The organism is Pseudomonas fildesensis, from assembly GCF_001050345.1.
GTDB lineage: Bacteria > Pseudomonadota > Gammaproteobacteria > Pseudomonadales > Pseudomonadaceae > Aquipseudomonas > Aquipseudomonas fildesensis.
Genome location: NZ_LFMW01000019.1, coordinates 1 through 46759, shown reverse-complemented (window position 1 = coordinate 46759; position 46759 = coordinate 1). Strand labels below are relative to the sequence as shown.

Below are 46759 nucleotides of genomic sequence, written 5' to 3'. Positions count from 1 at the left end.
CAGCGGTTACTTAACTTCGCTCCAATGAACCAATAGATTCCTCTCCCCTGCCGTTACTGGCATCCCGTAGTGCCTATGCGCTTTCCCGTTGAAGAACATCCCGTGACCCACAGGCAACTGAGGGACAACTATGTTTTCACTGAAAGGCCCTGTGTGAACCAGCGTCCCGCCGCCTGTGTGAGTTACTGTTAGTGCAACTACCAGAGTTACGTCTGAGTCCTTGTCGTTATGCCAGTGACCACGCGGCGTGTTCTCAGGGGTGTACTGAGCGGCCTGTATCGTCCGCAGTTCGCTGGGGTCCTGTGCGAGAAGCACCTTTGCCAAGGGAATCCCCGCGTTTGCCCACAGGCTGTGCAGACAATCAAACAGAGGCCGACACTCAGTCATAAAGGTGACTTCAGGAATCTGCGCCTCTACAGGCTCGTCGGCGTTCACGCTGTAGGCCATGCAGTCCAGCTCAAGCATGAGGTCCTTACAGAACGCCTCAGAGAGGTACGGAAACGAGTAGACCCCGTGGCCGTAGTGAGTCACCACGTTCAACGCCTGGGACCAGCTGGATGTTGCGGAGTAATCAGAGGCACTTAGAGGTGCGACACCTTCGGCGTAGTCAGCCATTTCCTTGAGAATCTCCAACACAGGCCGAATGGCTGAGTGGTACTTATCCATTGATGCATAGGCTGTTAAGGCCTTGCTCAGTATGTGTTTTTGCCCTATATCCATTGGTCAGGCTCCTTTTGGGGTGCGCATAGTGGTGGAAGATATGCATTTTCGCAATGTAAATATGCATTGATGCATGACGTGAGCGAAATAGGCTTCAGGCTAAGTCGGGACCAGCCGGGGAGTAGTGATCCCGGAACCAGTTACGGACCCGTCCGACCCACGAGGTTTCCTTACGTGCCCTCTCCGCTTCTTGGGCGTCCAGAATGATGTCCAGAGGGTGCTGTGGGAGCCTGTACAGCTCAGCGTGGAGCCCTGAGAACTCACGTTCATCCTCACGGGCCCAGTGGAACAGAGCGGCCTTTAAAAGGTGGTGCCCGACCTCCTGCAGGGTGTCTGTGAGGAACTGGAAGTAGAGGCGCCCGTGGTCGTCCCGCTTGATGTCCACACGAAGCCACAAGCGGCCATTGCGGTTTGGTACGTACTGCGCGAGGCCTGTCTTGATGGCATCTTGCATCGCGCCCAGGATCTTGTTGGCGACCGCTGCGGACGTGAAGTTGGTCAGGTTGTAAATAGTCATGGCGTAGAGGTTCCTTTAAGGGCTCTTTAGGTGGAGCCCTTTCGTGTTCTTTAAGGTTTGGGTGTTACGTCAGTCGTGAGGCGATTATGCGTATACGTTCCTTGTAGTCCTTGTTATTCAGCCCTCCTGGACATGTATAAAGGTGGCTATGGCTTACTGAGATTTCGTGGCTCAAATCGTTGAGTAGGAATCCAGGGCAACAGCGGCCCACACCCCGCTCGACATCTGCCCCACAGCCCAACCTACGGTGTATCCGTTCGCCTCAGTCCAACCGAGTTTGGCGAGAAGAGCGCTCACAGCAGCCTTTACGTTCCCCTCAGTGTTCAAGGCGTGGTCATAGCCCAAAGTGATGGAACCAGCAGCGGCTGTTGCCTTGAAGCGGGAACCTTTGGTGTGGGTAGCTGGCAGGTACTTGATGGTGATTGCTTGCATGGTGTTGATGTCCTTAGGTAGTCGATTGCGTGGTGCGCTTTAAGTGGGTGTTTTAAAATCACCATCACCGCGACACCCACTCAAAACACATTTAATGTGTGTTTGTAGCCTTTAAGAAACCGCGTGGAAGCGGTGTAGGCGCTCAATCTACCGAGGACGCTTTATGCTGTCAACACATTAAATGTGTTTTTGCTAATTAAAGAAACCTACCTCAGTAGATAGGGTTCTTCTTCAGATAATCCGAAAGGGCCTGACGTACCTCGGGCTTGTTGACTTTCAGAGCCATAGCGAGACAAAACCATGAGCCAAAGCCAATACCTGTAAAGCTCTTCCCGTCCTCCCTGTGGTAAGTCTCTTCGGCTACGACCTGGCCGTTGGCAGTCCATTGGGTAGCAATCAGCACCACCACACCAGACTCCACAAGCTCTTCAAGACCCTTCTCTAAGGTCCTGGCGAAATCTGAATGAGTGCGCATGCTTTGAATGCCTCCCTGAGCCTTCAGGAGCTTGAACAACTGGTAGGTGTCTGTGTAGAGCTTTGGAAATGTCATACATAGCCTTACTGTATGCGCCCACGGCGTTCGTGCCTAACCGCGTAGACACCAATCACAGCAGCCGCGATTAACGAAATTATCTTGACCCAGATAGGTGCCGCATTAAAGGCGTCCCCTGACTCTATCCAGGCTCCTTTAAGGAAGAAGGCGCCCAGCATGGTTGCGGTGAAATAGAAGCTTAGAAGAGTAATGACTGACCAGTAGATTAAAGACCCCACCCAGCTCACTTAGCGTCACCCAACGTGAACGCCTGGGCTGTACCACCCAAGACGTACCAGCAGTTGCGGTTGAGGCCGGACTCTTTAGTAATCTTCACGCCTGTGATTCCATCGGCACCTTGAGCGTATGCAGCCACCTTCAAATCAATAAGCACACTGGCTTCTGTAGGTGATTCCTCTACGAAGCTCCTATGGCACCGTCCAGCGGACACAGTGGTCAGTGGTTCAGCACCAACAGGAAGGACCTCATAGACCTTTACGGTGCGTACTGCCTCACGCTGGTCCTTTAGGCTCGCGTAAGACTGCTCATTGCCGACTTGGAGATTCGAAGAGTGACTACCACAGCCAGCCAGAAGCAGAAGACTAAACACACCAGCAACAACATAACCACAACGCATCACATGAAGCTCCCTATTAGAAAGCCTCACATGATACACCAGCAAGAGTCTTAGCTATCCACTTGACGACCCGGTAGGACCTTCTCTAAGGCCTCTCTAAGCGTCTTCTGGCCCATAGAGGTCCCGTAGGTATCAAACGTAATACTGCCTGTGGAGTGCCCCATGATCGCCGAAGAAGTCTGAAGGATTATCTCATTGGTCTGTAGGAGGCCCGCCATTGTGTGCCTGAAAGAGTGGAAGACCAACGAAGGGTCATCACCTACAGCGGCCCTCACAGCTAACCGAGCTTCATCTACAAGCTTCTTACGGCGGAACACCTCAGCACCGGGAGGTAGGCTCTTAACGTACGCAACGAACACTTCGAGGTCAGTAAACCACCTACTTGTGTTCACCAATGGGATGCGCCGTTGAGAACTCTCGGTCTTGATCGACTTGTCAGCTCCTGCTTCATCGCCATCGTCGCTGGTGTATTCACCCTCGTTGATATGGACGGCTACCTGACCCGCCGAATCAAACAGTATGTCCTCTTTAGTCAGCTGAATTATCTCCTGTATCCGCGCCCCGGTGACGGACGCTATCGAGCAAATCCACAAGACTTTAGGGTCATCATGGGTTGCAGCAGCCGCTAACACAGCATCTACCTGACTCTCTGTGAACCCACGGCGCTTGCTCTTAGCCCCCTTGGTGATCTTCAAGCCCTTTGAGTAGTTGTGTGAGATTAGGCCGTTAATCTCACCCCACGATAGGACAGCTATGAGCTTCGCTAAGAGCTTGTTGACCGTACTAACAGCCCTTGTCTGCCCGAGAATCTCACGGACCTTAACGAGGTCTGCCCGTGTGTGCTGGGACACATCAGAACCCAACCCGATATCTTCTAAAGCCGCTACGAGTGCCCGTGAGGCCTCTTGGATGCTGTCCTTAGAGGACTTCTTCAGGTTCTTGTCATGGTCACGCAGGTAGCCCTCAGAGAGCGTCTGAAAGGAGACCTGCGTGGCGATCACGAGCTGTTGACCATTGGCTATCGCGACTGGCTGAGGTGGTGGTAGTGAATCAGCAGCGGCAGAGTCCTTAACCATCTTAACGAGGGGCTTCAAATCGCCCTGTAACCACAGCTGTCCCCTTCTGTACGCCTCAAGAGTTGTAGCGACGGCCTCAGCTTGCGGAGCAGTCAGTGGGAACATGAGAGCGATGTCACGAAGGTGCTGAATGTGGTCCTCGTAGATGTCGCTCTGCCCACTGGCGTCCCACGGGTCTACCCGCGTCCCCAAGATGCTGTATGCAAAGGACACAACCGTGTCTCGTAGGCCTCCTGGGCCTTCCCATTCTGCATTGGGGTTATCTAACTGGAAGCGCTCAGTAAGACTACGGATTTCATTTGCTGACAGCATGGCTATGGCCTTCAAGGCGGTTCCCAATGATACGCACAGAGCACTGCGCAGTGAACCTTTGGGGCGCACTTTGAGGTAGTAAACACCCTGCCTCCTGTACAGATAGGGACGGGCAAGAGTTAGTACAGGTTTGGTACTTTGGGCCTTTGAGGTCGATGTGGTCACTGCTTGATGCCTTATGAACACTGGGTTGGGGCCATATTGAGCACCAGTTCATGCAGAACTGGGTCCGCGAGCTCAAGGAGCACCCGGCGGTCAAGGACGGCACCGTGCAGCTGACCGTGTTCGACGGCAACTACGACGCCCTCACCCAGAACAACCAGATCGAAAACATGGTGACCCAGCGCTACGACGCGATTCTGTTCGTGCCCATCGACACCAAGGCCGGCGTCGGCACCGTCAAGGCCGCCATGAGCAACGACGTGGTAGTCATCGCCTCCAATACGAAAGTAGCCGATGCCTCCGTGCCATACGTGGGCAACGATGACGTGGAAGGCGGCCGCCTGCAGGCGCAGGCCATGGTCGACAAGCTCAACGGCAAGGGCAACGTGGTGATCATCCAAGGCCCGATTGGCCAGTCGGCGCAGATCGACCGGGAAAAGGGCGAACTCGAAGTGCTGGGCAAACACCCGGACATCAAGATCATCGAGAAAAAGACCGCCAACTGGGACCGCGCCCAGGCCCTGACACTCACCGAAGACTGGCTGAACGCCCACCCCAAAGGCATCAACGGCGTGATCGCGCAGAACGACGACATGGCGCTTGGCGCCGTGCAGGCCCTTAAGTCCCACGGACTGACGTCCAAGGATGTGCCGGTCACCTCGATCGACGGCATGCCGGATGCGATCCAGGCGGCGAAGAAAGGCGAAGTCACCACCTTCCTCCAGGACGCCCAGGCCCAATCACAGGGCGCACTGGACGTGGCACTGCGCGCACTGGCCGGCAAGGATTACAAGCCGCAGTCGGTGATCTGGGAGCGTTACGCCAAGGACGTGAATTGGGGCGACGGCACTGCCAAGTCCTACATCCTGCCGTGGGTGCCGGTCACAAATGCCAACGCCGACGCCCTGTACAAACAAGTCAGCGGCGGCAAGTAGTTATTGACTTGAAATACAGTCAAGTGTGGGAACGGGCTTGCTCCCGATGGCGGTGTAACAGTGATAAATCAGGTGACTGACACACCGTTATCGGGAGCAGGCGCCCTCCCACATTGGATTTGCAGCGCTATTGAAAGAGGAGTCATTCATGTCTGGATTCTGGAACCAAGCCTTCGACCTCACCGGCCGCTGCGCGGTGATCACCGGCGGCGCCGCCGGGATCGGCCTGGCCTGCGCCAACCTGCTGGTGGAACGCGGCGCCCGCGTGGCCTTGCTCGACCGCGACCCGGCGGTAGTGGACGTGGCGGCCAGCCTCGGCGCAGGGCATCTGGGGATTGCCGTCGACCTCAGCCAGATCGGCCAGGTGCAACACACCATCGACAGCGTTTTCGAACACTTTCAACGCCTGGACTACCTGATCAACAGCGCCGGTGTAGTCCTGCTGGACAAGGCCGTCGACGTCAGCGAAAGCGCCTGGGACACCACCCTCGACATCAACCTCAAGGCCAGCTTCTTCGTCGCCCAGGCCTGCGCCCGGCACATGCTCACCCAAGGCCGCGGGCGTATCGTCAACCTCGCCTCCCAGGCTGCGGTGATCGGCCTCGACCGTCACGTCGCCTACTGCGCCAGCAAGGCAGCCATCGTCGGCATGACCAAGGTATTGGCCATGGAATGGGCGCCGCAGATCAACGTCAACGCCATCTCCCCCACCATCGTCGAGACCGCCCTGGGCAAGAAGGCCTGGGCTGGGGAAGTGGGTGAACGGGCCAAATTACAGATCCCGGCGGGCCGTTTTGCCCAGCCGGACGAAATCGCCGGGCTGGCGTTGTACCTGCTCAGCGATGCCGCCCAGATGATCACCGGCGCCAACATGGTGATCGACGGCGGCTACAGCATTCAGTAATTCATCCATTTGTCGTGAGGTTCTGCCATGTCCACCGTCACCGAGCGCACCGCTGAACAACTCTCCCCGGTCATCCCGAAAACCATGCAGGCCGTGGTCTGCCACGGCCCGGAAGACTATCGCCTGGAAACCGTCGACGTGCCCACTCCCGGCCCGGATGAAATCCTCACCAAAGTCGAGCTGTGTGGCATTTGCATGGGCGACATCAAGACCTATCGCGGCGCCCCCTCGTTCTGGGGCGACGCCGAGCAACCGCGCTACGTAAAACCGCCGATGATTCCCGGGCATGAATTCGTCTGTCGCGTGGTTGCCCTCGGGCCCGGCGCAGAGAAGCGCGGCGTGAAGGTCGGCGACCGTGTGATCTCCGAGCAGATCGTGCCGTGCTGGGGCTGCCGCTTTTGCAACCACGGCCAGTACTGGATGTGCCAGAAGCACGACCTGTACGGTTTCCAGAACAATGTGCAAGGCGCCATGGCCCAATACATGATCTTCACCAAGGAAGGCATCATCCACAAAGTGCCGGATTCGATTGCGCCGGACGAAGCGATCCTGATCGAGCCGCTCGCCTGTTCATTGCACGCAGCGGAGCGCGCCAATGTGGATTTCGACGATGTGGTGGTCGTCGCCGGCGCCGGCACCCTGGGCCTGGGCATCATCGGCGCGGTGCGCATGCGCAACCCGAAAAAACTCATCGTGCTGGACATGAAACCCGAACGCGCCGCCCTCGCCCTGCGCATGGGCGCCGACGAAGTATGGAACCCGGCCGAGGTCGACGTGCTGGCCAAGATCCGCGAGATCACCGAAGGCTACGGCTGCGACATTTATATCGAAGCCACCGGCCATCACAAGGCGGTCAACCAGGGCCTGGCGATGCTGCGCAAGCTGGGGCGCTTCGTCGAGTTCAGCGTGTTCAACGATGAGGCCACGGTGGACTGGTCGATCATTGGCGACCGTAAGGAACTGGACATCCTCGGCTCGCACCTGGGACCGTACATGTACCCGCGTGCCATCGACTTTATTGGCAACCGCAAGATCGACATGCGTGATGTGGTGACCCATAAATTCGCGCTGGCGGATTTCAAGGAAGCGTTTGCGGTGATGGAACGTGGCGACAAGTCGCTCAAAGTAGTCCTGCAACCCTGACCCAGGCCGGCGCCTACCCAGATAATGTGCGTTGCACTACGACAACAAGAACAGGAACCCGCGTTATGAATCGAGTCATCAACGATCCGGACCAAGTGGTCGAGGACATGCTGCGCGGTATTCTGGTCGCGCACCCCGAACTGCGCCAATACGAGAGCAACCCACGGGTCATCGGCAAGGCCAAGCCCTCGACGCAAGGCCGCGTCGGCATCGTCACTGGCGGCGGCTCGGGCCATGAGCCGGCCTTTCTCGGCTATGTCGGCCCAGGCCTGGTGGATGCAGTGGCCGTCGGTGAGATTTTTTCCTCGCCCACCGCCAAGAGTTTTTTCGACGCTTTCCGCGCCGCCGACCATGGCGCGGGCGTGGCCTGCCTGTACGGCAACTACGCCGGCGACAACATGAACGTGAAACTGGCAATGAAAATGGCCGCCAGCAAAGACATGCGCATTCGCACCGTGGTCGCCAACGATGATGTGGCCTCTGCGCCCAAGGCTGACATTGCCAAACGACGCGGCGTGGCCGGCGAGATTTTCATGTGGAAGGTCGGCGGTGCTGCCGCCGCCCAGCATTACGACCTGGACGGGGTGATTCGCGTCGCCCAGAAAGCCGTCGACCACTGCCGCTCGATTGGCATCGGCCTGACACCTTGCACCATCGCCGCCGTGGGCAAGCCGAATTTTCAGATCCCCGACGGCCAGATGGAGCTGGGCATCGGCCATCACGGTGAACCGGGCATCGAAGTGATCGCCATCGAATCCGCCGCCGCCATGGCCGAGCGCATGCTTGCGCCGATCCTCGCCGACCGTGATTTCAGCCAGGATGACAGCGTGGTCGTGCTGGTCTCCGGCCTCGGCGCCACGCCGGTGATGGAACTGTATATTTTCTACGCCGAGGTGGAGCGCCAGCTCACCGCCAAGGGCTTGAAAATTCACCGATGCTACGTCGGCAACTACTTCACTTCCCTGGAAATGATGGGCGTGACCCTGACCCTGCTCGGCCTCGACTTTGAGCTGAAAACCCTGATCGACCAACCCTGCCGCTCCATCGGCATGACCCAGGCGGACTGAACCATGAGCCAGCATTTTTCCACCCGTGACGGCAGCGCCATCGTCGCCGACCTGGTCAGCGTGATCGTGGCCAACCGTGAGTACCTCAGTGAAGTCGACGGCGCGATTGGCGACGGCGACCACGGCATCAACATGGCCAAGGGCTTCGCCCATTGCGGGCGCACAATCGAGGGCCGCCAGTTGACACTGGCCGAAGCGCTGGATGAGCTGACCTTGAGCTTGATGGAAGGCATCGGCGGCTCCATGGGGCCTCTGTATGGCAGCCTGTTCATCGGCATGGCCGATGAAGTGCGCGCCAGCGACGACATTGACGCCGCGACTTTTGCTCACTTGATGCGCGGCGGCCTGACCTCGCTGCAGGACATTACCGAAGCGGGTGTGGGCGACAAATGCCTGATGGACACCTTGATTCCGGCGGTGGAAGCCTTTGAGCGGGCACATGCCTTGGGGGCGTCCTTCAGCGACGCGCTTGAAGCGATGAAAGCCGCCGCATCGCAGGGGCGCGACTCGACCAAGGACCTGGTGGCGAAGATCGGCCGCGCCAGTCGCCTCGGCGAACGCTCATTGGGCGTGCTGGATGCGGGAGCGGTGTCGTGCTGCCTGATTCTTACGCGACTGGCGGACTCAGTGCAGCCCCGACTGAGTGTTTGACCTGCTGGATATACCGTGCGACCGCCGGGGCTTTTTCAAAGCGCCGATGAATCAACGACAGCCACGACGACGCCTCGCCGCCCTAGACGCTCCGCGTCCGCTCTTGAAGGCGTGACGCGGTGCGCCACAGGATGCATTCCCACGGCTGAGCGTGGGAACGATCGGGCGCAGAGCGTGGGAACGATCAGAAGGGTTACCAGAACCGCTGCTGGGTCAACCGGCTCCACCACGTCAACAACACCCGGTCCACCGAACCACTGGCCGCCAGGCCCACCCGCTCCTGCAAGCTTTTGCGCTCGGCATAGTGCAGGTGGAACACCTCGGCGGTCTTGGCCTTGGTCGCCAGGTATTCGTCACTGGTCTGCAGTTCGTCGACCAGTTGCTTGTCGAGGGCTGCAACACCCAACCACACTTCGCCGGTCGCGACTTCGTCAATTGCCAGCTGCGGGCGATAACGCGAGACGAAGTTCTTGAACAACTGATGGGTGATGTCCAGGTCTTCCTGGAACTTCTCGCGGCCCTTCTCGGTGTTTTCGCCAAACACCGTGAGGGTGCGTTTGTACTCGCCGGCGGTCAGCACTTCAAAGTCGATGTCGTGCTTCTTCAGCAGGCGGTTGACGTTGGGCAACTGCGCAACCACACCGATGGATCCGAGGATGGCAAACGGCGCGCTGATGATCTTCTCGCCGATGCACGCCATCATGTAGCCGCCGCTGGCCGCCACCTTGTCGATGCACACGGTCAACGGCACGCCCGCCTGGCGGATACGCGCCAGTTGCGACGACGCCAGGCCATAGCTGTGCACCATGCCGCCGCCGCTTTCCAGGCGCAGCACCACTTCGTCCTTGGGCGTGGCCAGGCTCAGCAGCGCAGTGATTTCATGGCGCAGGCTCTCGGTGGCCGAGGCCTTGATGTCGCCGTCGAAATCCAGCACGAACACGCGTGGTTTGGCTTCTGGCTTTTTCTTGCCCTTCTTCTTTTCGGTCTTGCTTTCGGACTTGCGCAGGGCCTTGAGTTGGTCCTTGTCGAGCAGGCTCGATTCCAGGCGCTCACGCAGGCCCTTGTAGAAATCATTGAGCTTGCTGACCTGCAACTGGCCGGCGGCTTTGCGACGGCCTTTGCTGCGCAGTGCCGCGAAGCTGATCAGTACCACCAGAATAGCGACCACCAGGGTGACGGTCTTCGCCAGAAAGCTCGCGTATTCGGCCAAAAAATCCATACTTCTCCTTACAAGTGCAGTGCGCCACGCGCGGATTGCCCCAGCATACCGACGGCACCGCGTTCGAGCCAGTCATCAAACCGCCAGCAGCAAGCCTCTAACGACGTTTTAAAACAAGCGTATGTTTTTTCATTGACAGCTCGAAGGCATCCTCATAACCTCGCCAGACTTTCAACGTACCGGGAAAACGGACGTGGGCAGCATTTATCTGATTCGACATGGCCAGGCCTCCTTCGGTGCAGACGACTATGACGTCCTGTCGCCCGTCGGCGTGGAACAAGCGCAAGTGCTCGGTCGCCACCTGGCAGACCTGGGCCTGACGTTCGACCGCTGCATAGCCGGCGACCTGCGCCGCCAACAGCACACCGCCCGTGCCACGCTCGATCAATACAGCGCCCTCGACCTGCCGGTTCCTGCCCTGGAAGTCGACGGCGCCTTCAACGAATTCGACGCCGAAGCGATCATCCGCGCCCTGCTCCCCGACCTGCTCACCACCGAACCCGAAGCCCTCGACATCCTGCGCAACGCCGCACAAAACCGCAGCGAGTTCCAGCGCATCTTCGCCCTGATCATCGAACGCTGGCTGGCCGGCACTTATGATCCGCCCGGGCTGGAAAGCTGGCTGGGGTTTGTCGAGCGGGTCCAGGGCGGCCTGCAGCGCATTCTTGAAGCGGCGGACAACCGCGACAAAATCGCAGTATTCACCTCCGGCGGCACCATCACCGCCCTGCTCCACCTGATTACCCGAATGCCCGCTGCGCAGGCGTTCGAACTGAACTGGCAAATTGTTAACACCTCGCTCAACCAGCTGAAATTCCGCGGTCGCGAGGTGGCACTGGCTTCCTTCAACAGTCATACCCACTTGCAACTGTTGAAGGCGCCGCAGCTCATCACCTTCCGATGAATTGCGGCCAACCGTGACCCCAAGGTCACTGGACTCACCATAAAAGGATCGAAACCATGACTGACGTAGCCAAAGCTGTAGAAGCAATGAAAGCCAAATTCAACCCAGCCGCCGCTGACGGCCTGGACCTGGTGTTCGGCTTCCGTATCGACGACACCCAGAACTTCTCGCTGGTGGTCAAGAACAACACCTGCGAACTGCTGGAAGGCGAAAACCCTGACGCCCAGGTGACCTTGGTCATGGACGGCGACACCATGAAAGGCATTGTCGACGGTTCCACCGACGGCATGCAGGCCTTCATGGGCGGCAAGCTGCGCACCGAAGGCGACATGATGCTGGCGATGAAGCTGAGCGAACTGTTCCCGGCCTGATAAGACCGCGCTCAAAACAAAAATCCCGCCTTCCGGCGGGATTTTTCGTTCAGCCTGCCTGCCCCCCGATCAACGGGTACCGGCGTTATCCATCGCTTCAAACGTGTCCCAATACGCGGGGTCATTACCGTCATTTTCACGAATGACACGTCCTTCGTACTCGGCGGTGACTTCACCGGTATTGACGTCCAGCCCAATCACGATCACCAGCTTGTGTTTGCCCACTTGCAAGTACATGTCGTAGAGGTCCTTGGGTTCGTCAGGCACCACAAAGAAGCTGTAGGTGTAGCGCACACGACGCGTCAACAAAGGCCACTGTGATTCAAACGTGCGGGTATCTAAGGATGAGTCGACATCGATGATCCCTCGTAGCGCGGCCTCTACCAGCTTGTCGTTGTCCTTCGCCGTGAAGACCACCGGGTGAATGCGAGTCATCGACCTCATCGGGTTCGGAACAATGTCCGTTTCAAGACGGTACATCCCGCTGCTGAACCATTTCGTCGCATCGAAGGTGTCGTCGCCTTTCTCGCAGTTGCTGCAATGCATCATCAGGGGCGCCGCAGCACCTTCCCGGGAATACAGGGACGTGATGAAAATACTGGTAGTGATCAGCAATGCACCCAAGAGGCCCGCATGGCTGAATCGCGCGACGACATTCGTCATTGTCTACATCCTTGTAAGAAGGGGCGGCGAATTTACCCGATTCAAGCCTTTGGCGGAACATTCAATAGCAATGCCACCAACGCACTCCATCCTGTCTGGTATGAAGCCCCCAAACCACGCCCGGTTTCCCCATGAAAATATTCATGAAACAGCACCAGATCGCGGCTGGCCGGGTCCGCCTCCAACTGCGCATATCCCGCCATGGACGGCCTTGAACCATTTTCATCCTTTAGAAACAAGCGGGTCAGGCGCTGACTGAGGCTGTCAGCCACTTCCTCCAGGGAAGCCAGATAACCGCTACCCGTCGGGTACTCCACCGAAAAATTGTCAGCGTAGTAACGGTGAAACTCGCGCAACGATTCAATCAGCATGTAATTCACGGGCATCCACAACGGCCCGCGCCAATTGGAGTTGCCGCCGTACAAACGTGAATCGGACTCGCCGGGCTGGTAGCGCGCGCACAGCGTGTCGCCATTCATCTTCAACGCCAGTGGCTGCTCGGCGAACGCCTTGGACAAGGAGCGCACACCAAAGGCCGAGAGAAATTCGTTTTCATCGAGCATGCGGCTCAGTAGGTCCTTGGTGCGTTCACCACGCAGCAACGCCAGCAACAGGCGATTGCCCTGCCCCGGTTCATTCCAGCGCGAAACCAGCTTGGCCAGGTCCGGCCGGTGATGCATGAAACCCAGCAAGCGTTCGCGCAAGCCTTCCAAACCTTCGTGTTCGCGCTGTTCCAGTACCAGCACGGCAAACAGCGGCATCAGGCCGACGATGGAGCGTAGGCGCACCGGCTCACTTTGGCCGTCGGGACGCTGCAGCACATCGTAGAAGAACCGGTCCTGCTCATCCCACAAGCCTTCGGCGCTGTCGTCGACGCGATTGATGGCGCCTGCGATGTACAGGAAGTGCTCGAAAAATTTCACCGCGATGTCGACGTACACGACATTGCGCTTGGCCAGCTCCAGCCCGATACGCATCAGGTCCAGTGCATACGCCGCCACCCACGCCGTGCCATCAGCCTGGTCCAGTTGGTAACCCGGCGGCAGCGTGGCCGAGCGATCGAACAAAGCGATGTTGTCCAGCCCCAGGAACCCGCCCTGGAACAGGTTGCGGCCCTCGGCGTCCTTGCGGTTGACCCACCAGGAAAAATTCAACAGCAGCTTGTGGAAAATCCGCTCAAGGAAATCCATATCGCCTACGCCGGCCAGTGCCTTGTCCTGCTGATACACGCGCCAGGTGGCCCACGCATGCACCGGCGGGTTGGCATCGTCGAAGCGCCATTCATAGGCCGGCAACTGGCCGTTGGGGTGCATAAAGCGGTCCTTCACCAGCAGCAACAGTTGTTGCTTGGCATAGCCGGGGTCCATCAGCGCAAAGGCCACTGCCTGGAAGCCCTGGTCCCAGGAGGCGTACCACGGGTATTCCCAGGTGTCGGGCATGGAGAGGATGTCGAAGTTGGACAGGTGCCGCCAATGGGTATTGCGGATATGCAGGCGCTCGGGCGGCGGCGCGGGCTGGGCCGGGTCGCCGTCGAGCCACTGGTTCACGTCGAAATAGTAGAGCTGCTTGGACCACAGCAAACCGGCCAGGGCCTGGCGTTGCACATTGCGTGCATCGTCGTCGGCAATGCCATGCTGCAAGGCGGCGTAGAAATCGTCGGTCTCCTGGCGGCGCTGTTCGAACAGCTTGCGCGCGTTGACCTGGGGCGCGTCGGTGGGCGCAAAACGCAGGTAGAGGGTTTTGCTTTCGTGGCCCGCCAGCTCAAGGACGAACCGCGCGGCAACCTTGGTGCCCGCGTCGCGGCGGATCGCCGATTGAACGTCGCCCACCACGTAATCGTTGATGCCATCCTTGAACGGCCCCGGCGTCGGTTGCCCGTCCAACCTGGGAAAGTTGCTTTCATTTTCGCAGAACAGCCATTCCACAGCGTCCTGACCCCAGGCGCTGAGGTGGCGGTCGGGCAGTTCATGATGTCGGGCCAGCACGCGCTCGCCGTCCAGCAACAACTGCGGCTTGGGCGCGCCGAAGGTCCAGCTCCAGTCATTGCGCGCCCAGAGCTGGGGCAGCACGTGCAGGCGCGTCGGCTGGTCCGAGCGGTTGTGCACCATGACGCGCATGAAAATATCATCGGGCTGATACTTGGCGTATTCGACGCTGACATCGCAATAACGGTTGTCTTCGAACACACCGGTATCGAGGATTTCGTACTCCGCATCCTCAAGCCCTCGCCGTGCGTTCTCGGCGATCAGGTCGGCGTAGGGAAAGGCCGCATGGGGATATTTGTAAAGCATGCGCATGTAGGCATGGCTCGGCACACCGTCGACGAAAAAGTACAGTTCCTTGACGTCTTCACCGTGGTTGCCCTCAGCGTTGTTGAGGCCGAACAGGCGTTCCTTGAGGATCGCGTCGCGCTCGTTCCACAGCGCCAGGCCCAGGCACCAGCGTTGCGCCTTGTCGCTGAAACCGGCCAGGCCATCCTCGCCCCAACGGTAGGCGCGGCTGCGGGCATGTTCATGGGGGAAGTACGCCCAGGCATCGCCGTTGGCGCTGTAGTCTTCGCGTACCGTGCCCCACTGGCGTTCGCTTAAATATGGGCCCCACTCGCGCCAACGCTCGGCATCCTGCGTCGCCAGGCGTTGGCCTTCAATCGTGTCAAGCATTCGGGGTACAGGCGTGGCCGTCATTGGGTTCTCCGTCGCCTACAAGGTGAGGAGCAGTGTAGAACCCATCCACGCCTGGATGCACATGAAGACTTAGAAGATGGCGTAGGTGTAGTTGAGGATCAGGCGGGTCTGATCCTGATCGGCGGTGCCGGTGTTTTTGCCGTGGTAGGTGCCGGTACGCAAGGTGGTCCCGAAGCCTTTCAGAGGACCCGCCTGCACAACGTAGTCCAGACGGAAGTCGGCTTCGTTTTCTTTCTGGTCAGGACCACCGGCAACACTCGACTTTATGTCCTTGCCGTCCAGATAGGCAACGGAAGCTCTCAGACCCGGCACATATGCCTTGAAGTCGTAGGAGTACTGGCCAAAGTTGACCTGCTCGCCCGCACGGGAAAACTGGCCCACCACGGCATCGGTGAACAGGTAGAAGTCGCTGCCGCCTGCACCTTGCGCGTGTGGGTCGGCAAGGCTGCCCTGGTTGACCCACACGAAGCCGCCGTCATCACCCACACCGATATGGCCGAGCATCAAACTGCTGCCGCCCAACTGGTAAGTGAAGGCCGCGCTGTAGGTTTTGTTGTCCACTTCACCCTTGTGCCGGGCATAGCCGCCGTTGTTGCTGAACTGGTAGCCGCTCTCGCCGTTCTTGCCGTCGCTGGTGCTGTCGAAGTAGCGCAGGTCGGTCTTGAACGACTGGTCATTACCCAGGGGCAGCACGTGGACCAGGCCGATGTAGTTCTGTTTGTAGAAGTCTTGCAGCTGGGCGTAGTAGTACTGCAGCGTGAGGTTTTTCGCGATGACGTTGTCGGAAGAGCCGAACGGTTTGTAGTCCACACCACCGAACTTGAAGCTGTCGCTGTCACGCAGGCCACCCGCCACGCTCAGCCCCGTCGAATTGCTGGAGGCACGGCCTTCGGCCCGGTTCAGCTCGCCGCCGGTGAAGGTGACGTTGGGAATGTCGTTTGAGGTGAGGATGCCGCCGTCAAAGGTTTGCGGTGCAACCCGGCTGTCGTTGGAGACCAGGATCGGCAGGACCGGCGCCAAACCGCCGCCGACGTGCAACTCGGTCTGGGAAATGCGGAATTTCACATTACCGGCCGCGCGACCGAAGGCATCGGCCGGCTCGGTGCCGTTGTTTTTGGTCGGGAAGAAGCTGTTGCCGTTACCGGAAATGCCCGTGCCCGCTGTGTGGCCATCGCCACCGTCCAAACGCAGCGCGCCGAAGGCCATCACGTCGAAACCGACGCCAACCGTGCCTTGGGTGAAGCCGGATTTGTAGTCAAAACGCAGCGCTGTTGCCGCTTCGCGCAGATCGTTGTTGGTGCCCGAGCGGTTGTCGGCGCTGTAGTACATGGTCCGCGAACTGATAGCAGCATGGCTGTCTTCGAGAAAACCGCTGTGACCGTTGCCCGTGCCGAGCGCGCCGAGCCCGAAGTCATCAGCGTAAGCCTGTTGTGCAAGAACGGCGGCGGTGATGGATAACGCCAGTGTAGAAATTTTCATTAACGACGGCCCCTGACTATTTTTTTATGGATGTGGTGTGCGAAACGACGTTTTCATCCTTGCAAACGTGACGATTGTTTCATGACGTCCGGGGCGGACTCCGTGAAGAATTAGTTAGTAAAACCGGCGAAAAATGAAATTTCCCGGCTGCTGATTTTTGTCATTTTCACGTCATCTCATTCATTTGCAGAATGAAGTCCAGAGGAATCTTCGTTTGCAAGCACGCCTGCAGCTCAACAAAATCCAGACAAAGGCCATCGTCATCGCCCTAGCCATCAGGAATTTTTCTATGCCCACCACCGCACCTGTCAGCCCCGACGAGATCCGCAAGGGCTTTTCCAGGGCCATGTCCGACATGTACCGAGATGAAGTTCCGCTGTACGGCGCGCTAATGGCGCTGGTGGCCGAGACCAACACCCGCGTACTCGACAGCGAACCGGGCCTGGCGCAGCAACTGCAGCGCACCGGCGAAATCCAGCGCCTGGACATGGAGCGCCACGGCGCCATCCGCCTGGGCACCGCAGCGGAACTGGCAACCATCAGCCGCCTGTTTGCGGTGATGGGCATGCAGCCGGTGGGCTACTACGACCTGACCCCGGCCGGCGTGCCGGTGCACTCCACGGCGTTTCGCGCGGTGCATGAAAGCGCGCTGCAAACCAGCCCGTTCCGCGTGTTCACCTCGTTGCTGCGCCTGGAACTGATCGAAAACCCCGAGCTGCGCGCCTTCGCCGAAAGCGCCCTGGCCAAACGCTCGATCTTCACCCCTGGCGCCCTTGCACTGATCGACCAGTCGGAACGGAACGGCGGCCTCAATGCCAGCGACGCGGATGAATTTATCCGCCAGGCCCTGGAAACCTTCCGCTGGCACCACACCGCCACCGTCACCGGCGCGCAGTACCAGCAGCTCAGTGACCAGCATCGCCTGATCGCCGACGTGGTGGCCTTCAAGGGCCCGCACATCAACCACCTCACTCCGCGCACCCTGGACATCGACCAGGTGCAAGCCGCCATGCCCGGCAAGGGCATCACGCCCAAGGCCGTGATCGAGGGGCCGCCGCGCCGCAACTGCCCGATCCTGCTGCGCCAGACCAGCTTCAAGGCGCTCGACGAGGCCATCGCGTTCACAGACGCTCAAGGTAGCCACAGCGCGCGCTTTGGCGAAATCGAACAACGCGGCGTCGCCCTCACCCCCAAGGGCCGCGCGCTGTATGACCAGCTGTTAAATGCCGCTCGCGATGAACTGGGCGCGTTCCCGAACGAGGCCAACGCCGCGCGCTATGTGGCGTTAATGGAGCAGCACTTCCAGGCCTTCCCGGACAACCACACACAGATGCGTGAACAAGGCCTGGCGTACTTCCGCTACTTCACCACCGACAAAGGCCTGGCAGCACGCGGCCACGCCGAGCAGCCGCGCACACTGGACGCGCTGATCGACGCGGGTCACGTGGCAGTCGAGCCGTTGGTGTATGAGGATTTTCTGCCGGTGAGTGCGGCGGGGATTTTTCAGTCGAACCTGGGGGACGCGGCGCAAAGTCACTACGCGTCCAATTCGAACCAGGCCCAATTCGAGCGGGCGCTGGGCCGCAAGACGATTGATGAATTGAAGCTCTATGACGAAACGCAACGGCGCTCGATGGATGAATGCACCCAGGCACTGCTGGCATGAACTGAAGTGCCCGCCCGGCTCACCAGCGCAGTCCTTGCGCCGCAACAGTCCCCAGAGCCGGGTGGACGGGGGCATCATAGGCAGCATGGGTGATGATGTCTTTCAGTCAATTCTGAAAAAATGTGAGCCTGATACCGCGAATGGCTTTGCGCCCTGTGCAAGGGAGCGAATGGCTCGCTCCCTCATTGAATGGGTCAATTGCCCACTTACAACAACTTGGCAATCTCATCCTTAACCAACAAACGTTTCTCCTTCAACTTCTTCAATTCCTCATCACTGCCGGCCGCCTTTTCAGCGCTCACTACCAACTCATCGACGGTTTTGTACTTATCAAACAGCGCATTCAGATGGGGATTTTTCGCCCGGCGCCCGTCGACTTCGTCCTTGCTCAAACCCAAGTCCTGATACAGGTCGTGTTTCACTGGCATGGCGTACCTCCGCAACAAGTTGATCAATGGCTTACCCCCTTGAAGCTAGCCCATTGCAAGGGGTCTTGTCATGTTTGAGGTCAAACCATCCCCGTTCGTCGCAGCATCGTCGATAGGATCAAACCTTTGCCGCGCCCTGCCCTCCACTGTAGATCGCCACCCGAGGGAGACCGGTTTCATGACTCACGCTGCCACCGCTGTCGACACCCAATGCATCAACACGATTCGCACCCTGGCCATGGACGCCGTACAGAAGGCCAACTCCGGCCACCCTGGCACGCCGATGGGCCTGGCGCCGGTGGGGTATACGCTGTGGAGTCGCTTCCTGCGTTATCACCCGGAACACCCCGACTGGCCCAACCGCGACCGTTTTGTGTTGTCGGTGGGGCATGCGTCGATGCTGCTGTATTCGTTGCTGCACCTGGCCGGTGTGGTCGAGATCGATGCCCACGGCAAGCGCTCGGGGCAGCCAGCGATCAGCCTCGACGACATCAAGCAGTTCCGGCAGATGAGTTCCAAGACGCCGGGCCATCCCGAGTACCGCATGACCACCGGCGTGGAAACCACCACCGGCCCGCTGGGCCAGGGTTGCGCCAACAGCGTGGGCATGGCCATGGCCGAGCGCTGGCTGGGCAAGCGTTTCAACCGCGACGGCAAGCTATTGTTCGACTACAACGTCTATACCCTGTGCGGTGACGGCGACATGATGGAAGGCATCAGCAGCGAAGCCGCTTCCATGGCCGGGCACTTGAAGCTGGATAACCTCTGCTGGATCTACGACAACAACACCATCAGCATCGAGGGGCACACCGAGCTTGCGTTCAGCGAGGACGTGATCAAGCGCTTCCAGGCGTATGGCTGGCACACCTTGCACGTCACCGATGCCAATGACTTGCAGGCCTTGAGCGCGGCGCTGGAGACCTTCAAAACCAACACCGGCGCGCCGACCCTGATTGTGGTCGACAGCGTGATCGGCTACGGCTCACCGCACAAACACAACACCGCTGCCGCTCATGGCGAACCGTTGGGCGATGATGAAATCCGCCTGACCAAGGCCGCGTATGGCTGGCCACAGGACTCCAGCTTCCTGGTGCCCGATGAAGCCCGCACGGTACTGCGTGATGCGCTGCTTGAGCGCAGTCAGCCGCTGTATGACGCGTGGCACCAGCACCTGTCGCAGCTGGAGCACGACGAGCCGGAACTGGCCGATGAGCTACGCCGCATGCGCGCCGGGGAAATGCCCGAGCATTGGCAGAGTGAGTTACCCCGCTTCGACACCGATGCAAAGGGCGTGGCCAGCCGCGCCGCCGGTGGCGAGGTGCTGAATGCCTTCGCGCAACACATCCCCTGGCTGCTCGGCGGTTCGGCGGATTTGTCGCCATCGACCAAGACCAACCTCACCTTCGACGGCGCCGGGCGTTTCAGCGCCGATGACTACAGCGGGCGCAACCTGCACTTCGGCATTCGCGAGCACGCCATGGGCGCGATTGCCAACGGCATGGCGCTGTCGTACCTGCGGCCCTACACCTCGACGTTCCTGGTGTTCAGCGACTACATGAAACCGCCGATCCGCCTCGCAGCGATCATGGAATTGCCGGTGATCTTCGTGTTCACCCATGACTCCATCGGCGTAGGTGAAGACGGCCCGACGCACCAGCCGATCGAGCACCTCACTCAACTGCGTGCCACGCCGGGGCTGCTGACCCTGCGGCCGGGCGACGCCAATGAAACCCTGGAGTTGTGGAAGGTCGCCTTGGCGCAAACCCACCGGCCCAGCTGCGTGGTGTTGTCGCGTCAGCCGCTGCCGACGCTGGATCGTACGAAGTACGCAGCCGCGTCGGGTGCGGCCAGGGGTGCCTATGTGTTGGCGGGCACTGATGAGCCCAAGGTGATTCTGTTGGCGACCGGCAGTGAAGTCAGCCTGGCGGTTGCAGCGTATGAACAGCTCAAAGGCGAAGGCATTGCCGCGCATGTGGTATCGATGCCCAGTTGGGAGCTGTTCGAAGACCAGGACCAGGCCTACCGCGACAGCGTGCTGCCGCCGGCAGTGAAAGCGAGGGTGGTGGTGGAACAGGCAGGCCCGTTGGGTTGGGATCGTTATGTAGGCCAGACCGGTGCCAAGGTGGTGATGAACAGCTTCGGCGCGTCGGCGCCGTTGTCGAAGTTGCAAGAGACGTTCGGGTTCACCGTGGAGAATGTGGTGAAGCAGGCCAAGGCGCAAATCCAACTGACAGAACGCTGATACAAAAGTGGGATGCCCGGTATCATCGCCCTTGATCGTTCCCACGCTCTGCGTGGGAACGCCGCCCTGGACGCTCTGCGTCTGCGCTTAAAGTCGTGACGCGGAGCGTCACAGGATTCATTCCCACGCAGAGCGTGGGAACGATCAAATCAGTTCTCGGGCGAGGAACGGGGCTGTACGGCTTTTCTTGCTCTTGGCCACCTTCTGCGGCGTGCCACTGGCAACCACCTTGCCCCCCAGGTCCCCTGCCCCTGGCCCGATATCGATCACCCAATCACTCTGCGCCACTACGCGCATTTCATGCTCCACCACAACCACCGTGTGCCCCGCGTCCACCAGGTGATTGAGCTGGCTGAGCAAGCGGTCGACATCCCGTGGATGCAAACCGGTGGTCGGTTCATCCAGCACATACAAAGTGGCGCCCCTGGCATTGCGTTGCAGCTCGGTGGCCAGTTTGATGCGCTGCGCTTCGCCTCCGGACAGCTCCGTCGCGGGCTGGCCAAGGCGCAGGTAACCCAGGCCGATATCGCGCAGCACTTGCAGCGAGCGCAGTACCCCAGGCTGCTCGGCAAACACCTCGACCGCCTGCTCAACCGTCAGCCCCAGCACCTGGGCGATGTTCAGGCCTTGCCATTCGATCGCCAGGGTCTCGGGGTTGTAGCGCGCGCCGTGGCACGTCGGGCATGGCGCGTACACGCTGGGCATGAACAGCAATTCGACGCTGACAAACCCCTCGCCTTCGCAGTTCGGGCAGCGGCCCTTGGCGACGTTGAAGGAAAATTGGCCGGCGCCGTAATGGCGCTTCTTCGCCGCCGGTGTGGCGGCGAACAGTTTGCGCACGTTGTCGAATAACCCGGTGTAGGTCGCGAGATTGGAGCGTGGCGTACGGCCGATAGGTTTCTGGTCCACTTGCACCAGGCGGCGGATGTGTTCCAGGCCAGCGCTGATACGCCCGCCGCTGGCTTGCGGTGCGTCGTCTTCCAGGCTCGGTTCGTCGTCGTTTTCCACCACGCGGCCTAGACCGCTGCCCACCAGTTCCAGCAGCGCCTGGCTGACCAGGCTGGATTTGCCCGAGCCGGAAATACCCGTCACCGCCGTGAAGCAGCCCAGCGGGAAATCCACGCTCAAGTCATTGAGGTTATTGCGCGTCACGCCTTCCAGTTTCAACCAGCCACTGGGTTCACGTCGCAACTCATTCGACGGGCGCCGTTCGGCAAACAAGTATTCCCGGGTTTGCGACGCTGCAACGTCCGCCAAACCGTCAGGCGGGCCGCTGTACAGCACTTGCCCGCCATGTTCACCGGCCGCCGGGCCAACGTCGATCAGCCAGTCGGCGCGGCGCATGGTTTCCAGGTCGTGCTCCACCACAAACAACGAATTACCCGCCGCTTTCAGACGGTCGAGCGCGGTAAAGAGTGCTTCGCCGTCCGCCGGGTGCAGGCCCGCCGAAGGCTCATCCAGCACATAGATCACCCCAAACAACTGCGAGCCCAACTGCGTAGCCAGGCGCAAGCGCTGCAGCTCGCCGGATGACAAGGTCGGCGTGCTGCGCTCCAGGGACAGATAGCCCAGGCCCAACTCAGTCAAGGTGCTGACCCGCTCGAGCAAATCCTGAGCGATGCGTTGGGCGGCGAGGCGTTTTTCCACCGACAGTTTCATCGCGTCCTGCCCCGCCGCCACCGGCCGCAACAACTCGGCCAACTGTGACAGCGACAGTTGCGACAACTCGCCAATATCCACCCCGGCAAACTTCACCGACAACGCCGCCTTGGTCAGCCGCTTGCCGTCGCACAACGGGCAGGCGCTGCCCTGCATAAACTGCGAGACGCGCTTTTTCATCAGCGCACTTTGGGTGTGGGCAAAGGTGTGCAGGATATAGCGCCGCGCCCCGCTGAACGTGCCTTGATAACTCGGTTCCAGCTTGCGCTTCAACGCATCGCGGGTCTGCTCGGGGGTGAAACCGGCGTACACCGGCACGGTCGGAGTTTCTTCGGTGAACAGGATCCAGTCGCGCTGCTTTTTCGGCAGGTCGCGCCACGGGATATCGACGTCATACCCCAAGGTCACCAGAATGTCGCGCAGGTTCTGGCCCTGCCACGCCAAGGGCCAGGACGCCACGGCGCGCTGGCGAATGCTCAGCGACGGATCAGGCACCATCAGCGCCTCGGTCACTTCATACACGCGGCCCAGGCCGTGGCATTGCGGGCAGGCGCCCTGGGGCATGTTCGGCGAAAAGTCTTCTGCATACAGCATCGCCTGCCCCGGCGGGTAGCTGCCGGCGCGGGAGTAGAGCATGCGGATCAGGCTCGACAAGGTGGTGACGCTGCCCACCGAGGAGCGCGCGCTCGGCGTGCCGCGCTGCTGTTGCAGAGCCACGGCGGGGGGCAGGCCTTCGATGGAGTCCACGTCCGGCACGCCCACTTGGTCGATCAGGCGTCGCGCATAGGGCGCCACCGATTCGAAATAACGGCGCTGGGCCTCGGCATACACCGTGGAAAACGCCAGGGATGATTTGCCGGAACCCGAGACGCCGGTAAACACCACCAGGGCATCCCGTGGAATGTCCACGTCGACGTTACGCAGGTTATGTTCGCGGGCGCCGCGAACCCGGACAAAGCCAGGGCGTTGGGCAGTGATCGGAGGGATAGTACGCTGTGAAGTCATGGGCAACCTTGTCGAGCGGTGAGGACGCTACGCAACCGTTGCGTCAGGGCATCGGGGCTGTAGGGTTTGCTCAGCAGATGAATATCGGCGCTCAGCAGGTGGTTGGTGGAGAGAATGTCACGGGTGTGCCCCGAGGTGAACAGCACCGCCACGGGCGGCACCTGGACGCGGGCCCAGTCAGCCAGGTCGGTACTTTTGACCCGGCCGGGCATGACCACGTCGGTGAAAATCAGATCCGGCTGCAAGCCACCCTGCAACGCTTGCATCGCCCGGTCGCCGTCCTCGGCGGTCAGCACGGTGTAGCCCGATTGTTCGAGCAGTTCCACCACCGTGATCCGTACGTCTTCGTTGTCCTCAACCACCAGGATCGTCTCCTGGCCTTCAGTGTGCAGCGCAGGCTCGGCGTCGATCTCGTGGCTTTCCTCGCCGAGGCTGCGCGGGAAATACATCTGCACCACAGTACCCTTGCTCTCCTCGCTCCACACCTCGACATGCCCGCCACTTTGCCGGACAAAACCAAACACCATGCTCAAGCCCAGGCCGGTGCCATGGCCCTGGCGCTTGGTGGTGAAAAACGGCTCGAACACCCGTGCCAGAATCGCCGGCGACATGCCCACGCCAATATCGGTGACCGCCAGGCGCACATACTCGCCCGGCTTGATGCTTTTGCCGGCGCATTCCTTGCGGTTGAGGATGATGTTTTCGCCAGTGATACGAATCACGCCCTCGCCGCGCATCGCATCACGGGCGTTGATCGCCAGGTTGAGCAGTGCGTTTTCCAATTGGTTGCGGTCGACGTTGATGCACCAGGAGTCCTGGGGCAATTGCACGTCGATATGAATGGTTTCGCCCAGCGCGCGTTGCAGCAGTTCGACAAGGCCTGCGTAGATGCGCTGCGGGTTGTAGACCGCCGGTGTCAACGGCTGGCGGCGGGCGAAGGCCAAGAGTTGCGACGACAGTTTGGCACCGCGCTCCACCGCCGCAATGGCGGCCGTGACACGCCGTTGTACCTGGATGTTGTCCGGCTCATGGCGGGCCAGCAGGTGCAGGTTGCCGGCGATCACTTGCAGCAGGTTATTGAAGTCGTGCGCCACGCCGCCGGTCAGCCCGCCAATGGCTTCGAGTTTTTGCGACTGGCGCAACTGGTCTTCAGCGGCGGACCGCGCCTGGACTTCGGCCGCCACCCGTTGCTCCAGGTTGTGGGTCAACTCCTGGCGCACCCGTTCGGATTTAACGTATTCGGTGGTCTCGATCACCATGACCATCACGCCGGCGGGTTGCTGGTTGTCATCGGCCACGGGGCTGTAATACAGGTCCATCCAGACTTGTTCCGGCCGGCCTTCACGCAGCAGTTCCAGCGGCAGGTTGCGGTAGGACAAGGTGCCACCCGCCAGGCAGGTATCCAGCACGTTGCGGTTGAACTCCGCCACTTCCGGCCAGCCCAACTCCACCGGTGTACCGAGCAAATACGGGTGCCGGCCGCCGGCGAAGACCGAATAGCCGTCGTTGTAGATCATGTGCCCCGACGGCCCCCAGAGCATCACCATGGGCATGGGCGAGGCCAGCAGCATTTGTACGGCGCTGCCCAGGCTGAAGGACCACTGGTCAATCGGTCCCAACTCGGTGGACGACCAGTCGAAGGCACGAATTCGCTGGGCCATCTCGCCGCCCCAGCCTTCGCAGCCGTGGGTATTGGATAAAAAATGCATCGGTTGGCTCTTGGCGAAGAAAAGCGTTGGTAGGTGGCGCAGGACCACTGATAAAAACTTGGAGCTTGGCGGCCATAAATCGTTTCATTGCATATAGCTCATCCAGCGAGGCCTGGGCAACTCCTCACTCAATGAAAATCCCGACTGCGCACATGGATGCCTTCCAGCAGCGGGCTCAGGTCGGTCAGTCGGCCGGCGATCAGGTGCCGAACTTCGCCGACCGCCTCCCAGCGCCCATCCACTTTCAACAGCCGCGCCCCCACCAATGCCTGGCGTTGGCGCTCGGCCAGATCGCGCCACACCACCACGTTGAGGTTGCCGAACTCATCTTCCAGGGTGACGAAGGTCACGCCGCTGGCGGTGCCGGGGCGCTGGCGACCGGTCACCAGCCCGGCGACGCTGACGTTGCGCCCGTGCTCGACCGCCAACAGTTCGTTGGAGCTGCGACAGCGTCGTTTACGCAGTTCGCCGCGCAACAGCGCCAACGGGTGCGGCCCGAGGGTGGTGCCGACCGTGGCGTAGTCGGCCTGCAGGTCCTCGCCCACCGTGGGTACCGGCAACGCCACCGCTGCTTCGTCGGGGCTGGGCAGGCCGGCGAACAGCCCCAGTTGTTTGTGTACCCCGGCCACCTCCCAGCGCGCTTTGTGCCGGTTGCCGGCCAGGGCCCGCAAGGCTCCGGCATCCGCCAGCAAGGCCTGGGAGCTGGCATCCAGCCCGGCGCGTTCGTCGAGGTCGGCGATGTCGCTGAACGCCTGGCGCTGGCGGGCCGTTTCGATGCGCCGTCCATCCTCTTCGCGAAACCCCGCGATCATGCGCAGGCCCATGCGAATCGCCGGTTGCTGGCCCTCAATGGGTTCCAGGCTGCAATCCCAGTCACTGGCCTGCACGTCCACCGGGCGGACCTGCAAGCGATGGCGCCGCGCGTCCTGCAGGATCTGGTCCGGGCTGTAGAAACCCATGGGCCAGCTGTTGATCAGCGCACAGGCGAATGCCGCCGGTTCGTGGCATTTAAGCCAGCAACTGGCGTAGGTCAGCAAGGCGAAACTGGCCGCATGGGACTCGGGAAAACCATAACTGCCAAACCCCTTGATCTGCTCGAAAATCTGCGCGGCAAATGCCTCGCTGTAGCCGTTTTTCAGCATGCCGGTACGTAGGCGCTCTTGATGAGGCTCCAGGCCGCCGTGACGTTTCCAGGCCGCCATGGAGCGCCGCAACTGGTCGGCCTCGCCGGGGCCGTAATCGGCGGCGACCATGGCGATCTGCATCACCTGCTCCTGGAACAGCGGCACGCCCAAGGTGCGCTCCAGCACCGCCTTGAGTTCCGGCGAGGGATAGGTGGTGGGCTCCTCTTTGTTCCGTCGGCGCAGATACGGATGCACCATGCCGCCCTGGATCGGCCCGGGGCGCACGATGGCGACCTCGATCACCAGGTCATAAAAGGTCTGCGGTTTGAGCCTCGGCAACATCGACATCTGCGCCCGCGATTCGATCTGGAACACGCCGATGGTGTCGGCCTTGCTGATCATTGCGTAGGTGGCCGCGTCTTCCTTGGGTATCGCCGCCAACGAGAGGTCGCGATTGCGGTGGCGGCGCAGCAGGTCAAAGCAGCGGCGGATCGCACTGAGCATGCCCAAGGCGAGAATATCCACCTTGAGCAGGCCGACGGCGTCGAGGTCGTCCTTGTCCCACTGGATGATGGTGCGATCGGCCATGGCAGCGTTTTCCACCGGCACCAACGTGTCCAGCGGGTGCTCGGAAATCACGAAGCCGCCGGGATGTTGGGACAGGTGCCGGGGGAAGCCGATCAATTGCTGGGTCAGCGTGAGCACACGACGCAGGATCGGGCTTTGCGGGTCGAAGCCGCCTTCGCGCAGGCGCTCCAAAGGCGGCGCATCTTCGCTCCAGCGCCCGCAGCACTCGGCCAGGGCGTTGATCTGGTCCGGCGGCAAACCCAGGGCCTTGGCCACGTCGCGTACCGCGCCGGCCGCGTGGTAGCTGCTGACCACCGCCGTCAATGCCGCACGGGTGCGGCCATAGCGCTGGAACACGTATTGCAGCACCTCTTCGCGGCGTTCGTGTTCGAAGTCGACGTCGATGTCCGGCGGTTCATTTCGCTCCCTGGACAGGAAGCGCTCGAACAGCATGTTCATCAGGCTCGGGTTGATCTCGGTGATGCCCAGGGCAAAACACACCGCCGAGTTGGCCGCCGAGCCACGGCCCTGGCACAGGATCCCGCGGTTGCGGGCGAAGCGCACGATGTCGTGCACGGTGAGGAAATAGCTTTCGTACCCCAGGTCGCTGATCAGCTCCAGCTCATGGTTGATTTGCTGCAAGGTCTTGGCGTCGACCCCTTCGGGCCAGCGTTGGGCGATGCCTTCTTCGGTGAGGTGACGCAACCAGGATTTCGCATCCTGGCCTTCGGGCACCAGCTCGCGCGGGTATTGATAGCGCAACTGGCCGAGGTCGAAGGTGCAACGGCGGGCGATGGCCTGGGTTTCATCGAGCAACGCCTGCGGGTACAGCGCACTTAACGCCTCAAGGCTGCGTAAATGCCGCTCGCCATTGGGGTGCAGGCGCGTGCCGGCTTCGGCCACCGGGACGTGATGGCGGATGGCGGTCATGGTGTCTTGCAGGGCACGGCGGCCGCGCGCGTGCATGTGCACATCGCCGCAGGCCACCGCCGGCAGGTGCAGGCTGGCGGCCAGTTGCAGGCGTTGTTGCAGATGGCGCGCATCATCCTGACCGCAGTGCAAATGCACCGCCAGCCACAGGCGCTCGGCGAAGGTGCGGCGCAGCCATTGGATTGATGCCTGGGTGTCGCTGTCGTCGGCGACCCACAGCGCCAACAGGCCGGACAAGGGTTGGTCGAAGTCTTCTTGCAGCAGGCGATAGCGGCCTTTTTCGGCACGGCGACGGGCCAGGGTTATCAACCGGCACAGGTGCTGGTAGCCACTGAGGTCTTCCACCAGCAGCACCAGTTTCGGGCCGTTTTCGATGCGCATTTCGCTGCCGATGATCAGCGGCAACGCCACCGCCTTTGCCGCCTGCCAGGCTCGAACGATGCCCGACAAGGTGCATTCGTCGGTGATTGCCAGGGCGCTGTAACCCTGGCGTTTGGCCCGCTCGAACAACTCAAGTGCACTGGACGCGCCGCGCTGGAAGCTGAAGTTGGAGAGGCAGTGCAGTTCGGCGTAGCTCATGGGCGGCACGCGCTGTAGGAGCGTGGTGTTCATGCGAACCAGCCGTGCAGCCACAACCCGTCGCTCTGGCCCACGGTGCGATAGGCCCAGCCTTGTTGGCCGGCGCGGGTCTGGATCAGGTAATAGTCGCGGCGTATATCGGCACCGTCCCACCAGCCGGATTCGATGCGTTCCGGGCCCATCAATATCTGTACGCCTTGCTCCGCCAGCAAGGTCGGTTCGTGGAGCAACCAGCCGGGGCGCTGTACCTTATTCAAGGTCGGGCACGCACGGTTGTCGGCCACCGCTTGCCAGGCGCATTCGGGGCGGTGGTCGGCATGAAAGCGCAGGCCTTGCACCGCCTCATCTCCCAGCCGCGCACGCAGGCGTTCGCGCAATTGCTCCCAGGGCAGGGTCTGTTGCGGGCGATCGTCGAACAGGTCGTGGCGCTGCGGCACGAAGACCGGCAGGTCCTGGGCCACCAGGCGAAAGCCGCGCACCGGCGAGGTAACTTGCACCTGCTCCAGGCGGCCTCGGGCCAGTTCGAACAACATCGCCGGTTCGCGCTCGGCGCTCAGCAGGCCGACCTTGATCACGCTGTCGGGCGCCTGGGCGTGTTCCAGGTGCAGGTCGAAACGCTGCACGCCACTGTCGCGGCCGCAGAGGAACGCGGACAAATCGCCGGTCAAGCGGCGCAAGGGGAACAGCAGGGCCTGGTGGGATTGCACATCGAAATTCAACTCGATGCGCACATCGAACTGGTCCGGCGGCTGATAGAACGCCAGGGCCAGCGGCCGCTGCCCGGTCAGGGCGTCCAGGTGTTTGAGCAGCGCAGCGTCAAAGCGCCGCGCCAGGGTATGCCGGGGCAACGCCTGCACCTGGGACAGGGTGCGCAGGCCCATGCGCGACAAAGCGGTGGCGGCCTGCGGGTCAAGGCCGGCGCGGTCGATGGGCAGCGGCGCCAAGGCCAGCATCAAGGCCTCATCATCGGCCACGGCCAAACCATCGTAGATATTCGCCAGTACCCGCGCAGCCGCCGGGTTGGGCGCCGCCACGATGCGGTGACGAAAGCCCAGCTCGGTCAATTCCTTGCGCAAACACGCTTCGAACTGCGGCCACGGCCCGAACAAGCCCAGGCTCGATTCGATCTCGAACAGCAGCGCGCGCGGGTAATACACGCTGACCTGGGAACTGAAGCGGTAGGCCCAGGCTGCGAGAAACTGCTGCCAGCGCTCGATGTCCACGGGGTCGTATTCGGCGCAGGCAAAGGTCTTGGCCAGGGCGTGCGCGGCCGTCAGCGACTGACCGGGGCGCAAGCCCAGCGCGCGCGCGGCGTCATTGACGGTTTGCAGCACACGCCGCTGCGGCGTGCCGGCCAGCAGCGCCAGAGGCTGATCCGGCTCGGGATGCAGACGCTGCACCCCGTCCAGCGCCAATTGCGGGAAGACAATACACACCCAGCGCATGGCAACCTCAGTGCCCGGCCAGCGCAATCGGCGCCGGGTGGGCCAGCCCGCCCCGGCACTTGAGCACCCGCACTTGTGCGGGTTTTGCCTCAACCGCCAAACGCAAGGCGGCGGGCGATGCATTGATCGCCTCACTCAAGGATCGCCAGGCAAACGCCAGGGTCTGCCCGGTTTCCGCCGCCACCTGCAAACGGCGCAACGCGCGGTCATCCGCCTTGCGCGGCCAGCACAGTACCGCACCGCAACTGCCGGAACGCAGGCACTGCTCCACCGCCCACAGCGCGTCGCGCGCCTCGGCCTGGATCACCGAAAGCAGGCGCAAATCCACTCCGGCGTTCTGCCAGGCGTGGGGGTACGGCGTGTAGGGCGGCGCCACCAGCACAATGCGCTCCCCCGCCGCCGACAATCGCGCCAGGGTCGGCAACACCAATTGCAGCTCGCCCACGCCCTCCTTGGCCATGAGGATTTCGCTCAGCGCCGACTCCGGCCAGCCGCCGCTGGGCAGCACCGCATCCAGCGCCGCCAGCCCGGTCGGGTGCACGCTTGCCGGTGGCGCGGTGGGCCGGCCCTTCCAGACGCGGCCGCCATTGAACAGCGCGTCCAGGGCAACAACGGCGCCCATCAGCCTTGCCTCACCAGGCCGCAGAACACCCCTTCGATGGCCAGGTCCTGGTCGGGCCCTACCACGATGGGTTGATACGCGGGGTTGCGCGGCAGCAGGCGCACATGGTCGCCGTTGCGTTCGAAGCGTTTGATGGTGACTTCACCGTCCAGGCGCGCCACCACAATCTGCCCGTTCAAGGCTTCGGCACTGCGGCGTACGCCCACCAGGTCGCCGTCGAGGATGCCGTCTTCGATCATCGAGTCGCCCTGCACCCGCAACAGGTAGTCCGGGGTTTTCGCGAAGGTGGCGGGGTCGAGTTGCAGGCGGCTGTGCACTTCGGCATCGGCGCCGATGGGCCGGCCTGCGGCTACGCGGCCCAGGACTGGGATGTCCAGCCATTCGGGGCGTGGGGGTTGGTTGAGCAGGCGAATGCCGCGGGCCTGATTGGGGTTGACCTCTATAAAACCGGCTTCGGTGAGCGCGATGACGTGCTTGCGCGCGACGCTGCGGGAGGCGAAGCCGAATGCCTCGGCGATCTCGGCGAGGCTGGGGGGTTGGCCTTGCTGCGCGATGCGGTCGCGGATGAAGGTCAGGATGGCGGTGCGGCGAGGGGTTAGGGCTGTCATGGAGTACATTTGTACTCTTGTGGGAAATTTCTGACAATAGCCGGTAGTCGGGAGGCAGAGGACGAGCGTTGTCGAAACGTCCCACATAACGGCCGGATTACCTCTACTCCCCTCCCCTGAAAAGGTCCGCAAAGTCCCTCGCCTGACTACACGGTGCGAGGGATTGCAGATGGCGTTTTTTGTGTGGGCCCCGGTTGATGGGGCTGTTTCATGATCGAAGTGACCAGTCAAACCATTGGCTACCTGGTGCTGGCCGCCATGGATTCAAAGGCGCGAGACGTCGAATCCGTTATCAGCGACTTCAAGCGCTGCCTCAATAGCTACGACGCCTGGGCCGAGAGCTTTTTCAGCTTTTCGGCGCTGGATATCGAGCAGGTGTTCAAGGTTGGAGATGAAGTGGCGCTGGTCGCGCCGATCAACCGTTCGATTATCCCCAGCAGCACCGTCGCTACCTGCCAGGCCAACGGCACGCTGACCCTGGTGCATATGTTCCAGAGCTCACGGTTCGTGCCCATTGGCAATACGCCAGTGATGGTGCAACGCATCGACCCCAATGGCGGCCCGCTGGGCGAGCCCCTCCATAAAACCATCGGCCCGAGCGGCATCCTCGAAATCACGGAGTGTGATCGCAACCAGAAGTACCGAGTCAGTTTCTATCCCAACGTTTCCACAGCGCATTTCAAGGCGTTGTACGCCTCTTATCAGTCGGTTATCGCACCGCTGGAAAGTTGGCTGCGCAACGAATGGGACAGCACATTCAAGCCGCTGTGGAAGGGTTACTCCGAAGCCAACTTCCTCAAGCGCTACCTCTCATTGCACCAAGCCTACGCTCGCGGGTTTGGTGAGACGTTGTATTCGCTGTGGGACAACATCAAGCAGCTGTTTCAGTGGTTTTCAGACCCGTTGGGTCATGCCGAAAAGCTGCTGCATTACCTGTCTCAGGATGAATTTGAAAAGCTGCTGAAACTCGGCACCGAAAGCATCGCTAAGGGCTTATTGGTGCTTAGTGATGAGCCGCTGCTGTTCATCTATTTGTCGGCGACGGTCAGTTGGATCCGGATGTTGCCGCCTCCGTACATGAACGAGCTGCTGGGGGAAATCAGCGCCGAAGTATTGATTAATTTGTTGCTGTGTCTCGCCACGGCCGGGATGGGTATGGCGGTGCGTATGAGCACGAAGGTGCTGGGTGGCATCAAGTCTCAACGGGCGCGCAGGTGGTTGGAGCACATGGCTGGGCAGTTCGGGAAGGCTCGCGTAGATGATCATGCAGAGCTGGCCAAGCCGATTCTGCTAGGTAGCCCGGCGACGCCGATCAGGGTGATTCCGGATGTGCCTTTGAAGGCTGGGGATCAGGTGGTTTCCAACCCGGTAACGGCGGTTCGGGACAAGGCTAAGCAGCAGACGGTATTGGTGCGCCAGGAGCATGTTGATGATGTGCCTGCCGCTGCTCGAAACCTGAACGGGGATGCTGCCGCGTCTTCGGACAAGACCGCCACCAATGGGTGCCCGGTGTCGATGGTGACCGGGGAGGAATTGCTGACGCTGACCGATGGTGCGCTGGACGGGATTTTACCGTTCGAGTGGACACGGTTGTATCGCACAAGCGCGGTGGAAGTGGATTGTGGGTTGGGGTTTGGGTGGAGTCACTCGCTGGCGCATCGGTTGAGTGTTTCCGGTGATTCGGTGGTGTGGAAGGATCATGAAAATCGGTCGACTACCCTGCCCTTGCCTAGTTCTTCTCGACCGGCGATTACCAATAGCCTGGCCGAAGCGGCGATTTACTTGGGGTCGTTGCCTGATGAGTTAGTGCTGGCGCAGGCGTCGCGTTTCTACCACTTCCGTGACGGTGTGCTGACGGCGATCAGTGATGCGTATGACAATCGGCTGCGTATTTTTCGGGATGTGCTGGGGCGGATTGAGCGGCTGGATAACGGTGTGGGGCGCTCGCTGCTCTTGCGTTATGAGTTCGGCCGAATCATCGCGGTGGACTACCAGATTCATCGAGCTAAAGGCCGTGAACCCTATGTTTGGGTGACTGAGCAAAACGTTGTTTCCTACGCCTATGACGACATTGGCCGACTGGTTTCAGCGACCAATGCTGTAGGCGAAAGCGAGGTTTACCGGTACGACGATCAGCACGTCATTCTTGAACGCGGCTTGGCCGGTGGGGCGAGTTTCTTCTGGGAGTGGGAACGGGCTGGCAAGGCGGCGCGGTGTGTTCGGCACTGGGCCAGTTTTTCGCAGATGGACACGCGGTATGCCTGGGATGACAACGGGCAAGTCACGGTTTTTAACGCCGACAGCAGCCAGGAAGTCTATGTCCACGATCAACGGGCGCGGCTGGTGCGGCGGGTGGATCCGGATGGCGCCGAGCATTTCAAATCCTACGACGACAAAGGCCGGCTGACGGTTGAGCAGGACCCGCTGGGGGCGGTGACGGCGTATCAGTACGACGAAGCCGGGTGTTTGGTGGCGTTGTTTCCGGGGGACGATGAGCCGATATCCTACGAGCATGACAATGGATTCGTACGGGTTGTAAGGCGGGGTCAGGCAGTCTGGAAGTACGAGCGCAATGACCAAGGCGATGTCATTCGCAAGACCGATCCTGACGGCAATTGCACGGACTACAGCTACAACAAATACGGCCAGCTGATTGGGGTTTGGTACCCGGATCACAGCAGTCAGCGACTGGTGTGGAATGAGCGTGGGCAGTTGCTTGAGGAGCAATTGCCGAATGGTGGCGTTAAGCGCTATCGCTATGACGACCGTGGGCGGCAGGTTGCGCGAGAGGATGAGCATGGCGCGCTGACCCAGTATCAGTGGGACAGCGTCGGTCGGTTGATTCGTGTCGTGCTGCCAGGCGGCGCATGTAGGGAATACAGTTACAACCCCTACGGAAAAATCACCGCTGAACGGGATGAACTAGGGCACGTCACCCGCTACGAATACGCCGACGGTTTGCACCTGATCAGCCGCCGCATTAATGCCGACGGCACCCAAGTTAAATACCGCTACGACAACGTGCGGTTGTTGCTGACAGAAATCCAAAATGAAACTGGCGAAACCTACCGGCTCCACTACCACAGCAATGGCCTGATCCAGCAGGAAATCGGTTTTGACGGTCAGAGTACCGCCTACGTTTACGACCTCAACGGCAACCTGCAGGAAAAGACCGAAGATGGCGACGATGGCAGTCAGTTAGTCACCCGTTACGAGCGTGACCACGCCGGTCGACTCGTAAGAAAAACCCTGCCTGACGGCAACACTGTCAATTACGCCTACGACCGCCAAGGCAATCTCCTCAGCGTCGACGACGGCAACTGGGCCCTGGCCTACGAATACGACCTACAAAACCGCCTTACAGCCGAACACCAAGGCTGGGGCACCTTGCGTTATGGCTACGACGCCTGCGGCCACCTTCAAAAACTGCGCCTACCGGATAACAACCGGTTGGTGTTCAACCACCGCAAAGGTGGCGACCTCTCTACCATCGAACTCAACGGCGCGCAGCTGACATCACACCTATTCAAAGACGGCCGCGAACACCAACGCCAACAAGGCCAACTGCTCAGCCGTTACCAACACGACGACCAAGGACGCCTGTTCAACCAAAGCATCGGCGATGCCACAGGCGCTGGATACCGCCGCCACTACGACTACGACAAATCCGGCAACCTCACCCGCCTCCTCGACACCCGCAAAGGCGAACACCACTACCACTACGACCCACTAAACCGCCTCACCCGCGCCGACCACTCCCAAGACGTACAGGAACGCTTCGGCCACGACCCGGCGGGCAACCTGCTCATGCAAAACCGCCCCGGCCCCGACATCGTGGCTGGCAATCGCCTGATGATCCAAGGAGACTGGCATTACGACTACGACGCCTTCGGCAACCTCATCCGTGAACGACGCGGTAAAGGTCACCAACTCGTCACCGAGTACCGCTACGACTGTCAGCATCGCCTGACCGGCGTCACCCAACCTAATGGAAAAACGGCCAGCTACTGCTACGACCCGTTTGGCCGCCGAATCAGCAAAACCGTCGACGGCATAACCACCGAGTTTTTCTGGCACGGCGATAAGCTAATCGCCGAACACCGCGCGGGCCGGCATCGCAGCTATATCTACGAACCGGACAGTTTCCGCCCGCTAGCCCTGCTGGAAGGCTTCGGCCCAAAAGAAACAAAACCCTACCACTACCAACTCGACCACCTCGGCACGCCGCAAGAACTCACCGCTCCGGACGGCGAAATCGTCTGGTCCGCGCACTACCGCGCCTACGGCGAAATCACCCGTCTCGACATAGGAAAAGTCGACGACCCGCTGCGCTTCCAGGGCCAATACTTCGACTCGGAAAGCGGGCTGCACTACAACCGCCATCGCTACTACAATCCGGATATTGGTCGTTACCTGACGCCGGACCCGGTAAAGCTTGCGGGTGGGATTAACGCCTACCTATATGTACCTAACCCTACGGGGTGGATAGACCCATTAGGATTAAGTTGTAAGGTTGGAAATTGCCCCGGCGGCATACTAGATACGCATGAAGAGGCAGGGGGGCATTTGCTCGAGAAGCACGTTGAGCAGACGGATGCACAATTGTTTACAAGGCTGGAATTGGAACCACATATTCCAGCGGCATCTACGTTCAGAAACAAAAAGGAAGCAGAAGCTCTCGTTTCTAAAAGCTTAACCAACCGTCGAGAAGAAATCCTAAAGTTTTTAGAAGGAAAAAAAGACAAACATATCATCAACGAAAGCTCAAACTTGCCTGTAGGATTGAGCGCTATTAGAGGCGCTGAAGCGTCCATTCCAGTCTACAACTTCATTCTGGTTCTGAAGAGAAAACCTAAGATGCCAGATGGCTATTTATTACTGACGGGATATCCTGAAAAATGAACCTACCACTGACTGAACTTCAGCAATTTTTTGGCGCCTACTTTAATCAGGACTGGACAGCGGAACACTCTTCAGCCGATGAAGTAATTGACTCGTTCCTACTTGATTCACAAAGGGATGTCATCACCACTGTAAAAATGGAAATAATAGAACTAATAAACACCTACACAAATGAACCAGAGTTTCAAAATAACTTATTTCATGAACAGCACTGCTATTATTACTACCCTAATCAATGGACATCAGGCCCCTCATGGTTAAATCACATCATTGTTAAATTCGATGAGCACTTACTGAAACAAGAAAACCCTATTTAAAAAGCAACCTATGTGGCGAGTTTGCTCGCTCGCCACAATAGATATGCTCCCGAGAAAGAACTGACTCACCACCCTTCCTTCAACATCCGCAACTCCAGGTGCTGTAACAGCATGATGGTCTTCCCATCCACTATCTCCTCGCTCTGCACCATCGCCAACGCCTGTTCAAACCCAAGTTCCAGCACCTCTATATCCTCCCCCTCTTCTTCCAACCCACCGCCGCTGCCAACCCGATCTCCCGGCTGATATTCACCCATAAAAAAGTGAATCCGCTCCGTCACCGAACCCGGGCTCATGAACGCTGCATAGATCTTCTCCACATGCCCCACCCGATACCCGGTTTCCTCTTCCGCTTCCAGGCGAATACGTTCCTCGGGGCTGGCATTGTCGAGCAACCCGGCCGCGGCCTCGATCAGGTAACCGTGATAGTCGTTAACGAACGTGGGCATCCGAAACTGGCGAATCAGCAACACCGTGCGCTGTTCGCGGTTGTACAACAGGATGGTCGCGCCATTGCCGCGGTCGTACACCTCGCGGGTCTGGGCTTGCCAACTGCCGTCGCGGCGGCGCAGGTCGAAGCTGTATTTCTTCAGCAGGTACCAGTTTTCCGAGAGGGTCTCTTCGGCGGTGATGCGAACGGGGCTGTTGTCCATGGTCGGGTTTCTCAAGAAAGGTGCTGTGCTTGTTTGATGCTATCCCAGGCGGCGGCGACTTCTTCAGCACTGCTTGCCTTGATTCGGGCCAGGTCGCGGGGGTAGTCAACGCCTGGATTTTCCGTAAAGCGTGTGGCGGTAAATTGCCCGTTGCTGGCGCGCAGGATGTAACCCGTGTCTTCGCATTGCGGGGACGCGAGAAACAACACCCCCGGCGTCACCCACTCCGGCTTGAGTTCGTCAGGCTCTTCGGTCACGCCCCACATGCGTGTCTTGGCAACCGGCGAAATCGCATTGACTTTAATCCCCGCATCAAAGCCCTCATGACTCAACGCGTTCATGATGCCCAGTTGCGCCATCTTGCCGGCGCTGTAAGCCACCAGCCCGGCTTGCTCATATTGCACGTACATGGCGCGGTCGGAGGTGGTCAGGATAATGCGCGGCGCAGGTGAGCGCAGCAGGTGCGGCCAGGCGTGCTTGCACAGCCACAGCGGCGCGTAGAGGTTGATGTCCATGGCCCGTTGCAGGAACGCCATGTCGAGGTTTTCAATAGTCTGGTAACCCACCCAGCCGGCGTTGAGAATCAGGATATCGAGCTGACCGAACGCCTCGACGGCAAACTCGATCAACTGCCGACACCCCTCGTCCGTAGACAGGTCACCGCCATGGCCAACTACCGCCAGCCCTTCGGCCTGCAATACCTCGGCAGCCGCTTGTACCACCGACGTATCGGTGCCTGCCCCGACCTTGTCAGCGCCAACATCGCTGATCACCACCCGGGCGCCGCCCAGGGCCAGCGCCTTTGCATAACTGAGTCCCAACCCGCGTGCACCACCGGTGACGATGGCGGTTTTGCCTGTGAAATCCATGTGCGTGCTCTCCTGTTTGGCCCCCCACCCTAACAACCTGTGCACGGGGGATTCAATGCTGTAACACTTTGCAAGCAATCCCCATGGACGGCTGTCGAATTAATTCCTGCCCCGACAAGCCATCTGTTAAAAACCGTGCTTCACCTTTGCCCTGGAACCTTCATGTCCTCTCGTTTTCTCTCCCGCCTGAGACTGCGCTGGCTTCCCCTGCTGTGCATGGCCCTGCTGATCGTCGGCCTGCCGGTGGGTTGCTCGGTGCTGCAACACAAGGAGCGCGAGCTGGTGTTTCGCATCGAGCCGGGCACGGCCAGCTGGTACAGCGGGTTGCCCAGGGCCGTGCAGGAATTCGAACTCAAGCCCGCCGGTTTCAAACCGGGGCAGAACATTCATGGCTGGTGGTACCCGGCAGACAACAAGGACGCGCCTGCGGTCCTGTACCTGCACGGCGTGCGCTGGAACCTCACCGGGCAGTTGTTTCGCATTGAGCAGTTGCACGCGCTGGGCTTCTCGGTGCTGGCCATCGACTATCGCGGTTTCGGCCAAAGCCACGGCGACCTGCCGTCGGAAACCACGGTGTACGAAGACGCACGAGCCGCCTGGGAGCGCTTCCAACTGTTGCAGCCAGACCCCAGCAAACGCCTGATCTATGGACACTCCCTGGGGGGCGCAGTGGCCATCGACCTGGCCGCCGAGCTGGGCAAGCAGACGCCGCTGCCCGTGCGCGGGCTGGTGATCGAATCGACGTTCACTTCACTGGCGGACGTCGCCGCCGCCGTGGCCAACACCTCGTTGCCGGTGCGCTGGTTGCTCTCGCAGAAATTCGATTCCATCGACAAGATTGCCGACATCCATATGCCGCTGCTGGTGGTGCATGGCCTGGACGATCGTTATGTGCCGCCGCGCTTCAGCCAGCAATTGTTTGAAGCCGCCCAGGAACCCAAGCGACTGTTGCTGGTGCCCGGCGCGAGCCATAACAACAGCATGAGCCTGGCCGGTCGCAGCTATCGCCAGGCACTCGACAACCTGATGCAAGCGAAGATGCCGACACAGGTTGTGACCCACTCCACAGGGCGCAGCGGCGAGTCATAAAAGCGCTTTTCAGCACTGGGTTCACACTTGCCTGTCAAGCGCAAACCCTGCCCATACTGGCCCGCGCTGAAAGTTGATCAAATATTAACCTTGGGCCAAATCACCAACCCCGCCGGGCCTTCACAAAGTTATCCACAGAGATACCCACGGTTTTCGTGGACAACTCTTTTTACTTTTTTACGTTTTTTTTGCTTAGTAAATGTTTTCGGGAAATGTACCGGGCAGCAAAATCTCGCGATTCACATTGCGTATATCGTTATAGCCACACAGTGCCATCGACACGTCCAACTCGCGGGCGATGATCTCGAGAGCCTTGGTCACACCCGCTTCTCCCATCGCGCCCAACCCATACAAATGCGAGCGGCCGATCATGGTGCCTTTGGCGCCCAGGGCCATTGCCTTGAGCACGTCCTGGCCGGAGCGAATCCCGCCGTCGAGCCACACTTCAATACGTTCGCCCACCGCTTCGACAATCGCCGGCAGTTGGCTGATGCTCGACGGCGCACCATCCAGTTGGCGGCCCCCGTGGTTGCTCACCACCAGTGCGTCGGCGCCGGAATTGGCCGCCAGCCGCGCATCTTCCACATCGAGGATGCCCTTGATAATCAGCTTGCCACCCCAGCATTTCTTGATCCACTCCACATCGTCCCAGCTCAGGCGCGGGTCGAACTGTTGAGCGGTCCACGATGACAACGAACTCATGTCCGCCACGCCCTTCACATGCCCGACGATATTGCCGAAACCATGGCGTTTGGTGCCGAGCATGCCCATCACCCAGCGCGGCTTGGTCATCATATTGAGGATATTTGGCAGGGTCAGTTTGGGTGGCGCCGACAGGCCGTTGATCAAGTCCTTGTGGCGTTGCCCGAGGATCTGCAGGTCCAGCGTCAACACCAGCGCATCGACGCCAGCGGCCTTGGCGCGCTCGATCAACTGCTCGACAAACGCGCGATCGCGCATCACATACAGCTGGAACCAGAACGGCTGGCCGACCTGTTCGGCAATGTCTTCCAGGGAGCAGATACTCATGGTCGACAAGGTGTAGCGCAGGCCAAAGGCGGCAGCCGCGCGGGCGGTGAGAATCTCTCCATCGGCATGTTGCATGCCGGCCAGGCCGGTGGGTGCCAGGGCGACCGGCATGGCCATGTCCTGGCCGATCATGCTGGCGCGAATTGAGCGTTCATCGATGTTGCGCGCCACGCGCTGGCGGAATTTGATGCGGGCAAAATCGCTTTCATTCGCCCGATAAGTGCTTTCAGTCCAGGAGCCGGAATCGGCGTAGTCGTAGAACATCCGTGGAACACGTTTTTGCGCCAGCTTGCGTAAGTCTTCGATGGTTGTGATCAACGACATATGGGTCACCTCTCCCTGAACTGAGCACAGAGAGTAACCGCCCATCGGCCGTGCAACCAGCCATTGCGTTTATATCGAGGGGCGACTAATCTCGCACAAACACGCAAGAAGACGCATAAACATGCATAGCACTCATCAAGCCATTGACCTGCCTTCGTTGCGCAAACAGAAGATCCTGTTGCTGCTGGAGCGCGATGGCAAAGTCACGGCGTCGGAGTTGGTGGAACACTTTGCCGTGTCCCAGGACACCATCCGCCGCGACCTCGGTGAACTCGCCGCCGCCGGCCTGTTGCAGCGCGTCCACGGCGGCGCCCTGCCCCGGCCCAAGGACACCGGCAAGGACTTCTTCACCCGCGTCGGCGAGACCAACGAGGTCAAGCGCCACCTCGCACAACTGGCGGCCGACCTGGTGCAAGACGGCCAGATTGTGTTGTTCGATTCCGGCTCCACCACCCTGCAGATCGCCCAGTCCCTGCCGCGTTCGATCCGCCTGACCGTGGTCACACCCTCGCCCATGATCGCCATCGCTTTGGCAGATCATCCAAAGGTGAAAGTGATCCTCGCCGGCGGCCAACTCAACCCGGCAACCTTGTCCACCACTGGCCAGGAAGCCGTGCGCCTGATCCAGAGCATCAAGGCCGACCTGTTGTTTACAGGCGTGTGCGCACTGCATCCGCAAGTCGGCATCAGCTCGCTGCATTTTGATGAAGTGGCCGTCAAGCAGGCCCTGCTCGACAGTGCGTCCCAGGTAGTGGCGGTGACGTTGGCGGACAAGCTCGGCGCGGTGGAACCCTTTGTGGTCGCGCCGTGCAACCGCATCCATACGCTGATCACCGAGTGGCATGTGCCGAGTGTCGAGGCTTATGAACAGTTAGGGTTGGAAGTGTTGCGGGTAGAAGTCGAGTAGCTTAAGAGCCTCGAATTGTCCCGATGGGTTGTGTAGGAGCTCCGAGTTTTGGGGCTGCTTCGCAGCCCAACGGGAGCAAGCTCCCTCGCCACAGGTTCAGTGTTCGTTCTTAACTGATCGGCATCGGGGCACGCCTGTTCACCACAACAGCACCTTTGCCGCATCACGCATGAAAATTTCGATGGTCTTGGGCCCCACGCCGTCGAACGCCCCCAGGCGCTTTTCGAAGGCCTGGCGGTTTTCGCTGGCGCTGCGGATATGGGTGATCTTGCCAGCGTACTCGGCGTTCAACTTGGCGCTCAAGTCCAGCAAGCGCTGCGCCGTGCTTTCGTCGTAGCGCACGTAATGGGCGCGCCCAAGCATGGAGACCAGCTCACGGGACGTGCAGTGTTGCAGCTTACGCGCCGTGTCACGCCCCTCTTCTTCGACGATCACCTTATAGGCCTGCGCGGCGATCGGCGCCTGGATACGCTTGCCCATCAGGAAGCTGGCGACAAACCACTTGAACAAGCTGCCGTCATCCCCAGGCTTGAGTTCGATGCCCAGTTCAGACGCGGAGATCGCCTTGGCCATACTCAGTGCCCCAGCTTGCGCTCGACCTTGGCGGCCTGTTCATTGATCGCATCGGTCTGGCGCTCTGTGTCTTTGATCGAGGTGGGGGTCAGCACCTTGTCAACGGTCTCGGTGCTTGGGTTCGGACGCTCCAGGGTCTGGCCCTTGGTGGCTTTTTCAGTGCCTTTCTGGGTGTCTTCGGAGCTGATGGGTTGCGGGGTTTTGTCGGCAGCCTTGTGATCGGTCACGGTGAAATCTCCTGGCAATTAAAGGCCCGCAAAGCGACGGGCACGTATGCAGCAGAGCCCGGCGCATTTCGATAGTTCAAGGAAATTGCCCGCACCAACCACTCAAGAAATAAGTGCAAATTAATTTAAACCTTTGCCGTTTTGGCTTGATCAACTCTCCCATATCGCCTCTTTATTTCCCCCACCAGGAGACACTCGATCATGAGTTCACATCTTAACGGCAAGAAAATTCTGGTCATCACCTCCAACACCGGCATCGAGCGCGACGAGCTGCTCAAGCCCCTGGAAGCATTGCGTGGTTATGGCGCGACAGTGACACACGGCTCCAGCAAAGGCGGCACCACGCAGACGTTTGTCGGTGACACCGAGAAGGACCAAACCGTGGAATCCGACGTGCAGCTGTCAGACGTGGTGAGCAGCGACTTTGACGCGTTGGTCATTCCGGGCGGCACCGTCAACGCCGATACCCTGCGCCAGGACGCGGCGGCATTGCGTCTGATCAACGACTTCGTCAAGGCCGGCAAGACCGTCGCGGCGATCTGTCACGGCCCGTGGGCGCTGATCGACGCCGGCGTGATCAAGGGCAAAACCCTGACCTCCTACAAGAGCGTGCGGATCGACCTGGAAAACGCCGGCGCTGCCGGGTGGGTCGATGCCGAGGTGAAGGAATGCAAGGCCAATGGCTGGACGTTAATCACCTCACGTACACCTGATGACCTACCGGCATTCAATGAAGCGATTGCCAAGGCTGTGGCGGGCTGAATCCGGGCCACCCAATGCAAACAGGCGCCCAAGGGCGCCTGTTTTTTTTGCCTTCTGCTTCAGCTTCTGTGGTGCTCCGGCATCTCGCGTTTCGGCCCGAACATCGCCCACGCAATCAACCCGAACAACGGTACAAAGATCAGGATGACCAGCCACAGCCCCTTGGTCTCCCAGCCGCCGGTACTGCGCAACACCACATTGATCGCCCACAACTCCAACAGCAGCAGAATCACCGCCAAACCGATCCAGACATATTCTATTTGCATGATTCACCTCCTGAGGTCTATGCGTTAGGTCAAGCATCGGCCCCGAGGGTTCCATCCAATTTTCAGCAAGCGCTCACGCCCAACGGTTGCGGCACTGTGCGAGCAACCGTCTAGAGTCAATCTTATTCAGACACCGCGTCATTGCTGGAGCACCCTGTCGAAAAAGAAACCGAGTTGTTCCCCCAGGTGAAAAAGCTGCTGGGCAAGGCCGTGCAGGAAGAGCTCGGCGCCGAAATGGAAGCGATGAAAGCTGCGCACAAAAAAAGCATGACGGCCAAGCCAATGGCGGCTTGATCGTCATCCGCGGCCCGGATGGTCCGGGCCGCGGTTTAATCAAAGGGATTGCGTCATGAAGACCAGAATTTCCCAACGGATGGTGATTGTCCTCGGTTTGTCAGCTCTGCTGGTCAACCCTGTATTCGCCGCCTTTGGCGATGACACCGCCGGCTCTGCCTTGCCTCCGGGCACCTACCCCAGCAGCCCGTCCGACAGCGACAGCGGCAAATCAAAAACCACCGACAGCAAAAAGCAGCCACCGAAACCGTCCAAGCACGTCAAGCCTTCGGACACGCGCAAAGACACCAAAGACAAGCCCCGTTCAGGCAGTTGAAGGCTCGTCCGTAGCGTCTGTTGCGGCGGGTTCAGGTGCGAGCCCCCAGTCACCATGCTCGTACCAATCATCACCGATCATCTCGGCGGGGTGCATGGTGCGGTCGGCACCGTTGCCGCAGGCCAGGTCGGTCGCGGCGCAATAACGGTCACACCCCCAGCAGATGCGCTCGGGGTGTTTGGGGTGCAATGGAAAAGGCTTGGCCATGACGAGGTTCCCTACCGGCGAACAATAGCCACAACCTACCCCGATAGCGCTGGCCCGACCTTGACGGATATCAAGCCTGGCCAACATGAAATATCGTCGAAACTTGACAAGAATCATTATTATTTACTCCTGACCTTCCTAGACTCGGGTTCTCTCCCCTCACCCGTCAGGAAGCCTCCATGCGTATCCCTTTCTCAGTGTCCCTTGCCCTGCTGCTGACCACCTCTGTCGCGTTCGCCAAGGAGTACCCCATCGGTGAGCCGCAGCACTGCCCCGGGCTGGAAATCGGCGCGGTGTACCTGCAACCGATCGAGATGGCGCCTGCCGGCATGATGCGCGCCACCGCCGACTCCGACGTGCACCTGGAAGCCGACGTTCGCGCTACAGCGGATAGCGCCCAGGGGTTCCAGGAAGGCAGTTTCGTGCCGTACCTCAACCTGTCTTTCTCCCTGAAAAAACAAGGCAGCGACACACCGATCACCGGCGACTTCCACGCCATGGTCGCCAATGACGGGCCGCACTATGGCGACAACGTCAAGCTGCAAGGGCCGGGCAAATACACCCTCACCTTCACGGTGTTGCCGCCTGCCGGCCACCACTCCCTGGGTCGCCACACCGACAAGGAAACCGGCGTCGCCCCCTGGTTCGAGCGCTGCGAAGTGCACTACGAATTCGTCTACGCCGGCATCGGCAAGAAAGGCGGCTACTGATGCGTCGAGCCCTGTTGCTGGGCAGCCTGCTGCTGAGCGGCGCGGCCCTGGCTGCGCCGTTGCCCACCTATGAACTGACCCTGCAGGACGGCCACTTCACCCCGCCGCAACTCAAGGTCAAGGCCGGTGAGCGGTTCAAGATCGTGCTCAGCAACCGTGGCCAAGGCCCGGCGGAATTCGAGAGCACGCCGCTGCGGGTGGAGAAGGTTCTGTCGCCCGGCGTGACCACCTTTGTGGTGATCCACCCGCTCAAGCCGGGGCTATATCCATTCTTTGACGAATTCAATCCACAGTTGCCCGAAGGCAGCATCCTCGCCCAATAGGCCCTGGAGCCGTTGATGAATCAATCGATGTTTATTGTCTGGCGTGAAAGCGTCGAGGCACTGTTGGTGATCGGCATTCTCCAGGCCTGGATCAGCCGCCAGGCCGCGCACTCACAACTGGCCCGCTTCCTGTGGGCCGGGGTGCTGCTTGGGTTGTTGTGCTCCGCCGGGTTGGCGGGGTTGATGCTGTGGGCCGGTGAAACCATGACCGGGCCCCAAGGCGAGTGGCTGCAAGCGGGCCTTACCTTGCTGGCCAGCGGCTTGATGGTGCAGATGGTGTTCTGGATGCATCGTCACGCGGCCACCCTCAAACACACCCTGGTGCGTGAAGCCGATCAGCGCCTGGCACGCCAGGGCGGCTGGGGCGTATTGCTGCTGGCCCTGTTGGCGGTGAGCCGTGAAGGCAGTGAAACCGTGGTGTTCCTGTATGGCGCCGGTGCGCGCCTGCAGGACACGGCGCTGAGTCTGTTCGCCATCGGCGGCGTGCTGGGCCTGGTGTTGGCGTGCCTCACCGTCGTGCTGTTGCGCAGCAGCCGACGCTTCATTTCCTGGAGGCTGTACTTTGCCCTCAGCGAAGCACTGTTGTTGCTGTTGGGCGGGGCCTTGCTGGTTGCGGCCGTGGACCGTATCAGCGGGCAACTACTGGCTATGGACTTGCCCGAGTGGGCCTACGCCGTCGTCGGTGAAAGCGGCTGGGACAGCAGTGCCCTGCTCAGCGACAGCCACGGACTGGGCGCGCTGCTGGCCGACTTTGCCGGCTACCGCGCCGCCCCCAGCCTGGTGACCGTGCTGGTGCTGCTCGGCTATTGGCTGTGGGTCGGCAACGGCCTGCGCCGCTCGCGGCAGACTGCATGACCTGGCTGCAGCAACTGGGCGATGGCATGCGCCGCCATGGCCGGCTGATCCGTGCCGCGCAATGGGCGGTGGTGCTGGTCTACGCCGTGTTACTGGTGCTGCCGGCGCTGCTGCCCTTGCCGGGCAGCCAGGCGCGACTGGTGAACAACCTGACGCTGCTCGCGCAATTCATCTTCTGGGGTGTGTGGTGGCCGTTCGTGTTGCTGTCGATGGTGCTGTTCGGGCGCCTGTGGTGCGGCGTGCTCTGCCCGGAAGGCTCCTTGAGCGAATGGGCCAGCCAGCACGGGCGCGGCCTCGGCATTCCGCGCTGGCTGCGCTGGGGCGGCTGGCCGACGCTGGGCTTTTGCCTGACCACGCTCTACGGCCAATTGATCAGTGTGTATGACTACGCCCAGGCCGCCCTGCTGATCCTCGGCGGCTCGACAGTGGCGGCCATCGTCGTCGGCCTACTGTTCGTGCGGGGCAAGCGTGTGTGGTGCCGCTACCTGTGCCCGGTCAGCGGCGTATTCGCCCTTCTCGCCCGTTTGGCGCCGGTGCATTTCGCCGTGGATGAACAACGCTGGAAGGCCAATGACGCGCCCCGTTTGCCGCTGCCCAACTGCGCGCCGCTGCTGGACATCCGCCGCCTGCAAGGGGCCAGCGATTGCCACGCCTGCGGCCGCTGCAGCGGGCAACGTGGGGCGGTGCAACTGATCGCGCGCTCGTGCAACGAGGAAATCCTCCAGGCGCCTGCTCGCCTGGGTTCGATCTGGGATGCGCGCTTGCTGCTGTTCGGGGTGATCGGCCTGGCGATGGGGGCCTTCCAGTGGACCGTCAGCCCGTGGTTTATCGCGCTTAAACAACAGCTGGCTGAATGGCTGGTCAGCCATGACTGGGTTTGGCCATTGCAGGACAACGCGCCCTGGTGGTTGCTCACTCACTATCCACAACTTAACGACAGCTTCAGTTGGCTGGATGGGCTGTGCATTGTGCTGTATTTGGGGGGTAGCTCACTGGTGTTGGGTGGGGGGTGTTGGCTGCTGCTGCGCCTGGCCGCGTGGGTGGCGGGTGATCGTGCACTGTTTCGGCCGCTGGCGTTAACGCTGACGCCCCTGGGTGGTGCGGGGTTGTTTTTGGGGTTGTCGGCGACGACGGTGAAGTTGTT

41 protein-coding genes and 3 pseudogenes are annotated in these 46759 nt (G+C 60.5%); 20 read left to right on the top strand and 24 right to left on the bottom strand.

Annotation, left to right across the window (positions count from 1 at the left end; translation table 11 throughout):
• Positions 1-6: 6 nt before the first annotated feature.
• From ACR52_RS24105 to ACR52_RS24075, 5 genes are all read right to left on the bottom strand, one after another.
• A complete protein-coding gene (locus tag ACR52_RS24105; RefSeq protein WP_048730242.1) occupies positions 7-720 on the bottom strand; it encodes a 2OG-Fe(II) oxygenase family protein in 714 nt (237 codons plus the stop codon).
• A 94-nt stretch (positions 721-814) separates the two neighbouring features.
• Complete coding sequence (locus tag ACR52_RS24100; RefSeq protein ID WP_048730241.1) at positions 815-1237, bottom strand: hypothetical protein; 423 nt, start codon at positions 1235-1237, stop codon at positions 815-817.
• A gap of 171 nt (positions 1238-1408) precedes the next feature.
• Positions 1409-1669 carry a hypothetical protein gene (locus tag ACR52_RS24095; protein WP_048730239.1) on the bottom strand — a complete coding sequence of 87 codons (261 nt, stop codon included), beginning with the start codon at positions 1667-1669 and terminating at the stop codon, positions 1409-1411.
• Positions 1670-1880: 211 nt separating this feature from the next.
• The gene (locus tag ACR52_RS24090; RefSeq protein ID WP_048730237.1) at positions 1881-2219 is read right to left on the bottom strand and encodes a hypothetical protein; all 339 of its coding nucleotides are present in this window, start codon (positions 2217-2219) and stop codon (positions 1881-1883) included.
• Positions 2220-2888: 669 nt separating this feature from the next.
• Positions 2889-4127, bottom strand: coding sequence for a tyrosine-type recombinase/integrase (locus ACR52_RS24075; protein ID WP_161799315.1), 1239 nt, complete (start codon positions 4125-4127; stop codon positions 2889-2891).
• Positions 4128-4426: 299 nt separating this feature from the next.
• On the opposite strand from ACR52_RS24075, the pseudogene ACR52_RS24070 reads away from it, so the two are divergent.
• The 5 genes and pseudogenes from ACR52_RS24070 to dhaL all read left to right on the top strand — a co-directional run.
• Positions 4427-5323: pseudogene (locus ACR52_RS24070) on the top strand (substrate-binding domain-containing protein); the annotation flags it as partial.
• A 148-nt stretch (positions 5324-5471) separates the two neighbouring features.
• On the top strand, positions 5472-6227 hold the full coding sequence (locus ACR52_RS24065; protein ID WP_048730230.1) for an SDR family oxidoreductase: 756 nt from the start codon (positions 5472-5474) through the stop codon (positions 6225-6227).
• A gap of 27 nt (positions 6228-6254) precedes the next feature.
• Positions 6255-7370, top strand: a complete 1116-nt coding sequence (locus tag ACR52_RS24060) for an MDR/zinc-dependent alcohol dehydrogenase-like family protein (protein WP_048730227.1) — start codon at positions 6255-6257, stop codon at positions 7368-7370.
• A 65-nt stretch (positions 7371-7435) separates the two neighbouring features.
• Positions 7436-8437 carry a dihydroxyacetone kinase subunit DhaK gene (locus tag ACR52_RS24055; protein WP_048730224.1) on the top strand — a complete coding sequence of 334 codons (1002 nt, stop codon included), beginning with the start codon at positions 7436-7438 and terminating at the stop codon, positions 8435-8437.
• 3 nt (positions 8438-8440) lie between these two features.
• Positions 8441-9088 carry a dihydroxyacetone kinase subunit DhaL gene (gene dhaL / locus ACR52_RS24050; RefSeq protein ID WP_048730223.1) on the top strand — a complete coding sequence of 216 codons (648 nt, stop codon included), beginning with the start codon at positions 8441-8443 and terminating at the stop codon, positions 9086-9088.
• On the opposite strand, the pseudogene ACR52_RS31390 reads toward dhaL, so the two are convergent.
• Positions 9045-9170, bottom strand: a pseudogene (locus tag ACR52_RS31390) (LysR family transcriptional regulator); the annotation flags it as partial. The gene dhaL and the pseudogene ACR52_RS31390 sit on opposite strands and share 44 nt — an antisense overlap.
• A gap of 111 nt (positions 9171-9281) precedes the next feature.
• On the bottom strand, positions 9282-10307 hold the full coding sequence (gene sohB / locus ACR52_RS24045) for a protease SohB (protein WP_048730222.1): 1026 nt from the start codon (positions 10305-10307) through the stop codon (positions 9282-9284).
• 193 nt (positions 10308-10500) lie between these two features.
• Between sohB and ACR52_RS24040 the strand changes: the two genes are divergently transcribed.
• Both ACR52_RS24040 and ACR52_RS24035 read left to right on the top strand, forming a co-directional pair.
• The gene (locus tag ACR52_RS24040) at positions 10501-11211 is read left to right on the top strand and encodes a histidine phosphatase family protein (RefSeq protein WP_048730221.1); all 711 of its coding nucleotides are present in this window, start codon (positions 10501-10503) and stop codon (positions 11209-11211) included.
• Between the two features lie 56 nt (positions 11212-11267).
• Positions 11268-11582, top strand: coding sequence for an SCP2 sterol-binding domain-containing protein (locus tag ACR52_RS24035; protein ID WP_048730219.1), 315 nt, complete (start codon positions 11268-11270; stop codon positions 11580-11582).
• A 69-nt stretch (positions 11583-11651) separates the two neighbouring features.
• On the opposite strand, the gene ACR52_RS24030 is transcribed toward ACR52_RS24035, so the two are convergent.
• From ACR52_RS24030 to ACR52_RS24020, 3 genes are all read right to left on the bottom strand, one after another.
• The gene (locus ACR52_RS24030) at positions 11652-12245 is read right to left on the bottom strand and encodes a hypothetical protein (protein ID WP_048730218.1); all 594 of its coding nucleotides are present in this window, start codon (positions 12243-12245) and stop codon (positions 11652-11654) included.
• A gap of 41 nt (positions 12246-12286) precedes the next feature.
• Complete coding sequence (locus ACR52_RS24025; RefSeq protein WP_048730217.1) at positions 12287-14929, bottom strand: MGH1-like glycoside hydrolase domain-containing protein; 2643 nt, start codon at positions 14927-14929, stop codon at positions 12287-12289.
• A gap of 69 nt (positions 14930-14998) precedes the next feature.
• The gene (locus ACR52_RS24020) at positions 14999-16408 is read right to left on the bottom strand and encodes an OprD family outer membrane porin (RefSeq protein WP_048730215.1); all 1410 of its coding nucleotides are present in this window, start codon (positions 16406-16408) and stop codon (positions 14999-15001) included.
• Positions 16409-16697: 289 nt separating this feature from the next.
• On the opposite strand from ACR52_RS24020, the gene hglS reads away from it, so the two are divergent.
• Positions 16698-18074: a 2-oxoadipate dioxygenase/decarboxylase HglS gene (gene hglS / locus ACR52_RS24015; RefSeq protein ID WP_048730213.1), complete on the top strand. Its 1377-nt coding sequence runs from the start codon at positions 16698-16700 to the stop codon at positions 18072-18074.
• Between the two features lie 206 nt (positions 18075-18280).
• Here the strand turns inward: hglS and ACR52_RS24010 are convergent, their stop codons facing one another.
• The gene (locus tag ACR52_RS24010) at positions 18281-18502 is read right to left on the bottom strand and encodes a DUF465 domain-containing protein (RefSeq protein ID WP_048730211.1); all 222 of its coding nucleotides are present in this window, start codon (positions 18500-18502) and stop codon (positions 18281-18283) included.
• A gap of 178 nt (positions 18503-18680) precedes the next feature.
• Here ACR52_RS24010 and tkt point away from each other — a divergent pair, with 178 nt between their 5' ends.
• Positions 18681-20744 (top strand): transketolase, encoded by a 2064-nt coding sequence (gene tkt / locus ACR52_RS24005; RefSeq protein WP_048730209.1) that lies wholly within the window; start codon positions 18681-18683, stop codon positions 20742-20744.
• 144 nt (positions 20745-20888) lie between these two features.
• Here the strand turns inward: tkt and uvrA are convergent, their stop codons facing one another.
• From uvrA to lexA, 6 genes are all read right to left on the bottom strand, one after another.
• A complete protein-coding gene (gene uvrA / locus ACR52_RS24000; RefSeq protein ID WP_048730207.1) occupies positions 20889-23408 on the bottom strand; it encodes an excinuclease ABC subunit UvrA in 2520 nt (839 codons plus the stop codon).
• Positions 23405-25117 (bottom strand): ATP-binding protein, encoded by a 1713-nt coding sequence (locus ACR52_RS23995; RefSeq protein WP_048730205.1) that lies wholly within the window; start codon positions 25115-25117, stop codon positions 23405-23407. Before ACR52_RS23995 ends, uvrA begins: the two co-directional genes overlap by 4 nt.
• A 128-nt stretch (positions 25118-25245) precedes the next feature.
• Positions 25246-28371: an error-prone DNA polymerase gene (locus tag ACR52_RS23990; RefSeq protein ID WP_408003350.1), complete on the bottom strand. Its 3126-nt coding sequence runs from the start codon at positions 28369-28371 to the stop codon at positions 25246-25248.
• Entirely contained in the window at positions 28347-29762 is a 1416-nt protein-coding gene (locus tag ACR52_RS23985) for a Y-family DNA polymerase (protein ID WP_048730203.1), read from the bottom strand. Before ACR52_RS23985 ends, ACR52_RS23990 begins: the two co-directional genes overlap by 25 nt.
• Before the next feature lie 7 nt (positions 29763-29769).
• The gene (gene imuA, locus ACR52_RS23980) at positions 29770-30384 is read right to left on the bottom strand and encodes a translesion DNA synthesis-associated protein ImuA (protein WP_048730201.1); all 615 of its coding nucleotides are present in this window, start codon (positions 30382-30384) and stop codon (positions 29770-29772) included.
• Complete coding sequence (lexA, locus tag ACR52_RS23975; protein ID WP_048730200.1) at positions 30384-31001, bottom strand: transcriptional repressor LexA; 618 nt, start codon at positions 30999-31001, stop codon at positions 30384-30386. The genes imuA and lexA overlap by 1 nt, the downstream gene beginning before the upstream one ends.
• Positions 31002-31202: 201 nt before the next feature.
• Here lexA and ACR52_RS23970 point away from each other — a divergent pair, with 201 nt between their 5' ends.
• Positions 31203-35894, top strand: coding sequence for an RHS repeat-associated core domain-containing protein (locus ACR52_RS23970; protein ID WP_048730199.1), 4692 nt, complete (start codon positions 31203-31205; stop codon positions 35892-35894).
• Complete coding sequence (locus tag ACR52_RS23965; protein WP_048730198.1) at positions 35891-36211, top strand: contact-dependent growth inhibition system immunity protein; 321 nt, start codon at positions 35891-35893, stop codon at positions 36209-36211. Before ACR52_RS23970 ends, ACR52_RS23965 begins: the two co-directional genes overlap by 4 nt.
• 65 nt (positions 36212-36276) lie before the next feature.
• Here the strand turns inward: ACR52_RS23965 and ACR52_RS23960 are convergent, their stop codons facing one another.
• Positions 36277-36864, bottom strand: coding sequence for an NUDIX domain-containing protein (locus ACR52_RS23960; RefSeq protein ID WP_048730196.1), 588 nt, complete (start codon positions 36862-36864; stop codon positions 36277-36279).
• A gap of 11 nt (positions 36865-36875) precedes the next feature.
• Positions 36876-37733, bottom strand: a complete 858-nt coding sequence (locus ACR52_RS23955) for an SDR family NAD(P)-dependent oxidoreductase (protein ID WP_048730194.1) — start codon at positions 37731-37733, stop codon at positions 36876-36878.
• A 162-nt stretch (positions 37734-37895) separates the two neighbouring features.
• Between ACR52_RS23955 and ACR52_RS23950 the strand changes: the two genes are divergently transcribed.
• Positions 37896-38822 carry an alpha/beta hydrolase gene (locus tag ACR52_RS23950; RefSeq protein ID WP_048730193.1) on the top strand — a complete coding sequence of 309 codons (927 nt, stop codon included), beginning with the start codon at positions 37896-37898 and terminating at the stop codon, positions 38820-38822.
• A gap of 192 nt (positions 38823-39014) precedes the next feature.
• On the opposite strand, the gene ACR52_RS23945 is transcribed toward ACR52_RS23950, so the two are convergent.
• Positions 39015-40175, bottom strand: coding sequence for an alpha-hydroxy acid oxidase (locus tag ACR52_RS23945; RefSeq protein WP_048730190.1), 1161 nt, complete (start codon positions 40173-40175; stop codon positions 39015-39017).
• 121 nt (positions 40176-40296) lie between these two features.
• On the opposite strand from ACR52_RS23945, the gene ACR52_RS23940 reads away from it, so the two are divergent.
• Entirely contained in the window at positions 40297-41082 is a 786-nt protein-coding gene (locus tag ACR52_RS23940; protein ID WP_048730189.1) for a DeoR/GlpR family DNA-binding transcription regulator, read from the top strand.
• A 138-nt stretch (positions 41083-41220) separates the two neighbouring features.
• Here the strand turns inward: ACR52_RS23940 and ACR52_RS23935 are convergent, their stop codons facing one another.
• Both ACR52_RS23935 and ACR52_RS23930 read right to left on the bottom strand, forming a co-directional pair.
• On the bottom strand, positions 41221-41655 hold the full coding sequence (locus ACR52_RS23935) for a hypothetical protein (protein WP_048730188.1): 435 nt from the start codon (positions 41653-41655) through the stop codon (positions 41221-41223).
• Between the two features lie 2 nt (positions 41656-41657).
• Entirely contained in the window at positions 41658-41882 is a 225-nt protein-coding gene (locus ACR52_RS23930) for a hypothetical protein (protein WP_048730186.1), read from the bottom strand.
• A 201-nt stretch (positions 41883-42083) separates the two neighbouring features.
• Between ACR52_RS23930 and ACR52_RS23925 the strand changes: the two genes are divergently transcribed.
• Positions 42084-42644 carry a type 1 glutamine amidotransferase domain-containing protein gene (locus ACR52_RS23925; RefSeq protein WP_048730184.1) on the top strand — a complete coding sequence of 187 codons (561 nt, stop codon included), beginning with the start codon at positions 42084-42086 and terminating at the stop codon, positions 42642-42644.
• Positions 42645-42703: 59 nt separating this feature from the next.
• Here ACR52_RS23925 and ACR52_RS23920 read toward each other — a convergent pair whose 3' ends face one another.
• Positions 42704-42910, bottom strand: a complete 207-nt coding sequence (locus tag ACR52_RS23920; protein WP_048730183.1) for a PLDc N-terminal domain-containing protein — start codon at positions 42908-42910, stop codon at positions 42704-42706.
• 141 nt (positions 42911-43051) lie between these two features.
• Here ACR52_RS23920 and ACR52_RS29745 point away from each other — a divergent pair.
• Positions 43052-43204: pseudogene (locus ACR52_RS29745) on the top strand (hemerythrin domain-containing protein); the annotation flags it as partial.
• 55 nt (positions 43205-43259) lie between these two features.
• Positions 43260-43520, top strand: coding sequence for a hypothetical protein (locus ACR52_RS23915; RefSeq protein WP_048730182.1), 261 nt, complete (start codon positions 43260-43262; stop codon positions 43518-43520).
• On the opposite strand, the gene ACR52_RS23910 is transcribed toward ACR52_RS23915, so the two are convergent.
• Positions 43509-43727: a DUF3079 domain-containing protein gene (locus ACR52_RS23910; RefSeq protein ID WP_048730244.1), complete on the bottom strand. Its 219-nt coding sequence runs from the start codon at positions 43725-43727 to the stop codon at positions 43509-43511. The genes ACR52_RS23915 and ACR52_RS23910 overlap by 12 nt on opposite strands.
• Before the next feature lie 179 nt (positions 43728-43906).
• Between ACR52_RS23910 and ACR52_RS23905 the strand changes: the two genes are divergently transcribed.
• The 4 genes from ACR52_RS23905 to ACR52_RS23890 form a co-directional block, all read left to right on the top strand.
• Complete coding sequence (locus tag ACR52_RS23905; protein ID WP_048730180.1) at positions 43907-44437, top strand: iron transporter; 531 nt, start codon at positions 43907-43909, stop codon at positions 44435-44437.
• Complete coding sequence (locus ACR52_RS23900) at positions 44437-44760, top strand: cupredoxin domain-containing protein (RefSeq protein ID WP_048730179.1); 324 nt, start codon at positions 44437-44439, stop codon at positions 44758-44760. The genes ACR52_RS23905 and ACR52_RS23900 overlap by 1 nt, the downstream gene beginning before the upstream one ends.
• A gap of 15 nt (positions 44761-44775) precedes the next feature.
• Positions 44776-45615: an FTR1 family iron permease gene (locus ACR52_RS23895; RefSeq protein ID WP_048730177.1), complete on the top strand. Its 840-nt coding sequence runs from the start codon at positions 44776-44778 to the stop codon at positions 45613-45615.
• Positions 45612-46759: 4Fe-4S binding protein (locus ACR52_RS23890; RefSeq protein ID WP_048730174.1), on the top strand; the 1148-nt coding region annotated here is incomplete at its 3' end. The genes ACR52_RS23895 and ACR52_RS23890, both read left to right, overlap by 4 nt.

Coding starts and splice junctions, on each gene's coding strand:
- ACR52_RS24105 (WP_048730242.1), bottom strand. CDS start 720: ATGGATATAGGGCAAAAACACATACTGAGCAAGGCCTTAACAGCCTAT.
- ACR52_RS24100 (WP_048730241.1), bottom strand. CDS start 1,237: ATGACTATTTACAACCTGACCAACTTCACGTCCGCAGCGGTCGCCAAC.
- ACR52_RS24095 (WP_048730239.1), bottom strand. CDS start 1,669: ATGCAAGCAATCACCATCAAGTACCTGCCAGCTACCCACACCAAAGGT.
- ACR52_RS24090 (WP_048730237.1), bottom strand. CDS start 2,219: ATGACATTTCCAAAGCTCTACACAGACACCTACCAGTTGTTCAAGCTC.
- ACR52_RS24065 (WP_048730230.1), top strand. CDS start 5,472: ATGTCTGGATTCTGGAACCAAGCCTTCGACCTCACCGGCCGCTGCGCG.
- ACR52_RS24060 (WP_048730227.1), top strand. CDS start 6,255: ATGTCCACCGTCACCGAGCGCACCGCTGAACAACTCTCCCCGGTCATC.
- ACR52_RS24055 (WP_048730224.1), top strand. CDS start 7,436: ATGAATCGAGTCATCAACGATCCGGACCAAGTGGTCGAGGACATGCTG.
- dhaL (WP_048730223.1), top strand. CDS start 8,441: ATGAGCCAGCATTTTTCCACCCGTGACGGCAGCGCCATCGTCGCCGAC.
- sohB (WP_048730222.1), bottom strand. CDS start 10,307: ATGGATTTTTTGGCCGAATACGCGAGCTTTCTGGCGAAGACCGTCACC.
- ACR52_RS24035 (WP_048730219.1), top strand. CDS start 11,268: ATGACTGACGTAGCCAAAGCTGTAGAAGCAATGAAAGCCAAATTCAAC.
- ACR52_RS24030 (WP_048730218.1), bottom strand. CDS start 12,245: ATGACGAATGTCGTCGCGCGATTCAGCCATGCGGGCCTCTTGGGTGCA.
- ACR52_RS24025 (WP_048730217.1), bottom strand. CDS start 14,929: ATGACGGCCACGCCTGTACCCCGAATGCTTGACACGATTGAAGGCCAA.
- ACR52_RS24020 (WP_048730215.1), bottom strand. CDS start 16,408: ATGAAAATTTCTACACTGGCGTTATCCATCACCGCCGCCGTTCTTGCA.
- hglS (WP_048730213.1), top strand. CDS start 16,698: ATGCCCACCACCGCACCTGTCAGCCCCGACGAGATCCGCAAGGGCTTT.
- ACR52_RS24010 (WP_048730211.1), bottom strand. CDS start 18,502: ATGCCAGTGAAACACGACCTGTATCAGGACTTGGGTTTGAGCAAGGAC.
- tkt (WP_048730209.1), top strand. CDS start 18,681: ATGACTCACGCTGCCACCGCTGTCGACACCCAATGCATCAACACGATT.
- uvrA (WP_048730207.1), bottom strand. CDS start 23,408: ATGACTTCACAGCGTACTATCCCTCCGATCACTGCCCAACGCCCTGGC.
- ACR52_RS23995 (WP_048730205.1), bottom strand. CDS start 25,117: ATGCATTTTTTATCCAATACCCACGGCTGCGAAGGCTGGGGCGGCGAG.
- ACR52_RS23985 (WP_048730203.1), bottom strand. CDS start 29,762: ATGCGCTGGGTGTGTATTGTCTTCCCGCAATTGGCGCTGGACGGGGTG.
- imuA (WP_048730201.1), bottom strand. CDS start 30,384: ATGGGCGCCGTTGTTGCCCTGGACGCGCTGTTCAATGGCGGCCGCGTC.
- lexA (WP_048730200.1), bottom strand. CDS start 31,001: ATGTACTCCATGACAGCCCTAACCCCTCGCCGCACCGCCATCCTGACC.
- ACR52_RS23970 (WP_048730199.1), top strand. CDS start 31,203: ATGATCGAAGTGACCAGTCAAACCATTGGCTACCTGGTGCTGGCCGCC.
- ACR52_RS23965 (WP_048730198.1), top strand. CDS start 35,891: ATGAACCTACCACTGACTGAACTTCAGCAATTTTTTGGCGCCTACTTT.
- ACR52_RS23960 (WP_048730196.1), bottom strand. CDS start 36,864: ATGGACAACAGCCCCGTTCGCATCACCGCCGAAGAGACCCTCTCGGAA.
- ACR52_RS23955 (WP_048730194.1), bottom strand. CDS start 37,733: ATGGATTTCACAGGCAAAACCGCCATCGTCACCGGTGGTGCACGCGGG.
- ACR52_RS23950 (WP_048730193.1), top strand. CDS start 37,896: ATGTCCTCTCGTTTTCTCTCCCGCCTGAGACTGCGCTGGCTTCCCCTG.
- ACR52_RS23945 (WP_048730190.1), bottom strand. CDS start 40,175: ATGTCGTTGATCACAACCATCGAAGACTTACGCAAGCTGGCGCAAAAA.
- ACR52_RS23940 (WP_048730189.1), top strand. CDS start 40,297: ATGCATAGCACTCATCAAGCCATTGACCTGCCTTCGTTGCGCAAACAG.
- ACR52_RS23935 (WP_048730188.1), bottom strand. CDS start 41,655: ATGGCCAAGGCGATCTCCGCGTCTGAACTGGGCATCGAACTCAAGCCT.
- ACR52_RS23925 (WP_048730184.1), top strand. CDS start 42,084: ATGAGTTCACATCTTAACGGCAAGAAAATTCTGGTCATCACCTCCAAC.
- ACR52_RS23920 (WP_048730183.1), bottom strand. CDS start 42,910: ATGCAAATAGAATATGTCTGGATCGGTTTGGCGGTGATTCTGCTGCTG.
- ACR52_RS23915 (WP_048730182.1), top strand. CDS start 43,260: ATGAAGACCAGAATTTCCCAACGGATGGTGATTGTCCTCGGTTTGTCA.
- ACR52_RS23910 (WP_048730244.1), bottom strand. CDS start 43,727: ATGGCCAAGCCTTTTCCATTGCACCCCAAACACCCCGAGCGCATCTGC.
- ACR52_RS23905 (WP_048730180.1), top strand. CDS start 43,907: ATGCGTATCCCTTTCTCAGTGTCCCTTGCCCTGCTGCTGACCACCTCT.
- ACR52_RS23900 (WP_048730179.1), top strand. CDS start 44,437: ATGCGTCGAGCCCTGTTGCTGGGCAGCCTGCTGCTGAGCGGCGCGGCC.
- ACR52_RS23895 (WP_048730177.1), top strand. CDS start 44,776: ATGAATCAATCGATGTTTATTGTCTGGCGTGAAAGCGTCGAGGCACTG.